At 30.2% G+C, this 56,405-nt stretch carries 55 protein-coding genes and 11 tRNA genes; 14 read left to right on the forward strand and 52 right to left on the reverse strand.

Going from position 1 to position 56,405, the window contains the following annotated elements:
* The 8 genes from DES33_RS06625 to DES33_RS06660 form a co-directional block, all read right to left on the reverse strand.
* On the reverse strand, positions 1-385 hold a 385-nt coding region (locus DES33_RS06625), incomplete at its 3' end, for a helix-turn-helix domain-containing protein (RefSeq protein WP_110058473.1).
* 82 nt (positions 386-467) lie between these two features.
* A complete protein-coding gene (locus DES33_RS06630) occupies positions 468-1,940 on the reverse strand; it encodes a hypothetical protein (protein ID WP_110058474.1) in 1,473 nt (490 codons plus the stop codon).
* Positions 1,924-3,330, reverse strand: a complete 1,407-nt coding sequence (locus tag DES33_RS06635) for a sensor histidine kinase (RefSeq protein ID WP_110058475.1) — start codon at positions 3,328-3,330, stop codon at positions 1,924-1,926. Before DES33_RS06635 ends, DES33_RS06630 begins: the two co-directional genes overlap by 17 nt.
* On the reverse strand, positions 3,330-4,019 hold the full coding sequence (locus DES33_RS06640; protein ID WP_094207016.1) for a response regulator transcription factor: 690 nt from the start codon (positions 4,017-4,019) through the stop codon (positions 3,330-3,332). The genes DES33_RS06635 and DES33_RS06640 overlap by 1 nt, the downstream gene beginning before the upstream one ends.
* A 36-nt stretch (positions 4,020-4,055) precedes the next feature.
* On the reverse strand, positions 4,056-6,959 hold the full coding sequence (locus DES33_RS06645; RefSeq protein ID WP_110058476.1) for a UvrD-helicase domain-containing protein: 2,904 nt from the start codon (positions 6,957-6,959) through the stop codon (positions 4,056-4,058).
* Positions 6,952-9,630, reverse strand: a complete 2,679-nt coding sequence (locus DES33_RS06650; protein WP_110058477.1) for a PD-(D/E)XK nuclease family protein — start codon at positions 9,628-9,630, stop codon at positions 6,952-6,954. The genes DES33_RS06645 and DES33_RS06650 overlap by 8 nt, the downstream gene beginning before the upstream one ends.
* Complete coding sequence (locus DES33_RS06655) at positions 9,623-11,242, reverse strand: nucleoside kinase (RefSeq protein WP_110058478.1); 1,620 nt, start codon at positions 11,240-11,242, stop codon at positions 9,623-9,625. The genes DES33_RS06650 and DES33_RS06655 overlap by 8 nt, the downstream gene beginning before the upstream one ends.
* Positions 11,235-12,200: an RluA family pseudouridine synthase gene (locus tag DES33_RS06660; protein ID WP_110058479.1), complete on the reverse strand. Its 966-nt coding sequence runs from the start codon at positions 12,198-12,200 to the stop codon at positions 11,235-11,237. The genes DES33_RS06655 and DES33_RS06660 overlap by 8 nt, the downstream gene beginning before the upstream one ends.
* 60 nt (positions 12,201-12,260) lie before the next feature.
* On the opposite strand from DES33_RS06660, the gene DES33_RS06665 reads away from it, so the two are divergent.
* Entirely contained in the window at positions 12,261-12,650 is a 390-nt protein-coding gene (locus tag DES33_RS06665) for an MltG/YceG/YrrL family protein (protein ID WP_094208477.1), read from the forward strand.
* Here the strand turns inward: DES33_RS06665 and DES33_RS06670 are convergent, their stop codons facing one another.
* Positions 12,651-13,181 (reverse strand): DUF6648 family protein, encoded by a 531-nt coding sequence (locus DES33_RS06670; RefSeq protein ID WP_094205529.1) that lies wholly within the window; start codon positions 13,179-13,181, stop codon positions 12,651-12,653.
* A gap of 102 nt (positions 13,182-13,283) precedes the next feature.
* On the reverse strand, positions 13,284-14,282 hold the full coding sequence (locus DES33_RS06675) for an asparaginase (RefSeq protein WP_094208475.1): 999 nt from the start codon (positions 14,280-14,282) through the stop codon (positions 13,284-13,286).
* A gap of 142 nt (positions 14,283-14,424) precedes the next feature.
* Here DES33_RS06675 and DES33_RS06680 point away from each other — a divergent pair, with 142 nt between their 5' ends.
* The 8 genes from DES33_RS06680 (at position 14,425) to DES33_RS06715 (ending at position 22,046) form a co-directional block, all read left to right on the forward strand.
* Positions 14,425-15,360, forward strand: a complete 936-nt coding sequence (locus tag DES33_RS06680; protein ID WP_110058480.1) for a substrate-binding domain-containing protein — start codon at positions 14,425-14,427, stop codon at positions 15,358-15,360.
* Positions 15,361-15,565: 205 nt separating this feature from the next.
* Entirely contained in the window at positions 15,566-16,435 is an 870-nt protein-coding gene (pstC, locus tag DES33_RS06685) for a phosphate ABC transporter permease subunit PstC (RefSeq protein WP_110058481.1), read from the forward strand.
* Positions 16,425-17,300: a phosphate ABC transporter permease PstA gene (pstA, locus tag DES33_RS06690; protein WP_094207007.1), complete on the forward strand. Its 876-nt coding sequence runs from the start codon at positions 16,425-16,427 to the stop codon at positions 17,298-17,300. The genes pstC and pstA overlap by 11 nt, the downstream gene beginning before the upstream one ends.
* A complete protein-coding gene (gene pstB, locus DES33_RS06695) occupies positions 17,300-18,052 on the forward strand; it encodes a phosphate ABC transporter ATP-binding protein PstB (RefSeq protein ID WP_094207006.1) in 753 nt (250 codons plus the stop codon). The genes pstA and pstB overlap by 1 nt, the downstream gene beginning before the upstream one ends.
* Before the next feature lie 14 nt (positions 18,053-18,066).
* Entirely contained in the window at positions 18,067-18,723 is a 657-nt protein-coding gene (gene phoU, locus DES33_RS06700) for a phosphate signaling complex protein PhoU (RefSeq protein WP_110058482.1), read from the forward strand.
* Positions 18,720-19,388, forward strand: a complete 669-nt coding sequence (locus DES33_RS06705; RefSeq protein WP_002838158.1) for a response regulator transcription factor — start codon at positions 18,720-18,722, stop codon at positions 19,386-19,388. Before phoU ends, DES33_RS06705 begins: the two co-directional genes overlap by 4 nt.
* Positions 19,388-21,091, forward strand: a complete 1,704-nt coding sequence (locus DES33_RS06710; protein ID WP_110058483.1) for a sensor histidine kinase — start codon at positions 19,388-19,390, stop codon at positions 21,089-21,091. The genes DES33_RS06705 and DES33_RS06710 overlap by 1 nt, the downstream gene beginning before the upstream one ends.
* A 100-nt stretch (positions 21,092-21,191) precedes the next feature.
* Positions 21,192-22,046, forward strand: coding sequence for a DegV family protein (locus DES33_RS06715; RefSeq protein WP_094224569.1), 855 nt, complete (start codon positions 21,192-21,194; stop codon positions 22,044-22,046).
* A gap of 33 nt (positions 22,047-22,079) precedes the next feature.
* Here DES33_RS06715 and DES33_RS06720 read toward each other — a convergent pair whose 3' ends face one another.
* Genes DES33_RS06720 through amaP form a run of 3 tightly spaced genes read right to left on the reverse strand, consistent with a single transcriptional unit; the run spans position 22,080 to position 23,415 of the window.
* Complete coding sequence (locus tag DES33_RS06720; RefSeq protein ID WP_227905412.1) at positions 22,080-22,538, reverse strand: Asp23/Gls24 family envelope stress response protein; 459 nt, start codon at positions 22,536-22,538, stop codon at positions 22,080-22,082.
* 22 nt (positions 22,539-22,560) lie between these two features.
* A complete protein-coding gene (locus DES33_RS06725; protein ID WP_094224568.1) occupies positions 22,561-22,860 on the reverse strand; it encodes a DUF2273 domain-containing protein in 300 nt (99 codons plus the stop codon).
* A gap of 9 nt (positions 22,861-22,869) precedes the next feature.
* Complete coding sequence (gene amaP / locus DES33_RS06730; protein WP_094224567.1) at positions 22,870-23,415, reverse strand: alkaline shock response membrane anchor protein AmaP; 546 nt, start codon at positions 23,413-23,415, stop codon at positions 22,870-22,872.
* A 300-nt stretch (positions 23,416-23,715) separates the two neighbouring features.
* Between amaP and DES33_RS06735 the strand changes: the two genes are divergently transcribed.
* Positions 23,716-24,672, forward strand: a complete 957-nt coding sequence (locus DES33_RS06735) for a 3-hydroxyacyl-CoA dehydrogenase (RefSeq protein ID WP_094224566.1) — start codon at positions 23,716-23,718, stop codon at positions 24,670-24,672.
* Positions 24,673-24,731: 59 nt separating this feature from the next.
* Here the strand turns inward: DES33_RS06735 and DES33_RS06740 are convergent, their stop codons facing one another.
* Genes DES33_RS06740 through DES33_RS06770 form a run of 7 tightly spaced genes read right to left on the reverse strand, consistent with a single transcriptional unit; the run spans position 24,732 to position 31,910 of the window.
* Positions 24,732-25,751 carry a Gfo/Idh/MocA family protein gene (locus tag DES33_RS06740; RefSeq protein ID WP_110058484.1) on the reverse strand — a complete coding sequence of 340 codons (1,020 nt, stop codon included), beginning with the start codon at positions 25,749-25,751 and terminating at the stop codon, positions 24,732-24,734.
* An 8-nt stretch (positions 25,752-25,759) separates the two neighbouring features.
* Positions 25,760-27,091 carry a nucleotide sugar dehydrogenase gene (locus DES33_RS06745; RefSeq protein WP_094205515.1) on the reverse strand — a complete coding sequence of 444 codons (1,332 nt, stop codon included), beginning with the start codon at positions 27,089-27,091 and terminating at the stop codon, positions 25,760-25,762.
* Complete coding sequence (locus DES33_RS06750) at positions 27,084-27,662, reverse strand: acyltransferase (RefSeq protein ID WP_094224564.1); 579 nt, start codon at positions 27,660-27,662, stop codon at positions 27,084-27,086. The genes DES33_RS06745 and DES33_RS06750 overlap by 8 nt, the downstream gene beginning before the upstream one ends.
* Positions 27,662-28,849, reverse strand: coding sequence for a DegT/DnrJ/EryC1/StrS family aminotransferase (locus tag DES33_RS06755; protein WP_110058485.1), 1,188 nt, complete (start codon positions 28,847-28,849; stop codon positions 27,662-27,664). The genes DES33_RS06750 and DES33_RS06755 overlap by 1 nt, the downstream gene beginning before the upstream one ends.
* Positions 28,849-30,075 (reverse strand): glycosyltransferase family 4 protein, encoded by a 1,227-nt coding sequence (locus tag DES33_RS06760; protein ID WP_094224562.1) that lies wholly within the window; start codon positions 30,073-30,075, stop codon positions 28,849-28,851. Before DES33_RS06760 ends, DES33_RS06755 begins: the two co-directional genes overlap by 1 nt.
* Positions 30,076-30,082: 7 nt before the next feature.
* Entirely contained in the window at positions 30,083-30,715 is a 633-nt protein-coding gene (locus tag DES33_RS06765) for a sugar transferase (RefSeq protein WP_094224561.1), read from the reverse strand.
* 1 nt (position 30,716) lies between these two features.
* Positions 30,717-31,910 carry a DegT/DnrJ/EryC1/StrS family aminotransferase gene (locus tag DES33_RS06770; RefSeq protein WP_110058486.1) on the reverse strand — a complete coding sequence of 398 codons (1,194 nt, stop codon included), beginning with the start codon at positions 31,908-31,910 and terminating at the stop codon, positions 30,717-30,719.
* A gap of 165 nt (positions 31,911-32,075) precedes the next feature.
* Between DES33_RS06770 and DES33_RS06775 the strand changes: the two genes are divergently transcribed.
* The gene (locus DES33_RS06775; protein WP_094224559.1) at positions 32,076-32,489 is read left to right on the forward strand and encodes a Fur family transcriptional regulator; all 414 of its coding nucleotides are present in this window, start codon (positions 32,076-32,078) and stop codon (positions 32,487-32,489) included.
* Positions 32,490-32,534: 45 nt separating this feature from the next.
* Here DES33_RS06775 and DES33_RS06780 read toward each other — a convergent pair whose 3' ends face one another.
* The 21 genes from DES33_RS06780 to DES33_RS06880 all read right to left on the reverse strand — a co-directional run bounded on the left by DES33_RS06780 (position 32,535) and on the right by DES33_RS06880 (position 53,040).
* A complete protein-coding gene (locus DES33_RS06780) occupies positions 32,535-33,305 on the reverse strand; it encodes an XdhC family protein (RefSeq protein WP_094224558.1) in 771 nt (256 codons plus the stop codon).
* Positions 33,295-34,107 (reverse strand): selenium-dependent molybdenum cofactor biosynthesis protein YqeB, encoded by an 813-nt coding sequence (gene yqeB / locus DES33_RS06785; RefSeq protein ID WP_094224557.1) that lies wholly within the window; start codon positions 34,105-34,107, stop codon positions 33,295-33,297. The genes DES33_RS06780 and yqeB overlap by 11 nt, the downstream gene beginning before the upstream one ends.
* Positions 34,085-34,678 carry an NTP transferase domain-containing protein gene (locus tag DES33_RS06790; protein ID WP_227930568.1) on the reverse strand — a complete coding sequence of 198 codons (594 nt, stop codon included), beginning with the start codon at positions 34,676-34,678 and terminating at the stop codon, positions 34,085-34,087. The genes yqeB and DES33_RS06790 overlap by 23 nt, the downstream gene beginning before the upstream one ends.
* A gap of 80 nt (positions 34,679-34,758) precedes the next feature.
* Positions 34,759-35,562 (reverse strand): bifunctional 5,10-methylenetetrahydrofolate dehydrogenase/5,10-methenyltetrahydrofolate cyclohydrolase, encoded by an 804-nt coding sequence (locus tag DES33_RS06795; RefSeq protein WP_094206992.1) that lies wholly within the window; start codon positions 35,560-35,562, stop codon positions 34,759-34,761.
* Positions 35,559-36,023 carry a metallophosphoesterase family protein gene (locus tag DES33_RS06800; protein ID WP_110058487.1) on the reverse strand — a complete coding sequence of 155 codons (465 nt, stop codon included), beginning with the start codon at positions 36,021-36,023 and terminating at the stop codon, positions 35,559-35,561. Before DES33_RS06800 ends, DES33_RS06795 begins: the two co-directional genes overlap by 4 nt.
* Complete coding sequence (gene rdgB / locus DES33_RS06805) at positions 36,004-36,606, reverse strand: RdgB/HAM1 family non-canonical purine NTP pyrophosphatase (RefSeq protein WP_110058488.1); 603 nt, start codon at positions 36,604-36,606, stop codon at positions 36,004-36,006. The genes DES33_RS06800 and rdgB overlap by 20 nt, the downstream gene beginning before the upstream one ends.
* A complete protein-coding gene (gene gatB / locus DES33_RS06810; protein ID WP_110058489.1) occupies positions 36,606-38,027 on the reverse strand; it encodes an Asp-tRNA(Asn)/Glu-tRNA(Gln) amidotransferase subunit GatB in 1,422 nt (473 codons plus the stop codon). Before gatB ends, rdgB begins: the two co-directional genes overlap by 1 nt.
* A gap of 1 nt (position 38,028) precedes the next feature.
* Positions 38,029-39,420, reverse strand: a complete 1,392-nt coding sequence (gene gatA, locus DES33_RS06815) for an Asp-tRNA(Asn)/Glu-tRNA(Gln) amidotransferase subunit GatA (RefSeq protein WP_110058490.1) — start codon at positions 39,418-39,420, stop codon at positions 38,029-38,031.
* Positions 39,420-39,701 carry an Asp-tRNA(Asn)/Glu-tRNA(Gln) amidotransferase subunit GatC gene (gene gatC / locus DES33_RS06820; RefSeq protein WP_094224551.1) on the reverse strand — a complete coding sequence of 94 codons (282 nt, stop codon included), beginning with the start codon at positions 39,699-39,701 and terminating at the stop codon, positions 39,420-39,422. The genes gatA and gatC overlap by 1 nt, the downstream gene beginning before the upstream one ends.
* Positions 39,702-39,751: 50 nt before the next feature.
* Entirely contained in the window at positions 39,752-41,740 is a 1,989-nt protein-coding gene (gene ligA / locus DES33_RS06825) for an NAD-dependent DNA ligase LigA (protein ID WP_110058491.1), read from the reverse strand.
* The gene (locus DES33_RS06830; protein ID WP_110058492.1) at positions 41,740-43,914 is read right to left on the reverse strand and encodes an ATP-dependent helicase; all 2,175 of its coding nucleotides are present in this window, start codon (positions 43,912-43,914) and stop codon (positions 41,740-41,742) included. Before DES33_RS06830 ends, ligA begins: the two co-directional genes overlap by 1 nt.
* Positions 43,915-44,043: 129 nt before the next feature.
* On the reverse strand, positions 44,044-44,877 hold the full coding sequence (locus tag DES33_RS06835; RefSeq protein ID WP_110058493.1) for an undecaprenyl-diphosphate phosphatase: 834 nt from the start codon (positions 44,875-44,877) through the stop codon (positions 44,044-44,046).
* A 102-nt stretch (positions 44,878-44,979) separates the two neighbouring features.
* Positions 44,980-46,005 carry an ABC transporter substrate-binding protein gene (locus tag DES33_RS06840; protein WP_110058494.1) on the reverse strand — a complete coding sequence of 342 codons (1,026 nt, stop codon included), beginning with the start codon at positions 46,003-46,005 and terminating at the stop codon, positions 44,980-44,982.
* A gap of 1 nt (position 46,006) precedes the next feature.
* Positions 46,007-46,780: an ABC transporter permease gene (locus DES33_RS06845; protein ID WP_035109446.1), complete on the reverse strand. Its 774-nt coding sequence runs from the start codon at positions 46,778-46,780 to the stop codon at positions 46,007-46,009.
* Position 46,781: 1 nt separating this feature from the next.
* Positions 46,782-47,591: an ABC transporter permease gene (locus DES33_RS06850; RefSeq protein ID WP_110058495.1), complete on the reverse strand. Its 810-nt coding sequence runs from the start codon at positions 47,589-47,591 to the stop codon at positions 46,782-46,784.
* Positions 47,581-48,627: a spermidine/putrescine ABC transporter ATP-binding protein gene (gene potA, locus DES33_RS06855; RefSeq protein ID WP_110058496.1), complete on the reverse strand. Its 1,047-nt coding sequence runs from the start codon at positions 48,625-48,627 to the stop codon at positions 47,581-47,583. The genes DES33_RS06850 and potA overlap by 11 nt, the downstream gene beginning before the upstream one ends.
* Positions 48,628-48,639: 12 nt before the next feature.
* Positions 48,640-49,179: a helix-turn-helix domain-containing protein gene (locus DES33_RS06860; RefSeq protein WP_094206981.1), complete on the reverse strand. Its 540-nt coding sequence runs from the start codon at positions 49,177-49,179 to the stop codon at positions 48,640-48,642.
* 142 nt (positions 49,180-49,321) lie between these two features.
* The gene (locus DES33_RS06865; RefSeq protein WP_110058497.1) at positions 49,322-50,161 is read right to left on the reverse strand and encodes a TPM domain-containing protein; all 840 of its coding nucleotides are present in this window, start codon (positions 50,159-50,161) and stop codon (positions 49,322-49,324) included.
* Between the two features lie 12 nt (positions 50,162-50,173).
* On the reverse strand, positions 50,174-50,728 hold the full coding sequence (locus DES33_RS06870; protein WP_094205491.1) for a LemA family protein: 555 nt from the start codon (positions 50,726-50,728) through the stop codon (positions 50,174-50,176).
* Positions 50,729-50,736: 8 nt separating this feature from the next.
* Positions 50,737-51,912 (reverse strand): tRNA uracil 4-sulfurtransferase ThiI, encoded by a 1,176-nt coding sequence (thiI, locus tag DES33_RS06875; protein ID WP_110058498.1) that lies wholly within the window; start codon positions 51,910-51,912, stop codon positions 50,737-50,739.
* The gene (locus DES33_RS06880) at positions 51,913-53,040 is read right to left on the reverse strand and encodes a cysteine desulfurase family protein (protein ID WP_110058499.1); all 1,128 of its coding nucleotides are present in this window, start codon (positions 53,038-53,040) and stop codon (positions 51,913-51,915) included.
* Between the two features lie 92 nt (positions 53,041-53,132).
* Between DES33_RS06880 and DES33_RS06885 the strand changes: the two genes are divergently transcribed.
* The 3 genes from DES33_RS06885 to DES33_RS06895 all read left to right on the forward strand — a co-directional run bounded on the left by DES33_RS06885 (position 53,133) and on the right by DES33_RS06895 (position 55,066).
* On the forward strand, positions 53,133-53,978 hold the full coding sequence (locus DES33_RS06885; RefSeq protein WP_110058500.1) for a ribonuclease H-like domain-containing protein: 846 nt from the start codon (positions 53,133-53,135) through the stop codon (positions 53,976-53,978).
* Entirely contained in the window at positions 53,971-54,582 is a 612-nt protein-coding gene (locus DES33_RS06890) for a YczE/YyaS/YitT family protein (RefSeq protein ID WP_110058501.1), read from the forward strand. Before DES33_RS06885 ends, DES33_RS06890 begins: the two co-directional genes overlap by 8 nt.
* An 82-nt stretch (positions 54,583-54,664) precedes the next feature.
* On the forward strand, positions 54,665-55,066 hold the full coding sequence (locus tag DES33_RS06895; RefSeq protein WP_110058502.1) for a prepilin-type N-terminal cleavage/methylation domain-containing protein: 402 nt from the start codon (positions 54,665-54,667) through the stop codon (positions 55,064-55,066).
* Between the two features lie 86 nt (positions 55,067-55,152).
* On the opposite strand, the gene DES33_RS06900 is transcribed toward DES33_RS06895, so the two are convergent.
* The 11 genes from DES33_RS06900 to DES33_RS06950 form a co-directional block, all read right to left on the reverse strand.
* Positions 55,153-55,228, reverse strand: a tRNA-Arg gene (locus DES33_RS06900).
* Positions 55,229-55,432: 204 nt separating this feature from the next.
* A tRNA-Trp gene (locus DES33_RS06905) sits at positions 55,433-55,507 on the reverse strand.
* Positions 55,508-55,583 (reverse strand) — tRNA-Phe (locus DES33_RS06910).
* Between the two features lie 69 nt (positions 55,584-55,652).
* Positions 55,653-55,729 (reverse strand) — tRNA-Ile (locus tag DES33_RS06915).
* Positions 55,730-55,749: 20 nt separating this feature from the next.
* A tRNA-Ser gene (locus tag DES33_RS06920) sits at positions 55,750-55,840 on the reverse strand.
* 19 nt (positions 55,841-55,859) lie between these two features.
* Positions 55,860-55,948: transfer RNA gene (locus tag DES33_RS06925), tRNA-Ser, on the reverse strand.
* 5 nt (positions 55,949-55,953) lie between these two features.
* Positions 55,954-56,029: transfer RNA gene (locus DES33_RS06930), tRNA-Lys, on the reverse strand.
* 4 nt (positions 56,030-56,033) lie between these two features.
* Positions 56,034-56,110 (reverse strand) — tRNA-Gln (locus DES33_RS06935).
* Positions 56,111-56,117: 7 nt separating this feature from the next.
* Positions 56,118-56,194 (reverse strand) — tRNA-Arg (locus DES33_RS06940).
* Positions 56,195-56,199: 5 nt separating this feature from the next.
* Positions 56,200-56,273: transfer RNA gene (locus DES33_RS06945), tRNA-Gly, on the reverse strand.
* 38 nt (positions 56,274-56,311) lie between these two features.
* Positions 56,312-56,396 (reverse strand) — tRNA-Tyr (locus DES33_RS06950).
* Positions 56,397-56,405: the final 9 nt, after the last annotated feature.

The following is a 56,405-nucleotide window of genomic DNA, read 5'->3' on the forward strand; positions in this document are numbered from 1 at the left end:
ATTTTTTATTTGATTTGGTCATTTCTTTTTTAGGCCTTCCTCTGTTATCTTCTAGCCCAGATAGACCTCGTTCTTGATAAGCTTTCTCCCATCTGTACACCATAGATCCATTTACAAGATTGAAATGATCTGCAGTCTCTCTAAGCGAAGTATTATTGATCTGCCTATATTGTATTACAGATAGCTTAAATTCACTAGTGTAATTATTGTTTTTTAACTTTTTTGATAAGTTATCAAAGCCTTTAGATTTATATTGGTTTATCCATAGCTCTAACGTGCTTTTAGGAATGCTATATATTTTAGCTATTGATTTGATTCCACCTGATTCACCTGATAAGTATTCTAGTACTAATTTTATTTTAAATTCTTTTGTATATTTTGGCATACAAAAACCCCTCCATCCGTATTCCGGATTTTGGGGTTCAGGTCAATTTATAGATTATCTACTTCTTTTTTTCTATTAATTTTTATTGTCTTAGGTTAGTAATAAATGATGATGGAATTTTATCGTTGTTTTGAAATTCTTTTTTCCACATTTCTGCATAATTTCCTATTGCCCATTCACTCATTATAATAGAATCATCTTTCGTAATTGGTATACTACCTATTAATTTATTATCGTTAGAATAATCATAAATTAATATTTCGTCTGTCGTTTGAACTATTAGTATTCTTTTATCAGGAGAAGAATAAGCATCTATCGCACTGCTTTTTAAATTTTTTATAGATTGCCAATTCATAGATAATTCATCTGGTGATAAATTCAAATGTGAAACGATGTTGAGGATTACATTTTTCAACTTAATCTCATTATTTTCTTTGAATGTATATTGTGTTTGATAATTCCATTTACCAGAATTTCTTACAATTCCAATATTTTTATAATCTTCATTTTTATCATTTGAAGAAACTTCAGAATTAGACTCTGTGTATTCTTCTGCAATAGAATTTTTCAATACATTTACAGCTTCTTTTCCTCCGATTTGATCAATATTAAGTTCATTATTATTGCTCATTTTATCGATATCATATATAGAATAATATTCAAATTGATCCTTATTTCTCATGATTGAAATATATTCTGGACCTAGATATGTTATTTCTGCAGATGTGTCAAATTCCAATTTTTTATTTTCTTTAGAATTATCTCCTGAATAAACTGGCTTGGCTAAAAATTGCTCTACATAGTTATTATCAAATTCATTCTTTTTGTATTCCATAGTCCAGAACCCATTTTTTCTAGGTAAAAACAATGCAGATGTTTGATAAATCTGTGCGCGATTTTTCTTGTCGATATCCAATAAAATAGTCCTATAAGATATATCACTTTCATCATTTCTTACAACTTTATTTTTAATTCCAATTAAAAGAGCAATATTTTCTTTGTCTTTTAAATTGTTTCCTTTATTTTCATAATATTTACTTTCATAGGTTGACTGGTAATTCTCAATAAAAGTTCTGCTGACTTGATTTTCAGTTTTTTTCATGTAATAAAGCACTCCGTTGTATGGTAAAATTATATTGTTTTTATCCATTACAACAACATCTTGATAAAACTTGCTGCCATCAGAAATTGTAATGACCATTTTCTTATCTTTAGAAAATTTCTTACTTATATTTTCATCGCTTGTTTTTTTACTTAGATAATTTTGTAAACTGACAAATTTAGACGAAAATTTAGGGTTTATAGTAAATCTTTTTCCAAAAACAACTATAGATTCATCGACGTAAAGTTTACCTATTTCATCTGAAACTTTGGATTTAGAATCAGAAAAGCTTTCTTTCTTATCAATTTGCCACACACCTGCTGCAACCAATAAATTATTTTCAGGAACTTTGATATTTTCAACTGCAGATTGTTCTTTATTTCTGAACATTATGAAAACAATCAACAAAATTAAAACTATCGTACCTACCAAAATACTAGTTGTTTTTTTCATTTTCATCATCTCCTAATGGCAATGTAAACGAAACTGTAGTTCCTTCATCTAATTTAGATTTAATCATCAATTCTCCCCTGTGAAGTTTTACTATTTCTTCACAAATAGAAAGCCCCAAACCTACATGAGAATTCGAATTAGAGCCTTTGTAAAATTTTCCAGTTACAAGTTCTATTTCTTCAAATGAAATTCCTATCCCTGTATCTATTATAGATACTTCTGCAAATTTTTCCGTTTTTTCAATATTAATAATTATCGTTCCTTTTTCTGGAGTAAATTTTATAGCATTATCTAAAATATTAATGAAAACTTGCTTAATTCTATCTTCGTCAAATGTAGCGATGAGTTCTGGACTTTCATAATTTAATATCAAATCAATTCCTTTAGAACGAACTTTAGGAAGCAATTGGTTTTTGATATGTTCTGCTAATTCAATTAAGTTTTGTTTTCTCTTAACTATTGAAATTCTTCCGGAAGTAAATCTTGAAAAATCAAGTAACTCCTCAACCATATTTGTAAGTCTGTCGCATTCGCTATCGATTATATCTATTCCCATAGTTGTTGTTTCTAAATCTGAAGGATCATATTTTAAAGTTTGTGCCCATCCTTTTATAGAAGTTAACGGTGTTCTCAATTCATGTGACACACTTGAAATAAATTCGTTTTTCAATTGTTCTTTCTTGTTAATATTGTCCGTCAATAAATTCAAAGTCATTCCAAGTCTTCCGATTTCATCTGTATCATTTTCTTTTGCTCTTACTTCCAAATCACCTTTAGCCATTCTTTCAGCAGTTTTTGCAAGACTATTTATTGGTTTGATAATGCTTTTAGTTAAAATTTTACTCAATAAAATACTGAATAATATTACCAAAAATCCGAACAAAGCGAACGATACTGACTTCACTCTTATTGCCCTGTCTACTTCTTTTAAACTTGAAATGTATCTTAAAACTCCGACTTGTTTTCCCCTGGATTCAAGTGGTACTGAAACAGAAATAATATTTGAATCAGAATAACTAACTTTTCCAGTGTATCTCCCACTTTGACCATTCATCGCGCTAACTACATCAGATGTTTCTATTTTTTCACCCAAATTAGGGCTTGCTATTGAGTCAAACACGACAACTTGATTATTATCCAAAATTTGCACTTGGCAGTCAGTTTGTCTATAAAATTGGTTTTTGTCTTCGGCAATTACTTCATCTAATTCATAGTCTGCCATATAAGAACTATATAAATTAGTAGAGTACCTTATTTCGTTATTCAAAACACCTTCCATTGTAGAATAATAATAAAACTTAGTAGCATAAATAGAAAATATAACAAGTATTATCGCAGTAATACTTGTTAAAAATACAAAGGAATACATTATTTTGTTTTTAATACTCATTATTTTTTATTTTCCCATCTGTAACCAACTCCCCAAACTGTTACGATATATTTTGGATGAGTTGAATCTTCTTCAATTTTACTTCTCAACCTTCTCATATTTACATCAACAATTTTAGCATCACCTATGAAATCTTCACCCCATGCTTTATCCATTAATTCATCTCTAGTTATTGCTTTCCCAGGATTTTGCATCAAAAGTTTTATTATGTTAAGTTCTGTTGGCGTCAATGTAATTTCTTTTCCATTCTTATAAAAAGTTCTTGAATACATATCAAGTTTGAATGTTTCATCTTCAATAATTTGACTATTGTTTTGTTTTTGCGGACTTCTTCTCAAAACAGATTTTATTCTAAGTATCAATTCACGCGGATTAAATGGTTTTGTCAAATAATCGTCTGCTCCTCTTTCAAGTCCTTCAATTTTATCGTTATCTTGAGTTTTTGCAGTCAACATTATAATAACAATATCCGGAAATTTATTTCTTAAAATTTTACAAACTTCAAATCCGTCAATTCCAGGAAGCATTATATCTAAAACAGCTACATCTGGCTTGTTTAATTCTGCTAACTCTACGCCTTTTTCTCCAGACTCAGCTTCTAATATTTCAAATCCTTCTCTTGCTAAATTTATTTTTGTAAATTGTCTTATATTATCTTCATCTTCTACTAAAAGAACTTTAATACTCATATCACACCTCATGTATTATTATAACTCATAATTTAGCTAATTCAATTGATCTACATAATTGTTAAGAAAAACCTCAACCTCTTGTTCGCAATTTTGGTAGTAATTTTTTTCAATAATGTATCCTTTTCTTAAATTTACAAGAATCATTTTAATATTTTTGTTGTATTTTTTGTTCAAAACATAAGAATAAAACTTCAATTGCATGTGGTATTTTTCGTACAAGTATTCTTGTGATTGTGAACTAATTTTATAATCATAAACTTTTATTTCTTCATCACAAAATTCCACTCTATCCATAAATCCAGATATCATTAGATTCTCGTACAATAAATTAAAATCCATTTCATTTTTATAATTTGAAAAATCTGTTATAAATTGGTTAAAGTTTTTAGTTGCGGCATTGAAAATTTTCTTCTCATCTTCATTTAAGAAATCTACTTCTTTAATACATGGAGAATTACTTCCGTCAGATAATTTCGCATACATATGAACCAAATTACCAAGTAATATATAATTTATTGAAGATTTTTGAAGATTACTATCAAAAATTTCTTCATTGGAATTTAAAATACTTGTAATACCAATTGGAATAAGTTTTTCGACTTTTACTTTCTTTGGTTCTGGTATATCAAATTTTGTTTGTATTTTTCTTAGTAAAAAAGGTTTCTCATTTAATTTTAAAAATTTAATATTTCCTCTTTCTTGCAAGTCCTCAATGTATGGACTTATTTGTTTGAAATGTCCCGATTTTTTTGAATTCGAAAAAGATAATTCTTTTTTTGCACGTGTGAATACCGTATAGTACACGTTGTCTACTTCGTAATCTTCTTCTTCTTCAATTAATTTCTTAACTTTTGTCATTCTGAATTTTGAAAAAGGAAAATCTAGCACGAATTGCATCTGAATGTTTTCGTTGTCTATAAATAATAAAAATTTGTCTTTGTTAATTGATGGCTTTGACAAATTATCCACTATAACCTTACTAAAACCTAACCCCTTTGATTTATGAATAGTCATAAGTTTTACCAAATCACTGTGTTCATCTTCAAAAGACATTTGATATAAGTTAGTATTATTTTCAAAATAATCTACAAAATCTTCTATACTATAGTTGTTTGCATCAAATTGCTTTGCAATTTCTAAAAATTTAATTATATTTGCCTTTGCTTGAAGATCATTAAATAATCCTAAGTAGTCAATCTGTTCAATATAATTAGACATTGAATCGTAAATCGTATATTTTGTAAGATTTTCCGTAAAATCTACAACTTGTTCATCAATTTTTTTCATAGTAGACTGATAGTTATCTGTTTGATTCAATATTTCATTGTAATCCACATCATATACATTAGATAATATTCCTACTTTACTTATGTCATCACCGTATCGTGCGTATTTTATGAACTGAATCAGATTTAATACTTCTCTGCATTCTTCAAGTCCTTGTTTGTCAAAAATATAATAAGGAATTTTTCTATTTGCTAAACTTTTTTCGTATTCCGAGAAATCATTCTTAGTTCTAGCTAAGATAGCAGTGTCTTTAAAATTATCTTCATTGATGTATGAAACCAAGATATCTGCGGAATCATCTTTTGTTTTTGCGTCCTTATTGTTGAGTTTAAATTCATCTCTTCCGATTACTTCTCCCACTTCATTAACTGCGACTAAGCTATCGTATCTATCCTTCATTTTATTAGAATAAATGTAATTAATAGGCTCCATTATATTTGGATGAGTTCTATGATTTTCATAAAAAGTGATGTCTTTTCCGCCACTTTTTTTTATGTCTTCTCTGGTTTTTTCAAATACTTTTATGTTCGCACCCCTAAAACTATATATGGCTTGTTTCGGATCACCAACTACGAAAAGATTATTTCTATCCAAAGCCTCATTTTCGCTGCACAGTGTATAAAAAATATCTCTTTGTAGATTTGATGTATCTTGATATTCATCTATCATAAAATATTTATACTTTTCTTTACACGATTTTAGAATATCACCATTTTCCAGAGCTTTTTTACACATTATTTCAATATCGTTAAAATCTAAGAAACTTTTTTCATTCTTTTTTATTGAATATTCTCTATTAACTTCTATCAAAATATTGAAAAAACCTTCGTACAAATCTATATAATCTTTTTCTTTATTTGAAAGTATCGCATCAATTCTTTTGTTCACTTCATCAATTAGTTCCTGAACATTTTCTTTCTTGCTCTCTCCAAGATTGTCAAAACTTTCTAACAAAAATCTAGTATATTCTGGAATTTCCAAAATTTGTTTATCATCATGCAAAAATTTATATAGCCTACTATTTTTCGTAAGTCCTTTGATATTATCTGATTCTTCTCTTAGATCAAATAGATAACTTTTTATTCCGATAATATCCTCATCGTCAACATTTCTAAGATTAGTTAGTTGAAGAATTGTTTCTCTTTTAATAACTTCAAAGTCTATGTTATTCGTCCTTAATTTATTGAAAGAATCTCTGATAATTTTAAGTGTGTCTGAATATGAAATATCTAACACATTGCCAAGCTTCTTGATAAAATCAATTCTATATTCTAATATTTCGTCAAAAATTTCATTAATCATTTTATTTGCTTGATCATCTTCAATGATTTGAAAGCTAGGATCTATGGATAAATAGTACGAATTATCTGATACAATTTTTTTACAAAAAGATGAAATGGTAGATACATTTATGTCGTCAATTAGTCTGGGATTGTTTAGCTTTTGAATAATTCTATCCTTCATTTCATCAGCAGCTTTGTTCGTAAAAGTAATGCACACGATACTTTTAATGTCGATACCTTTTTCGTACATATATCTAAATCTTTCAGAAACTACTTCTGTTTTACCAGTTCCTGCACCTGCATTTACACAAACATTTTGATTTATCGTTGAATAAGCTAATTTTTGATTGTCGCTGAATTTAATCATTGCTAGCTTTCCCTTCTGTGTTTTTTAATTTGCAAATTTTATTAAAATCACAATATTTACAAGAATTGTCATCACTTGCTTTTACAAATAAGTTCTTATTCCTAATATTTTCTCTGAATTCTTTTACTTTCTGAATCATAATTTCATCCAACTGATCCTTTGAAACATTTTGAAGATATTCATATTCTTCATTATCTCTAATGCTTTTGTATTTACAACTTACAACATCACCGTACGAAGAATATATTGCAAATTGAAATCCTTTGTTTTTGTCCAAATCTTTAGCTTTCCTGAAACTATTTTTCGATAATTTATAGTCTATTAATCTAATTTTACCTGAATCTGTTCTATCAACCCTGTCAATTCTTCCAATAAATTTGGTGTTTTCATCTAAACTAACAATAAAATCTTCTTCTAATTTATAAGGGTAAAACTTTTCAGATTCGTTTTTCATATTGTAAATATCAGTTCGAATAAAGTCTTTTAGTTTTTTCAAATACTTTTCGTAATCAAATTCATTTTCCTTAATATCAGTGTTTAATCCGAACTTTTCAAAAGAATTTCTGAGTAATTCATCCAAACTTGAAACATCTAACTCACATTTGCCATCTATAGCATCTCTTATTTGCGAAATATTTATTCCGTAAAATTCTTCCAATGTGTTGTGCAAAATAGTTCCAATATCCAATTGTCTAGACTTTATTTGCGGTTTAAGCTTCAAATAATATCTAAAATAAAACTTCATTGGACATTCAAAATATGTTTCAAGCTGAGTTGAAGATAATTCTTTCTTCAATATATATTGTGTCGTTTTGTCATCTACTTCAAAATCTGAAATATCCTTTGAGGATATTCTGTTTTCTATTCTATTTAAATGTTGTTTCAAAGAATATTTCTCATAAGCTGACACGCTGTGAAGTTTTTTTGTGTCAATTTTTTTGATATTTTTCATTTTAATTTTCTTTATCTTTTGACTTGATTTTATGTTCTTTTCCAAAATCAGCCTTGATTTTATGTTGCTCTCAGTATTATAAGACAGATAAATTTTTTTATTCGCACTATTTATAGCATCAATAAATCTGTCAATATTTCTTTTTCTATTTTCTGCGTCTGACAAAATGTCGATTCCTCTTTTTTGTAGAAATTCTATATTATCTTCATTGTTAAAGAAATCATAATTGATTTTTCCTGGAATCACATCATCATTCATATTAACTACGTATAAAACATCGTAGTTTGAAAGTCTATTATCCGTAAGAGAATATATTCTAATTCCATCTACTAAATAATCTGTAGAATCAACCTTCAAATTTTTTATCAAATCCATCAAATAAGAGTTAATATTTTTCGATTTTTTAACAAGTTCAGCATAATTTTTATACAAATCCTCAAGTATTATCAAAAGTTTTTCAGAAAATAAATTAAATCCTTTATCATAACTTTCTTTTTTTTGAATTATTGCTATAAGATTAGCTAAAACATTAATGTTTGTTTCTATAAAATATAAATAATACGATTTAATCTCTTTTAAAATTTGTAAATTAGTTTCATAATTAACATTTACTTTTAAAATTTTAACTAAATCTTCCCAATCATCAAACTCAAAATCTGACAATATACTTCTGAACGTAACTTTATCCTTCAAATCAAATTCTATAAAACAACTATCTAGTGTAGAAAGAATATATTGCTTTAAAGTTTTCGTATTATCAAGTAGATTAATTATATCTAAGAAAAATTTGTAGTCACGATATGAAATATAATCATCTCCAAATACTGGAATATTGTGTAATTTTAAGGAATTCAATATTTCCCTTTTTGAGGAATCTTTTTCTAAAAGAATTGCCATTTTATTATAATCATAAGTGTATGAATCTTTTGATATTTCATTAATTAGCCTGTCTTTTTCCAAAATTTCATTGGTTAGTTTAACTACCTTCTTTTCAATGAATTTATTTGATTTTGATTTATCCTCATTTTGAATAACATCAAATCCAATATCTTGCAATTGATTCACTAATTCACTTTTGTATTCATTATAATAATCCACGTAAATATAGACATTAACATCATAATTTTTCAACTGATTTATTACTTCCAATTCAATTGGTCGAAACTCACTGAATCCATGAATGTAAATATCCTTGTTTTTTTGAAGATTAAGATTTTTTGTGTCATAGGCATCAAATTTATCCAGAAAATTATACTGTTTCATAATGCTCTGATATTTTTCATACACTTTACTTAAAATATTTAAACTAACATTGTGACTAGAGATTTCTTCAAGTTCATCTATTTTTTTATTTGAATACTTACATGTAGATATAAATCTTTTGGATGAATTTATCATTCCATTAGAATTGAAAAATTTATTATCCTCAAACACCCCTTCATTGATAAGCTCTTTAATTGCTAGTCTCAAAATCAAATCTGTCAGATATGTTGAAATGTCTGAAGCATTTACTAGATCATCTATAGTCCAAATCTTCACGTCGCATAGCACCGATTGTTCTTTTAAAAACTTATTTCTAATATTTTTAATTAGCTTTCTATTTGGCAAAATTAAAATAAAATCAGTGTTGCCATTTCTAATTTGATTTTTTAAATAAGATATATTTTCATCAAAAAGCTTTGAAGAATTTGAATTAGTGTACACAATTCTCTTATTCATTGTAATCTCCTATGAATTCTTGTAAAATTGAGTTTTTAGGGACTATTGAATCATTCTTGATTTCTATAAAATAATTCAAAATAGATTTTAACCTTTCAATCTCTGTAAAGTTTGGACCGTTTTTATCGTAATTTTCCACTAATTTCAAGACGTATTTTTTCAAAATATTAATTTCATAAATTAATGATGAGTCTATTATACTGTCTGCTTCATTTTGATATGGAAAAACATTAATATATTCAGCAGCGTGAACTCTTGGCCACTCAGACAATGTATCATCTATGCTTTTATCTCTTTGAACAAAATCTCTTACCATTCTTCTCATAAGTCTCATATCTGTCGTTGAGATTCTGTTGTGACAATCAATGCTTAGTTGTGTCAATGCCGATACATAAATTTTATATTTGTCCTTGTCGGGAACTAGACTTGTAAGTTTTGGATTAAGTCCATGAATTCCTTCCACAATTATGATTCCATTTTTGTCCAATTTTGTGTAAGTATCACCATATTCTCTTTCGCCAGTGATAAAATTATAAATTGGCAAATTAACATAATCGCCTTCTAATAATCTCATTAAATCTCTGTTAAATGTTTTTAAATCAAGTGCATTAATCGATTCGTAATCCCTGTTGCCGTCTTCATCCAAAGGAGTGTCCACTCTATTTACAAAATAATTATCCATAGAGATAGGAATAGGATTTTTGCCTCTTACCGCTAATTGTACAGAAAGTCTTTCAGCCATTGTGGTCTTCCCTGATGAAGAAGGTCCAGATATTTGAACTAATCTTGCATTGTTGTAGATAATCTTGTCGGAAATGTATGAAATTTGATTTTCAAAATAAGCTTCATTTACGCTAACCAAAAAATCCATATTTCCGTCCTGAATTTTTTCATTCAAACTTCCCACATAACCAATATCCAACATTTCAGTCCATTTTTTTGATTTGGAAAATATTTTTGAGAGAGCTTTTTGTTCTTTAAAGTCGGTAAATTCACCAGTTCTACTGACACTTAATGCTACTCCTGGAAAATAGTTGATAAGTTTGTAGTTTTTCAAAAATCTCGTAAATGGAGCTACAAATCCTTCTATACCGAAGTAATGATTGTGACATTTGTACAAATACACTTCATCCTTGTCTAAACTTTTTAGTAGTCTTGATTTTTGAATGTATCCTTCCTTTTCAAAAATATCAAAAGCTTCTTTCCTGGAAACTTTTACTCTTTCAATTCTAAGATTTTGATTAATCAAATCATCCATCAATTCTCTAATTTCTTCCAAATCTCTAAAATGAATTTCGTTGTTATTTTCGAATTCAAGATACATATAGTTTCCAATTGTATATTCAACTACCAATTGATCTTCTGGAAATTTTATTTTAAATGCCAATAACAGCAGCAAAATTCCTGTTTTCATCAATGTGTCTTGTGAATAAACGCTGTTTTCATTTACAAACTCAATCGTATCTCCATCATCTATACTACTCATAATATCGACAAGTTTATTGTTCTTTAATGCAACAATACTATCTTCAAAACCACATTGAAGTCCATAATCATAAATCTTCTTATCTTCATAGTCGTATATTTTGTTGTTGTTAATTATCTTAATCATATTTACTCTCCAAATCGTTCAATATTTTCTCAAATAAATCATCTCTTTCGCTTTCAAAAACCATAGATTCATATTTTTGGTATTTTTCCATTTTTTCTGGAAATATTAGCTTATACGAATGTAATAATTGAAAATTTAAATCGTACTTATTTTTGAAATATTTATTAACATCTCTGTTTCCATATTTAATATCTCCAATTATAGGGTTATTAATATGTGACAAATGAGCTCTGATTTGATGTGTCCTTCCAGTCAATAAATCTACATTGACCAGTGAATATTTCCCGAAATTTTTTACATTCCATACTTTTGTCATGCTTTTCTTTCCACTAGAATTGACCACAGATTTGTTCTTATCGTTATCTTTTTCTAGCGCCAAATCAATTGTTTGGTCTTTGAGATTACCAACCACAATAGTTTCGTAAATCTTAGTAATTTCGTGTTTTTTGAATAAATCATTAAAATATTTCAAGCTATCATAAGTTTTTGCACCTACAACAATGCCAGAAGTATTTCTATCCAATCTATTTACTAAAGCTGGTGTAAATGTAGAGTTTTGTGTTGGAGTAAACTGATTTGTTTTTATCAAATAGCTTACCATCATATCCACTATATTTTTCCCATAATCTCGAGAATTAGCTGCGTGTGATAATACTCCTGTTTTTTTATTAATCAATATTAAATCATCATCTTCATAGATTATATCCAAGTTAAAATCCTCAGCGGAGTATACCTTATTATCTTGATATTTTTCAATAACTTCATCGTACAAATAAATATTTACCACATCGTCAATTTTCAGATTATAATCAGGTTCTGTCCTTTTTTTATTAACTTTTACTTTTTTAGTTCTGATAAGTTTTTGGATATGATTTTTGCTCATTTTTGGCATCAATTTCATAATAAACCTATCTACTCTTTGGTTGCTATTTGAATTATCTATATTTATATGTCTCATTATTGCTCCTATTTGAAAAATTGTTAATAAATCATTATAATTTAATAAGGAAGGTGAAAAATGAAAAATTTTATTGATACAATAGTAGACTTTATTTATAAATTTGCAAAGCTTTTATTATTATTGCTCATTCTAGTAGCTACAACATTTTATGTTTACAAAACAATTAATTCAATGTTTTCAAAAAACTATACAAGTTCTCAAACTTACTCAAAGGATTTAAAAATCCAACAAGTTACTGAAGAAGTTAAAGACATTGAAATCACAATTCCACCTGAGGCAAAAGACTTAGATGTTTCAAAGATTTTAATCAGTGGAAACATAATTACCGATGAACAAGAATTCTTAGATTACTTAAAGCAAAATAATGTTACTGCTTTTAAGGATGGCAATTACAAATTAAATAAAAATATGACTACAGAAGAAATAGTAAATCAAATAAAGAAATAATTAATATCCCTTATTGACATAAGAATCGATAAGGGATTTTTTCTTTATTGGTTCAAAAACATTATTTGATATCAAATGTTGTTTGATATTTTCATTTATTGTGTGAAAAATCATCTTTTCATAATCTTTGAGTACAATTTCAAAAAGATTATCCCTCATTCTGTAAGACAAAATGTCTATGTAATATGCTTCAACATTCTTGTATTCTATTAATTCCAAAATCTTTAAAATTGTATTATCTTTTTCTAGGTAATAGTTTCTGCATTTGTTTAAAGATGCAAGATATTTCTTAGGTTTTTTGTTTTTGTATCTGTTAGCTATTGTATTGTATTCCTTAGCCTTTAAATTATAATATTGATAGTTAAAAACTCCTTCATTTACTGTTTTAATATCAGTGAAAGGTCTTAGATTGAAACTATTAATCAATACGTTGTTTCTTGAAATAAATTCCTGTTTTGTTATTTTCTCCTCATCTAACAAATCAATCAATTCATTTCTTTTTTTTACATAAAAATCTACATTTCTTTTCATAATTTTCCTCTAACTAAATTATAATTCATATTTCATACTTTTCAAAATTTGCAAATAAAAACGGTAAAATATTTTTTTATAATTATTTTACCGCTAATATTCTTATTCTATTATTGAAATATCATGATTTATAATTGAGTAAAATTCGTCTTGTATTTTTTGAATATCTCTGTTGTATTTTCCCATTACATACATCATTTTACATACTACTGATTCTAATGTCATATCTTTTGATTCCAATACGTCTAAATTTTCTCTGATTCTCATTCCTACTTGATATACTCCAATATCTGAACCTTCTTGTGGAACTTGAGTTGTCATCACGATTATTTTATTTGTAGAGTATTGTTCCATTAATCTTAAAAACTCTTCGGATATTCCTGCAGGCATTCCACCCACTCCATAACTTTCCACGATAATACAGTCGTATTTTTCGAAAATATCTTCTAAAATATCTGCTCTCATTGATGGAATTAATTTCAACAAATACACGCTTTCATCTAATTTATCGTAAAATTCTACATTACTTTCTGACTTATCATCAATATATCTTAAAACTTTACCATCGTGAATTATAGCAATTAATGGATAATTAATTGAATCAAATGCATCAAAACTTTTTGTTCTAACTTTTCTGGCTCTATTTCCGCAAATAACTTTTCCATTGAACACTATATTAACTCCGTGTGATTTTTCTTTACTCGCAAATATCAATGCATCAATTAAATTATTCTTTGCATCTGTAATATCATTTGAAATGGATTTTTGAGCACCTGTAATTACGATTGGCTTCGGACTTTTTTGAATTAAATAACCCAACGCAGATGCAGTGTACGCCAAAGTATCCGTACCATGTGTTATTACAAACCCATCGTATTTATCATAACTCTCTTTAATTGTTTGTTTGATAAGTAGCCAATGCTCTGGTCTTATGTCTGTTGAATCAATACTGAATAAACTGATAGTATCTAATTCAAAATCAAATTTTCTAAATTTTACATATTCTAATATATCTTTTGCTTGAAGACCCGGCGCTAATCCTTTATCTGTAGCAACTGAAGCAATAGTTCCTCCAGTTGTAATTAATAGTAGTTTTTTCATACAATCCTCCTAGAAATAGTATAACACTTTATTTTTAAAAAATGTAAACAAATAACTTTACATACAATTTACAATAATATTATATGAATTTTAAACATTACATGTATTCTATTAGTGAATTAAATATGAAAGGATGATTTATTTGAAAATCAAAAAATTTATGTTAGTTGCTATGATGCTAGTATTTGGAGTATTCATGGTAGCATGTGCAAAACAAGATGATGGAAAAACATCAGACAACTCAACCAAAACAGAAACTACTTCTACAGATTCTAAATCAAACGAAAGTGCTGGAGGAGAAATCCACGTAGTATCAAGAGAAAATGGTTCAGGTACTAGAGGAGCTTTTACAGAAATCACTAAAATCTTAGAAAAAGGTGCCGATGGTAAAGAACAAGACAAAACAGTTTCTTCTGCAATTGTACAAAACAGTACTAACGCAGTTATGATGACTGTAGGTCAAGACAAAGACGCTATTGGATATATTTCATTAGGATCTTTAAATGACAAAGTTAACGCAGTAAAAATCAATGGTGTTGAAGCAACTTCTGAAAATGTTCAAAAAGGTGATTACAAAATCTCAAGACCTTTTAATATTGCTTATAAAGGAGAACTAAAACCACTTCCAAAAGATTTCTTAGATTTCATTTTATCTAAAGAAGGACAAGAAATTGTTAAAAAGGAAGGTTATGAACAACTTCCTGAAGAAGCTAAAGCTTACAACAAAAATTCTCAAAAAGGTAAAATCGTAGTTGCAGGTTCAACTTCAGTTTCTCCATTAATGGAAAAATTAGCAGAAAGCTACAAAGCAATGTATCCAGAAGTAGAAATCGAAATCCAATCAACAGGATCTTCAGCTGGTATGAACTCAGCTATTGAAGGTGTATGCGATATCGGAATGGCTTCAAGAGAATTAAAAGACAAAGAAAAAGAACAATTAAAAGCTCAACCTATCGCTATTGATGGTATAGCAGTTATAGTTAACAAAGAAAATACTAACGCAACAGATTTAACTCTAGAACAAGTAAAAGATATCTTCACAGGCAAAGTTAAATCTTGGTCTGAAATTTCTAAATAATTCCTCTCAAAAGCAGATCTCTTATGAGGTCTGTTTTTTATTTTGAAAAATTTTATTTTACATTTGTAAAATGTAATACTTCCCTATTTCTACAGATTTTTGCTTTATTCCTTAAAAAACTTTACATTTAATTAACATTGTTATCGCATTAATTTTACAAGCCCTTGATATTATTAAGGTGATAAAAATAAAGAAAGGATTTAATATGAAAAAGAAATATTTATCTGAATCAATAATGAAATACGTATTTTTAGTATCAGCATTGACTTCTATCTTTGCGATAGTTTTAATATGTTTTTTCATTTTTGGTGAATCAATGCCTTTTATAAAAAAAGTTGGATTAACTAATTTTATATTTGGTAAGGATTGGGCTCCAGTCGATGTCCCTGCTCAATTTGGTATACTTCCAATGATTATCGGTAGTATTTATGTAACTATTGGCTCCATAATTATAGGAGTACCAATTGGGATTTTTACAGCGATTTATCTTGCAAAGTTCTGCCCAAAAAAATTATATAATTTTTTGAGACCTTGTATTGATTTAATGGCTGGTATCCCATCTATCGTTTATGGTTTCTTCGCTTTGGTGGTTATAGTTCCAATGATTAGAAAAGCTTTTGGAGGAACTGGTATGAACATAGTTACAGCTTCTATTCTTCTAGGAATTATGATTTTACCGACGATAATCACTTTATCTGAAAGTGCAATAAATACTGTTGTAGATTCTTATTATGAAGGAAGTGTTGCACTTGGAGCTAGTCACGAATTAGCTGTAATGGGAGTTGTAGTTCCTGCTGCAAAGTCAGGTATATTATCATCAGTTATACTTGGAATTGGACGTGCTATCGGAGAAACAATGGCAGTATACTTAGTTGCAGGAAATCAACCTGTAATAGCAAAAAGTATTTTTTCAGGAACGCGTACTATGACAACTAACATCGTATTGGATATGGCTTATGCGTCTGGTGCCCATAGAGATGCTTTGATTGCAACCGCTATGGTATTATTCGTATTTATACTTTTAATAAATCTAATATTTAATTTGATTAAGAGAGGTGTAAATAATGGAAAATAATTCTATTGATGTATCGACAAATAGTTTGAGAAATTTAAGAAAAAATAAAACTAAAAGTAGAATCATTAAAGGTTTTATTTATTTGATGGCTTTTATTACTTTAGCGGTATTGTTTTATTTAATTATCTACATGTTAGTTAATGGTATTCCCCATTTAAAACCTAGTATGTTCTCAAACCACTATACTTCTAAGAACGTATCAATGATGCCTTCAATTAAAACTACTGTTATGTTAGTTTTGTTGACATTATTAATTGCAAGTCCTATCGGAATATTTACAGCAATTTATTTGTCTGAATACTCTAAGAAGAATTCTAAAGTAGTTACTCTTATCAGACTTGCAACAGAAACATTATCTGGTATTCCATCAATTGTTTATGGTTTATTTGGTATGTTGTTATTCGTAATGAGATTAAAGTTTAGATATTCTTTAATATCTGGAGTTCTTACAATGTTCATAATGGTGCTACCATTAATAATTAGAGCCAGTGAACAAGCATTGTTATCAATCGATGACGAATTAAGAGCTGGAAGTTATGCATTGGGAGCCGGAAAGTTGTATACTATAAGAAAGGTACTACTTCCTGTCGCAATGCCTGGAATCATGGCTGGAATTATTCTTTCAATAGGAAGAGTTGTAGGAGAAACAGCTGCATTGATGTTTACATTAGGAACAGACCCTCGTGTGCCATCAAGTTTGATGCAATCTGGAAGAAGTTTAGCATTACACATGTATGTATTATCTTCTGAAGGATTCCATGTAGAAGAATCTTATGCAACTGGCGTTGTATTAGTAATTTTAGTTTTAATAATAAATATAGTTTCCAATTTAATAGGAAAAAAATTGACGAAAGGAAGTAAATAATGTCTAAGATAAGTATAAAAGATGTTGATTTATATTATGATGATTTTCAAGCTCTAAAGAAAATCAATATGGAAATGAAATCTAATGAGATCACCGCTTTTATTGGACCTTCTGGCTGTGGTAAATCTACAATGCTTAAGTGTCTAAATAGAATGAACGATCTTATTGATGGCTGTCGAATCGAAGGCTTAATAACTTTAGATGGCAAAGACATATACGATAAAAATTACGATGTAAACTTGTTGAGAAAAAGAGTCGGTATGGTTTTTCAAAAACCTAATCCATTTCCAATGTCAATCTACGATAATATAGCTTATGGTCCAAGATTACATGGAGAAAAAAATAAATCTAAGTTAGATGAAATTGTTGAAAAATCTTTAAAAGGTGCGGCTATTTGGGATGAAGTAAAAGATAACTTGAAAAAGAACGCACTTTCTATTTCAGGTGGACAACAACAAAGAATTTGTATCGCAAGAGCCTTGGCTGTTGAACCTGAAGTATTATTAATGGATGAACCTACATCAGCTCTTGACCCTATCTCAACTAATAAAATCGAAGATTTGTGTCAAGATTTGAAATCAAAATATACTATTATAATGGTAACACACAATATGCAACAAGCTGCTCGTATTTCTGATAAGACAGCATTTTTCTTGACAGGTGAAGTTATAGAATTTAATAATACTGATATACTGTTCTCAAAACCTGAGGATAAAAGAACAGAAGATTATATTACTGGTAGATTCGGTTAAAAAGAGGTGGTATTATGAGAAAATATTTTACACATCAATTAGAAGAATTAAAACATAATTTAATTTTTCTCGGAGCAAATGTCGAAAGACAAATTGAACAAAGCACTTACGCATTGGAAACTCAAGACTTGGAAATAGCACAAAAAGTTTATGATTCTCAAGAAACTATTTATGAAATGTCAAAAGAAGTAGAAGACACTTGTTTGAGACTTCTTACTACACAATCTCCTGTCGCAAAAGACTTGAGATTTATTTCATCAGCACTTAGAATCCTTTCTTGTATGAGTAAAATCGGAAACCATGCACAAGAAATTTCAGAACTTGTTATGTTGATTGGTAAATCAAAACTTCCAAAAGATTTGACTATGATAAGATCCATGGGTAAATGTGCACAAAAAATGCTTGTAGAAAGTATCAACGCTTTTACTGATGATGATGTCGAATTGGCAAATTCTGTAATCAAAAAAGACGATGAGGTTGATGATCTTTTTGCACACTTCATGGAAGAATCAATAGAATTGATTAAATCTGGTTGTGAAAATCCTGAACAAATTATAGATTTAATTCAAGTCGCAAAATACATTGAAAGAATTGGCGATAATGCAGAAAGAATCGCAACTTGGGTAATATTCTCAGTTACTGGCGAAAGATACGAGGAAAATGCACAATGATTTGCTGTGTAGAAGATGACAAAAGCATAAGAGAATTAATTATCTATGCACTTAATAATGAAGGCTACGATGCAATGGGATTTGGAGACTATGGAGAATTCAAATCCACATTGTATTCTTCTAGCATTGATTTAATTATTCTAGATATTATGCTTCCGGGAAAAAGCGGGCTTGAAATTTTAAAAGAAATAAGAAATAACGAAAAAACAAAAAACATCCCAGTAATGATGCTTACTGCTAAGACTACAGAATACGATAAAATAGTAGGTCTTGACAGTGGCGCTGATGATTATATGATCAAACCTTTTAGTATTATGGAACTACTAGCAAGAGTCAGAGCACTACTAAGAAGATCCTCACTAAGTAAAACAAAATCTAAAATTATCTATAAGAACATTGAATTAGATTATGATAAGAGAACAGTTAGTGTTGATGGAGAAAATGTAGAATTAACTTACAAGGAATTTGAATTACTGTACTATCTCCTATCAAATGTCGGCAAAGTTTTGACTAGAGAAAATATCATGACAAAAATTTGGGGATTCGATTTTGAAGGAGAATCACGTACAGTTGATGTTCATATAGCCACTTTAAGACAAAAACTTAAAAACGCTTCCAGCATAATCAAAACGATAAGAAATCTGGGATACAAAGCTGGTGAATGATGAAAAGAAAAATATACACTAGAATTTCTCTTGTCATTATAATAGCTTTAGCAATTGGACTAGGCTTACAAACATTTATATTTTATAATTATAACAAATCCAAAGAAGAAACTTCTCTCCTACGTCAAATACAATACGTGGATTCTATCAGCGATAATAGTCGTGATAAGACTATTACAAATATAAAAAAGTTTAAAAGGATTAATCCTTCAAATCGATTTACAATTATTGATGAAAATGGAAGTGTAGTATATGATACTGATACAAATGTAGACTCTTTGGATAATCACTCAAACAGAGAAGAAATACAAGATGCAATAGAATCCAAAATCGGCTCAATAACACGTAAGTCTGATAGTTTTGATAAAAGTATGTATTATGTTGCTATACTTCAACAAAATTCTGATGTTCTTAGAGTTAGCTGCGAATCTTCTAGTTTTTTGAAAACTATTTTGGATTTATTGCCTTATACCCTATTGATATTAGCATTATCATTAATATTATTAATCGATATTAATAGAAGACAAATAAGACAAATCTTAGATCCTATAGAAACTATTGCCAATGAATTAGATGATAACATCGTTAATGACAAAGAATCAAAATTATTAGAACAACCAGTTTACGATGAGCTTATACCTTTTATCAATATTATTAGACGCAAGAATGATACAATAAAAAAATATGTAGATGAATTAGAAGAAAGGTCAACTACAATTAAAACTATTACAGACAATATGAGAGAAGGTCTTATCCTACTTGATAAGAATATGAATGTTTTGTCAGTTAATAAGTCTGCTGAGTTTTTATTTGGAGCAAATGATTCAAAGTATGAAGGAAGACCCTTTATTTCATTAAACAGAGATTTAAAAATCCATTCTGCAATAAAAAATGTAATATCAACCAAAACAGCGCATCATATAAATATTGAAATGCAAGGAATTCTATTATCAATGTATATTGCACCAGTATTAGATGAAGATTCTATCAATGGAGTTTTATTATTCTTAGTAGATGAGAGTGACAAGATTAAGGCTGAAAAAAGAAGAAGAGAATTTTCAGCGAATGTTAGTCACGAATTAAAATCTCCTCTTACTTCAATTAATGGTTATGCAGAAATGATAGAAAACAACATGGTTAGTCCAGAAAATGTAAGTAAGTTTGCTACAATAATACACCAAGAAGGATTGAGATTATTAGAATTAATCGATAATATTATTAAACTTTCCAAATTAGATGAATCAGAAGATAACATTGAAAAAAGTTTATTTAATCCTGAAAAAATAATAGATGAAATAGTCACTTCGAACCAAAACAAATTGGATAATAAAAAAATTGAACTTGTTACGGATTTACAGGAAAATTGCATGATATACGGTAACGAAAATTTAATTAAAGAAATGATTGAAAACTTAGTTACAAATGCAATTAAATACAACAAGATTTCAGGTAAAATTAAGATTTCAATATTCAAAGAAAATGATAAAACTAAAATAATTTGCGAGGATACTGGAATTGGTATAGCTGAAAAATACCAAACTAGAGTATTTGAGAGATTCTTTGTTGTTGATAAATCACGTTCTTCACAAGAATCTACAGGTCTTGGATTATCAATCATCAAACACATAGTTGATATCCACAATGGATCAATTACTCTTGAATCTAAATTAGATGTTGGAACAAAAATCACGATAACGATTTAAATACGGCAACTGCTTGTCGTATTTTTTTCGTTAAAATGATATAATAGTTATGTTAACTTGTATATACAAAATTATTAAACGATTTAGAAAGGAATAAAAAATGCAAAAAATTGCTATTCTAACTGATACTACATCTGATGTAGATCCATCAATTATTAAAGAATACAATATTGTAGAAGTCCCTCTTCAAATCATTTACAATTCGGAAGTTACGTATAAAGATAAATATGAAAAAAATATTGACGACGTTATAAACGACATTAATAGTAACACTATTAGTAGTTCGCTTCCCTTAACAAGTGATTTGATTGACAAAATAGAATACATCATATCAGAAGGATACACACATATAATAGCTACATGCATGAGCTGCGGAATTAGCGGGACTTATAATCTATTTCAACAAATATTAAACTTATACTCTGATAAAATTACATATCATTTGATAGACTGCAGATCATGTTCAATGGGAATGGGTTTTCTAATTGAAAAAGCTGTAAAAATGAAGGAAAATGGCATAAGTTTCGAAGAAATAGTAAAAGAATTAGAAAAACTAAAAACAAAAGAAGATTTCTTTTTTACTGTAGACAAATTGGATTATCTTTACACAAGTGGTCGTATTAAACGCTCAAGTAAAGTCGTTGGAAATCTATTAAACATAAAACCCATTATAACTTGCATCAAAAAAACTGGAAATTTGGAAGTTATAGATGCAGTAAGAGGCAGAAAAAAAGTCAATCAACAAATCCTTAATTATATAATTGACTTCGCAGCCAACGATCAAATAGACAATATCTATATAATGCATTCAAACCTACAAGAAAATGCAGATGAATTAGAAAAAGTAATACAAGATTATTATCCTAATGTTAAAATTTATAAGAGACCTATTTCTAGTCTTTTTGTTATACATACAGGTCCCCATATCTACGGAGCTGTCGTAACATTAAAATAAGGAAGGCATGATGCCTTCCCTTTTTAATTTAGTTTATTTTAATCCACTTTTATTTTCTTCTTCTTTTTTGTTTTTCAAGTTGAATTCTTTTCTTGTCATAACATCAACTACTTTGCAGTTAACTTCTACAACATCTAATCCAGTCATCTTCTTTACACTTTGTTTTACAACTTCTTGTAGTTGTTGGAATACTTTTACAGCTGATACTCCATATTCTAATATTACTGATACATCAATTGCAGCTTCTTTTTCGCCAACTTCAGCATCAATACCTTTAGTTGCATTATATCCACCGAAAGTTTCTTGAATTCCTGAGAAGAATCCACCTTCCATATCTAAAACACCAGGAATTTCTCTAACTGCTATTGCAGCGATCTTTTGAACTACAGAGTTATCAAAAGTTAATTTTGATTCGTGTTTTTGTTCCTTTTCTTTTTCAGCTTTTTCTTCATTTACTTTGTTTACTTCATTGTATTTTTTTTCTTCCATCATTCTAATCTCCTTTTATACTATATTATTTCCTAAATAAATTCATCAAGAATCTGATAAATTTAGGATTACCTTCTTTATACAATCCATAACCATAACCTATACCAAAAAGCAATAGTATTAAGATTGTTGACCAAAAACCAAGCTTCAAAAATGAAAGTGCAATTATTACACCTAAAATTCCATACTTAGTTGGTTTCCTTAACCCGGATAAATTTTTTATTAACCTTTCGTCAAATTTATCTTTTGAATCTTCTTTTACAAAAATTATTTTTCTTTGTTCATCTGGGGATTGAAAATTGTCTAACATTTTGTTATTATTCATTCTTACCCCCTATACTACCCTTTTATTTGTAGATTTTGCCAAATCCAAGAATTTTACAGTAATATCTTTAACTTTGTAACCAGTTAAAGTTTCCAAATTAGTCTTGATATCATTTTTGATGTTTTCACCAAGACCTCCTACATTTGACATATCCCTTACTCCAACCTCTACATCACAATTCATATATGGTTCATTTGAATTGTTGACTCTTACATTAACATTAGAAGTTCTGACATCATTAAATCTATTTACTGTACTTTTTACAGTATTTTCAAGTGCATCTGTAGATATCATAACTTCTCCATCCTTGTCTTTTGAGATCAAGAAATCACTTAAACTATCAGAGAGTATTGCTTTAAACATTATTATAAGTGCCCCTAGTAAAATTAAGGCTCCTATAACTGCTAATATATAAAAGCATACCTCATTCATCATGAGCTCTCTGAGATTATAACTAACTTGTCCAAAATTGAATACTGTGAAAAACATTACTAAAGAAAACAAAATTAGTAATATTGAAAACAATATATGAACAAATTTTTTAAATCCACTCATAAAACCTCCTTGTAAATTATTGATATATTTGTTACCTAATATATATACCACTTTTGAATAAATCCTAAACAGCAATTTGTTAAATTATAAAAATTTACTCTTTATTAATTGTTTTAAAAATGGTTTTAACCTCTAGCGCCTTAATTTAATTATACCCTTCTTATAAATTTCTAAACATTTTAAAAATTAAAAACGCGAAAAATTACACAATTTGTTCAATTACGATTTGTAAAATTACTTAAGGGGTATATAAATATTGAATAAACTTACAATATAGGTTAATTTAAAGGAGGCAAATTTATGAAAATTAAAAATGTAACAGTGGCTGGTGGAGGAGTTTTAGGATCTCAAATAGCATTTCAAACTGCATTTAAAGGCTTTGAGGTCAACGTATGGTTAAGAAGTGAAGGTTCTGTAGATAGAGCTAAGCCACGTTTTGATGCATTAAAAGAAACATATCTAAGTATACTAGATAGAATTAAGGTTGGATTATCTGATGATAACACTGTTAACTCAGTCATTATACCTAGAGGTATTTCTTCAAATAAATTGATACTTGATGATATTGAAAATTTAAAAAAAGATGTAGAAGAAGGGTTTAATAGGATTCATCTTTTAACAGACTTAGAAAAATCAGTTGAAAATTGTGATTTATTGATTGAAGCTGTTTCTGAAAACCCAGAACAAAAATCAGATTTTTATACGAATTTGGCCAAAGTATTAAATGATAATACTATAGTTGCAACAAATTCATCAACATTATTACCAAGTTCGTTTAAGGATTTACTTCCTCATCCAGAAAAATATCTTGCTCTTCACTTTGCAAATGAAATTTGGAACAATAATACAGCAGAAATTATGGGACACAGCGAAACTTCCCATGAAGTATACGATGAAGTAGTTAACTTCGCAAAAGATATAGGAATGATTCCATTAAAATTAAAGAAAGAACAACCAGGATATCTACTAAATTCATTATTAGTTCCATTACTAGATGCAGCAATGACTCTAAAGGCTTTAGACATAGCTGACATCGAAGATATCGACAACGCTTGGAGATACGGAACAGGTGCTCCATTTGGACCTTTCCAAATACTAGATGTAGTCGGTCTTAAAACTGCTTATAATATCACTTTAAATAAACCAGATGTAAATGATGAAAATTCTGTAACATATCAGATTGCACAAATGTTAAAGAAATATATAGATGAAAACAAATTAGGTAGAGGAACAAAAGAAGGTTTCTATAAATACTAATTAAATTGAAACAAGCTCTTGATAAAAATCAAGAGCTTGTTTGTTTTCAAAATATTATATTAGTCAATCCAACCGTAAGCTTTCATTAATACTTCAACTGGCTTTCTTCCTTCGTGACCATTGATTAGCGGCTGAGTATTTGTATTTATTGCGTGAATAAAATCTTTATATAATGGAGTGTGTCCGTTTCCGTACACATTATCGATAGATTTATCATCTTCCAATTCTCCGGTTTCAGATTCATCTTCAAATACCCAAGTTTTTATTTCGTTAACAGCTAACCCACCGATAACGGCAGTTCCTGTTGACCCAAATACAGAAATAGTTTCTTCAAGATTTTTAGGATAAACATCGGCACTACCTTCCAATAGTCCAATTCTACCGCTCTTAAATCTCATCAAAATTACGCCGTAATCTTCCATTTCTATGTCTCTTAGGAAAGTTTCTGTTTCAGCCTTTACGCTTACTAATTCATCGTTCATCATCCATAACAGCAAGTCTAGTGCATGTATACATTGGTTCATCAATGTACCACCATCTAATGCCTTTGTTCCTCTCCATGGGGCTAAGTTATAGTAGTTTTGATTTCTGTTCCATAAAACCCTTGCTGTGATGTTTGTCAATTTTCCAAATTTATTAGCATCAATTGTCTTTTTCAATTTTTGAATTGGAGGATTAAATCTATTTTGGTGACACACTCCAACTTTTAATCCTTTTTCATCAGCTAACTTATTAATTTTATCTATTTCTTCCAAACTCATAGCCATTGGTTTTTCAATCAATACATGTTTTGATTGTTCTAAACAGTAAAGAGCTATCTCACCATGATAACCACTTTCTGTTGAAATAGAGCACATATCTATGTCGACCTCTTCTAACATTTTTTTGTAATCAGTGTATACTTTTACATCTCTGTCAGAAAATCTTTCCAAATATTCATCTCTTTTTTCGATGGCTCTTTCTTCAATAATATCGCATACTGCAATTAATTCCATTTCTGAATCATTGTTTGCAATTCCTTCTACGTGTTTATAAGAAATTCTACCACAGCCAATCATTGCGCATTTAATTTTTTGCATATTACCTCTTATAATAATTCTATTTTATCTTTATTGTTTTCTACGTTTCTTGTAGCATATTTTGTATCAAATACAAATGGTGCATTGTCTACAACCATTTGATAATCAACATTTGTGTGATCTGCAGTTATTACAACTAAATCGTAGCCTTTAACTACTTCTGGATTAATTTCTTTTAATGAGTATGTCTTAGATCCATCTGGGTTGAAATAAGAAGGATTGAATCCATCATAATAATCTACGATTGCTCCTTCTTCTCTGAATTTATCCATTACAACAAATGCTGGAGAATCTCTTAAATCGTCGATGTCTTTTTTGTAAGCAATACCTAGAATTAAAACTTTTGAACCATTTAAAGGTTTTTTAAATTTTCTAGATAAAATCTTCATAGATCTATCTACAACCCATTCAGGCATACTATCATTTACAGTACCACTTGCTTCTATGATTGGCATGTGTACATCGTATTCTCTAGCTTTCCAAGTCAAATAGAATGGATCCAATGGTATACAGTGTCCACCTACACCAGGACCTGGATAGAATGCTTGATATCCGTATGGTTTTGTCTTAGCAGCGTCTACTACTTCCCACATATTGATATCCATTTTATTAGCTAATTTGGCAAATTCATTTACCAATCCGATATTTACATTTCTATATGTGTTTTCAAGAATTTTTTCCATTTCAGCAACTCTTGGTGAAGATACAGTCATAACTTCTCCTTCAAGTACATTTCTGTACAATGCTGCTGCAACTTCTGTAGATTCTGAACCAATTCCTCCAACAACTTTTGGAGTGTTCTTAGTTTTGTATTGTTTGTTACCCGGATCTACTCTTTCAGGAGAGAATGCTAAGTAAAAATCTTCTTCACATTTCAAGCCTGAACCATTTTCCAATATAGGCCTCATTAATTCTTCAGTAGTTCCTGGATAAGTAGTGGATTCTAAGACAACTATAGATCCTTTTTTCAAATGTTTAGAAACATCTGTAGTTGATTTTTCAACGTAAGAAATGTCTGGTTGTTGGTAAATATCCAATGGTGTTGGAACAGCAATAGCTATGAAATCACAACTTGCAACTGATTCAAAATCACTTGTAGCTCTTAATTTTCCAGATTCAACAATAGCTTTTAATTCTGAATCAACAACATCACCAATATAATTAACTCCATCGTTAACCATTTGAACTTTTTCAGGTTGTACATCAAATCCAATAACAGTATAACCGGCTTTTGCCTTTTCAACTGCTAATGGCAATCCTACATAACCTAATCCCACAACCCCTACTACTAGAGATTTATCTTCGATTTTTCCCAATAATTCTTCTTTTAAATTATTCATTTGATACCTCACTCAATTTATAATCATTTAATAAATATTTCTTGTCACATTTTTCACATATATAATCTGTGAGGGAAACTCTTTTTAGGTTTTCTCCACATGAACATGCATATCCATGATGTCTAGCTGGATTTCCTACTACAATTTCGTAATCCCCGACATCTTTTGTAACAACTGCTCCTGCTCCAATTATAGCATATTTGCCAATTGTGTTTCCACAAACAATAGTCGCATTGGCGCCAATAGACGCGCCTTCTTTAATAGTTGTTTTTCGATATTCATCTTTTTTCTCAATAAAAGCCCTTGGATTAATAACATTTGTAAATACACAAGAAGGTCCTAGGAACACACCATCTTCACAAACAACACCAGTATACACACTAACATTATTTTGAACTTTACAATTATTACCAAGCGTAACATCTGGAGAAATAACAACATTTTGACCAATATTACATTTTTCTCCAATAGTGCTACCTGACATCACATGACTAAAATGCCAAATTTTAGTACCTTTACCAATCTTTGTCTCTTCATCTATATAGCAAGACTCATGAGCAAAAAAGTCCATTATACTATCTCCTTTATAGAATTAATAATATATTCTCTTTCCTCATCGTTCATTTCTGGGAACAATGGAATAGCAAAAGTTCTTTCTGAAAGATATTCCGCATTAGGGAAATCTCCCTTCTTATATCCTAAATCATTAAAAGCTTTTTGTAAATGCATAGGAACCTTGTAATAAGTTCCAGTAGCGATGCCTTTTTCTTTTAATTTTGATTCTATTTCTTCTCTGTTTTCAGATTGTAAAATAAATAAATGGAAAACGTGCTTTCCGCCTTCAGTTTCTGTTGGCATTACCAATGAAGTATCCTTTAAAGCTTCGATGTATCCGTGTGAAATACTTCCTCTGTTTTCTGTATATTCGTCTAAATGCTTTAATTTAATTCTCAAAATAGCAGCCTGGATTTCGTCTAATCTTGAATTGTGACCGATTAAATAGTTATAGTATTTCAATGGATTGTAAACAGTATTATCTCCTGAATTTTGTTCCACAACCTCAACTTCTTCATCATTTAATATAGCATAAGCTTTCATCCCATTTTCGCCACTACCGTGAACCTTCAATGCTCTTATAATAGTTGCCAAATCATCATCATTAGTTGTGATCATTCCACCATCACCAAAACATCCTAAGTTTTTTGTAGGGAAAAATGAGAAACAAGCTACATCTCCTAAATTACCTACATTTTTGCCATTATATTGTGAATTAATTGCTTGTGCTGCATCTTCAACAACATACAAATTATGTCTTTTTGCAATATCATTTATTTCATCCATTTTACATGCATTTCCAAATAAATGAACACAAATAATTGCCTTTGTTTTGTCTGTAATCTTTTCTTCTATTTGAGAAGGATCGATATTATAAGTATCCAATTCAACATCACAAAATACAGGTGTAGCTCCAACAAATCTTATAGCTTCAGCAGTTGCAAAGAAAGTGTAATCAGTAGTTATAACTTCATCTCCTTCTTTGATTCCCAAAGACTTCAACGCTATAATCAAAGCGTCAGTTCCATTTCCAACTGTAATTGCATGTTTTACACCAATTTTTTCAGATATTTCTTTTTCAAATTGTTTAACATTTTCACCCATTATATATTGTGCATTTTTGAAACACTCTAATACACTTGTATTTACTTCTTCTTCAATGTTCTTATATTGTCTTTTCAAATTCAACAATGGTATATTCATTAAAATCCCCCATTTAAAGTTTTAAATATATCTTCCAATTTATCAGTTAAAATTTTGTAATCATAATTTGCTGCTGCTTCTTTAGAATTTTCACAAAATTGTTTATAATCAATATCTTTTAAATTATAAAAGTACAATATTCCGTCCCTTAAAGCATCTGCAGAACCACTTTTTACTGTCTTACCACAGTTAAATTTTTCAATAATATCATAATTACATTTTAAATTAGATAATATAGGTTTGTTTGCAGCTAAATACTCAAATAGTTTATTAAAACTCATTCCATATTTATATAAATTAATATCTTGTCCAGTAATTACATTCAAATCTGATCTTGTAACTATAGAAGGTACATATCTTTTGTCAACAGAACCTTTAAAAACAACATTTTTTTGTGAATTTTCTCTAACTTTTTTTATAAGGCTTGCTTCAAATTCACCTTTCCCATAAACAATAAGTTTTATATTTTCATAATCAGAAAGTTTATTCATTGCATCAATCAAAGTATCAACTTGATTTGCTCGTCCTAAAGCGCCTGTATAAACAATTTTAAAGATATTTTTATCATCTAAATCTACATCTTCCAAATGATATTTTTTTATTGATTCATTGAAATCTTCTAGTACAACTCCATTATTTATGTGAAATACATTATCTCTATTAATTCCTCTTGATTTCAGATAGTCTTTTCCGCCCTCCATTGTGAATATTAAAGCATCTGAAGACTTATACACAGATTTCTCAATAGCATATAGAATTTTTGCCACAGGATGATTTTTACTGAATTTACCCATTTCTATAAAAGTTTCTGGCCATAAATCTCTTGTTTCACAAATTAATTTAGCGTGATTGTTTTTGGCTATTTTCCTTGAAGCTAACCAAGTTAAACTATGAGGTGCAGAACAATAAACAACATCAACCCCAGAGTACCTTTTAGATACTGATAATAGGTTTTTATAGAATTGTATCATATTAATTACACGGTCTTTACCATTCCCAGTGTAATTTTTTGCCTTAATATATACAAATTTCAAGGAATCAATTATTTCTTCTTTATATTTTTTTTCATCATTAATCACATTTAAATCTGTTCCATGTGTAGTAGATGCTGTAAATAAAGTAACATTATGTCCTCTTTTTTGTAATTCTTTTGCAAAATTATAATGTCTTAAATATCTACCCTTCCCTGGAACATCAATATAATGATTTATAATCCAAATATTCATAAAACTCCTATAAAATCTTCAATGTTTGAAGAATTATTTTAATATCATTTAATAAATTAATATTTTCAATGTATTGTTTGTTTAGTTCGATTTTATTAGGCATAATTTCTTCAACATATGTCTTTTCAGGATTGTCAGATTTGTCCAAAATTTCTGATTCATCTCTGTATTTTATACTCGCCAAATCCGTAATTCCTGGTCTAATTTTCAAAATATCTTTGTCCGAATCAGAATACATATCGACGTACTTTCTAACTTCAGGTCTCGGACCAACAAAACTCATATCTCCGACCAATACATTGAACAATTGTGGAAACTCATCTAATTTAGTTTTTCTCAAAAACTTTCCTACTTTCGTTATTCTAGGATCGTTTCCAACTGTTATTGCCATTCCCAATTTTGGAGCATCCACAACCATCGTTCTAAATTTCAAAATTGTAAAGTCCTTATTATTTTTCTTAACTCTTTTTTGCTTGAAAAACACAGGACCTTTTGAATCTAATTTTATAGCAATGGAAATTATAATCATTGGGATTGCCATAACCAAAATTCCAAATAAAGATGCTAAAATATCAAATAATCTTTTGATGAAAAGATTAAATTTGCTATTTTTAAGGATTTCATCTACTCGATTGTCCATATTATTTACCACTAACTATATCCTTGTAAGTTTCGATTACATATGCTACTTCATCATCTGACAATAATGTATGAAGCGGCAATGTTATTTCGTTTTTGTATTGTTCAAAAGTATTAGGATAATCTTTGATATCAAATCCTAGATTTTTGTATCCTGTCATCATTGCAATTGGTTTGTAGTGAACATTAGTAGCAATGCCTTTTTCTGCCATCTTGACGATTATATCGTTGCGAGTTTGTTCATCTATACCTTCAACTCTTGTTAAATACAAATGACCGTTACTTGTATAATCTTTTCCAAAATGATTTAAATAACTTATTGAGGTATTATCTAAACCATCGTTATACATTTTTATTATTTCTTTTCTTCTAGCCAATAAATCGTCATATCTTTCTAATTGTGCAAGACCAATTGCCGCTAATATATCAGGCATATTGTATTTGTAATAAAGGCCTTTAATGTCGTATTCCCATGCACCTAATTTTGTTTTGGCTAATGCATCTTTGTTTTGTCCATGTAAGGAATATAATTGTAAATCATTGTAAATCTTATCTACATCACCAATATTTATAGCAAGCATTCCACCTTCAGCTGTAGTAAAGTTTTTAACAGCATGGAATGAAAAAGATGCAATATCTTGGAATGATCCAATTTTTTTACCCTTATATGTTGAACCTAAAGCATGTGCACTATCAGAAATCAAAGCAACTCTTCCCAAAGATTCTTGTATCTCATTTGAAGGTCTGAATATTGATTTCTTAGCTTCAATTATTTCGTAAATTTTATCGTAATCAACAGGAACTCCTGCGATATCAACTGGAATAATAGCCTTAGTATTTTCATTTATGGAATCATATAATTTATCATAATCCATAAAGTAGGAATCCTTTTGAACGTCTACCAATTTAATCGTAGCATTCAAATGATCTATAACTGAACAGCTTGCAGTATAAGTGTAAGCCGAAGTAATACATTCATCCTTCTTTCCATTTACGCCCAAAATTCTAAGCGCACATTCCAATGCAGCAGTTGCTGAATTAAAGCAACAAGTCTTTTTTGATTGTGTATATTCTTGTAAGTTTTTTTCTAATTGTTTGGTTTTCGGTCCAGTTGTAATCCAACCGGATTTTAATGCGTCTACCACTTCTTCAATTTCTTTATCAGAAATATCAGGTGGTGAAAATAAAATGTTCATAAACAACTCTCCTTATTTCACTAACTATATATTATACCACTAATCTGTGAAATTTTAGATATTAATAACGAAAAAGTTGACAAATTGTAGCATTTTTCCAAATTTAAAATTTAAATATTCATAAACATTTCATAATAAAATGATATAATAATGATAGGTGATAATATGAAAAACGAAATCTTGTTGAACAATGGTTTAAGAATCACAAAAGCAAGGAAACTTATAATATCGATTTTAGACAAAACAGAACAACCTATATCTGCAGAAGATTTGTATGAGATTTTTAAGGAGAAAGAAGAATCCAATTTGTCTACAATTTACAGAAATTTAAAAATATTAAAAAATAAAGGAATAGTTGAAATTGTATGTGAAATTGATGGTATTTCATACTACAGATTAAAAGGCAAAAAACATAAACACAGCATAATTTGTGAATCTTGCGGCAAAATCATTCCTATCGATCATTGTCCTGTCGAAAAAATAGAGACGGATTTGGAAAACAAAACCGGTTTCAAAATTGACTCACATACTCTTGAATTTAGAGGTGTCTGTCCGGATTGCCAAAATAAAAATAAATAAATTAAACAAAAGCATGACTTTGATGTAAGTCATGCTTTGTTTAAATTATTTTCCGTTTTTAACTTTTAAAATTTGAGACATTATCGAAATAGCTATTTCTTCTACAGATCCATCATCAATATCAAGCCCTACTGGAACATTAATACTATCGACTAAGCTCTTGTCCACATTTTTTTCTATCAAATTTCGTTTTAACGTGTCTGCTTTTTTCCTTGAGCCTAACATTCCGAAGTATTTATGGGGTTTGTTCAAAATATTAAAGGCAACTTCTTCGTCGTGCTTATGGTCTCTAGTTGCAGATATAATAAAAGTATCTGGTGTAAATCTCAAATCATCTATCGAATCTTCGATTTCTTTATTGATATATTTTTTTATATTAGAAAAATCTTCGTTGTAAATAAACTCATCTCTATCATCAACAACTATGACTTCAAAATTTGTTAAAGTTGCAATTCTGGCTAGTTTTTGAGAACAGTGACCAGCTCCAAAAATAATCAAAGTTGGTTTAGGAAAAAACACTTTACCAAATCCACTAGCCCTACCTCCACAACTCATACTAACTTTTTCTCCCTCATTAAGAACATAATCAAATTCGAAGTCACTATCTTTTTTTAAGTTTTCAATAGAATCTTTGATTACTTGGTGTTCGATAGCACCACCTCCTACAGTTCCAAAAGTTTTTCCGTCTTCACGAACAGCCATAATGTTTCCTTGTTTACCAGGAACTGATCCTCTATTTTTAAACAATGTCACCATCATACATTTATATCCATCTTCCAAAGACTTATACATTTCTAACAAAACATCATTTTGCATACTTTTCTCTCCTGTTTTCTAACATCATAATCGCTTCCAAAACTGCCCCACCAATTGCTCTAGCTTTATCGCTAATTGTAAAACAATTTTCTACTTCTTCATATCTCGGATCAATATCAATTATTTTAAGTCCTTTTTTGACCTCAAAATTATCTCTAATCATTCCACGTATAACGCCATCTAAAGTCGCTCTTATATAATTATCTCCGACTTTTGCTATAATCTCTTCCTTATTAACAATATCTGAAATACTTTTAATATGTGTAAATTGACCATCAAAATCAGAGTATATAACTCTTTCATTGGAAAATCCATCAATAATTCCTGGAATACTTGTGTTTTTCTTTGCGAATCCTTGTTCGATAATTCTTGCTAAATCATGACCACGCATAGTTTCAATCACAATATCGCAATCAACACCTGCTTCAAAACCAGGGCCTAATCCTATCGTAATCTCAGCCATTTCTTTTTTTAATCCAGAGTTTTTCTTAGCTAATATAGCATCCACCACTACATCAAATTTCATCTTATTTAATATTGTAAGTTTTGGATCTACTATTATCACGGGATTGTATCGTTCTAAGTATTGCCCAATTTCATCTAAATTTTCGCACAAAACAGCTTCTATATCTTCTACAACTGTTTTTTTCTCGTAAATCGCCTCAGAAAGTGACACTTTTCTTCTTATACTACTTGGATTTGAAACTTCAGTAACAACACATTTGAACCCAGCGCGAACAAGTTTTTGAATTGTACCTGTGGCTATATCACCTGCGCCTCTAACTAAACAAATTTTCTGCATTTAAAATCCTTTCATAATCTTCACTCGTGTCTATGTCCATTAGTTCTCTTTCATAATTTACATCTACATATTTTACATCATTCAAATTCTTGTTCTTAACTATTGAACCTTTTTCATCGTTTTTCAGTGACAATAATTGATTGAAAAATTTATTGGAGAAAATTACAGGATTTCCAACTTTATCATTAAACTTCAATTGACAAATCTTGTTTTTTTCAAATGAATTAATTAATTTTTCTATTGAAATTTCTGTTAATAATGGCTGGTCAGAAACTAGAAAACAAATCCCATCCATCTCTTTGAAATATTTGACTCCTAATTTGATTGATTCGCTTTGTCCAATTTCATTGTTCGGATTATTAATAGTTTTGATTCCGATTTTTTTGCAATATTTTATTATCGTAGAATTATTCGTAATGACAACTCTATCACAAAAGTTTGATTTTGCTACCAAATCAATAATATATTCAAAAATAAATCTATTATTATATTTCAGCATTAATTTGTCAGATTTCATTCTCTTGGACAAACCACTTGCCATTATTACTGCGCCTATTTTCAAAATTATCACCTAATCTATTATACACTTTTAGTTTATTGCAATCAAAAACCTCTTTATCTTAATTGATAAAGAGGTTTTTGGGATAAAAATTATTGTCTATTCAAAGCGCCTTCAACCATTTGCAACAATAATACTCTTGTTGTGATTTTTCCAACGCTATTTGCCAATACTTTTACGTTAACTTCTGGATTAACATCGCCTGATAATTTTCCGTTTTCATCCAAGCTAACTCCAACATCTACTACATAAGAATCTTCGGTAAAGTAAGAATCATCAAACATTTTAGCTTTTCCAACTGCAGTTACAACCAAATCAGCGTTTTTAGTAAATGATTTTATGTCTTCTGTTCTAGAGTGACACATTGTAACAGTCTTATTTTCTTTTATAAGCATATTGAAAAGTGGTTTACCTAAAACTAATGATCTGTTTACGATTACTACGTTTTTAACGTCAAAGTTGTAGTATTTAACTATTTCAACAACAGCTCTAGCTGTAGCTGGATAATATGCATCTTCTTCTGCTGCCAAAACTTTTCCTAAGTTAACCATTCCCATCGCATCGATATCTTTTTCTGGAGCGATTATATATTGAATTTCTTTTTCCAATTTTTTATCTTTTAATGGTCTAAACATCAATATACCGTCGTGTGTTTCATTTAGTTCTTTGATAGTTTGGATTAATTTTTCATTTTCTCCTTCTTCTAAAACTATTTGATCACAAGTTATGTTCAACTTAGCGCAGTTGTTTTTTACAGCTTTTTCGTAAGAAATATCTCCTGCATTTTCACCAACTCTTACAGTTGCAACTTTAACTTCTCTGCCTAATTTTTCTACACCATCGATAATTCTTTTACCTAAATCTTCTCTAAGTTCTTTAATGTCTAAAACGTTCATAAAAGTATCCTTTCTATTTGTTCTTTTTTTGTATCGTATATTAAAAATCCAGCTTGACCATCTCTTGGATAAGTTACAGATCCTGGATTGATAACCCAAACGCCATCAATTGTTTCATTAAAATACCTATGCGTATGTCCATACAAACACATTTTGCAATTTAAAGATTTGCTCTTTTCGACTAATCTTGTCACTCCTGAAGATACATTGTACTTATGCCCATGTGTTATGAAAATATTTTTATCAGAAATTCTAATAACCTTGTCATATTCACCACCAGCAACATAAAAATCGTTATTTCCTTTTACATAAATGACTTCTACTTTTAATAAATCTTCAAGTAAAATTGCATCATCGCACACATCTCCTAAGTGAACGATGATGTCAATTTCTTTATCAAATAAATAGTCATAAACCTTTGTGATTTTGTTATGTGTACCACTAATTATTGCTACTTTCATTTAAACCTTTCAAGATGATTTTGGCGTTTTCGAGAGCTCTCTTCCTGTGACTAATCTTGTTTTTCTCAAAATCTTCCATTTGTGCAAAACTTATATCGTAACCATCTGGCATAAATATACTATCGTAACCAAAACCATGTTCTCCACATTCTTCAAGTAAAATCTTGCCCTCTACTCTACCTTTAGCTTGATGAATTTCATTATTTGAATCTATGATTGTAATCACAGTTTCAAAATAAGCACTTCTATCTTCTTTGTCTTTCAATTCAGATAAAAGTTTTTGACGATTTTTACTATCGTCGCACTCATCGCCTGCAAATCTCGCAGAGTATACTCCAGGTCTTCCATCCAAAGAATTTACGAAAAGCCCAGTGTCATCACTCATTACAATATCATCTGTATATTTTTTTAGAAATTTAGCTTTGATAAGTGAATTGCCTTCCAAAGTTTCTGCATCTTCTACTGCATCTTCATTTATACCCAATTCGGATTTGGAATACACATCATAGTTTAAATCAGAAAGTATTTCTTTTATTTCAGAAACTTTTCCTTTATTTCCTGTAGATAAATATATTTTCTTCATTAGATTTTCTCTTTGATTAATTCATTGAACTTTTGAGGATTTCCTTTACCTTTTGATTTTTTCATACATTGACCAACCAAGAAACCTATAGCACGATCTTTTCCATTTCTAATACTTTCGATTGATTCTGGATTTTCTGCTACGACTTCATCCACTATTTGTTGTAGTAAATTATCGTCATCAACTTGTAATAATCCTTTTTCTTTGACATAAACTTCTGGGTCAAAGTTTTCATTGAACATTTCTCTCAAAACTTTTTTTGCAGTTTGATTATTTATTTTCTTAGCTGAAGAAAGTTTAATCAATTTTGCCAAATTTTCAGCAGACATATTCATTTCTTCTACTTCAATTTCATTTTCATTTACTTGACGAAGTACATCTCCCAATAACCAATTCGAAGATTGAACAGGATCATTAGAAATTTTTACAACTTCTTCGTAGTAGTCAGCCAAGTATCCATTTCTTGTAAGAATATCAGCGTCGTATTCATCAATCTTGTATTCGTTCATGAATCTTTCTTTACGCATTTGTGGAAGTTCAGGCAAATTATTTTTGATTTCCTCGATATATGATTGTTCCACATAAGTTTTAGGAATATCTCCTTCAACTGAGAATCTGTAATCATTTCCTTCTTCTTTGTGTCTCATAACTATTGTAGTTTGAGTGTCCTCATCCCATCTTCTGGTTTCTTTTTCGCCGATTTTATTTTCTTTTGCCAATTGGATGTGTCTTTCTTGTTCATAAACCAAAGCTTTTGATACTGATTTGAATGAGTTCAAGTTTTTGATTTCAGAAATTTTAGTTTTAAAATCAGAATCTTCATCGTAAACATTGATGTTAACATCGCATCTCAATGATCCTTCACTCATCTTAACATCTGATATTTTCAAATATTTAATTCTTTCTCTTAAAGTTTCTAAAAATTCTCTGGCTTCATCAGGAGTGCTCATATCTGGCTCACTAACTATTTCAATTAGTGGAACTCCCGCTCTGTTATAATCCATTAAAGTGTTTCCACTTTCGTTGTGGATTGATTTACCTGTATCTTCTTCTATGTGAATTCTTCTAATTCTAACTTTTTTACCTTTAGTAGATGATTTTAATTCAATATATCCATTTGTGCAAAGTGGTTGGTCCTCTTGCGTGATTTGATATCCTTTAACTAAATCAGGGTAGAAGTATTTTTTTCTGTCCATCTTAAATTCATTAGCAATGTCACAATCAAAAGCTAGTCCTGCCATGATAGCGTATCTTAAAGCTTCTTTGTTCATGTGAGGAAGTGCTCCAGGATGACCTAAACAAATCGGACATACATTTGTGTTTGGAACTTGTCCGAATTCATTCTTACAACCACAAAACATTTTAGTTTTAGTTGATAATTCAACGTGAATTTCCAATCCTATAAGTGTTTTTAAGTTCATGCTATCTCCTTTCAAACGCTAAAGCTGCATTCAATAAATTTTCTTCGTCGTGACTATTTGCAATTAGTTGCAAACTAGTTGATATTCCTGATTTGTAAGGAATTGAAATAGCACACAATCCACTCAAGTTTACAATTACATTGAAAATACCTGAATCGTATACAGCCAATGGATCGTCTTTTCTACTGTCTAATTCGTAAGGTAAGCTTGTCATTGTAGGTGTAGCAATGAAATCAAAATCTTTGAAAATATTTTTAAATTCTTGTGAAAGTAGATTTCTAACTTTTAAACCTTGTTTGTAAATTTTTTGGTCATTGGAACTTGCTAGATAAAAAGTTCCCATAGCAATTCTTCTCTTAACTTCTTCGCCAAATCCTTCGCTTCTTACCTTAACGAATAAATCTCTTGTATTTTCATAATCATCTGTCAAATATCCATATCTAATTCCATCAAATCTTGACATATTAGATGACACTTCACTAGTAACTATTACGTTGTATAGCGCATTTGCGTATTTTAAATATTCAAAGTCGATTTCTACTAAATCGGCACCTAATTTTTTTAGAATCTCCAATATTTCTTGGTATTCTTTGATAACTGTTTTATCTTTGCTATATTTTTTCAAATCAACAACTGCAATGTTTTTGCCCTTAAAATCATAATTTTTCTTTTGAACATTTACTTCAGATTGAATTGTAGTCATATCATTGTCATCGTGACCTGCAATTACATTGTAAGTATCCATTATATCTTCAACAGAATTTGATAATATACCAACTTCATCCAAAGTATTTGCCATTGATTGAACTCCAAATCTAGAAATAGAACCATAAGTTGGCATAAATCCAACGACATTACAACAAGAGGCTGGTTGTCTGCTAGATCCGCCTGTGTCAGTTCCCAAACTTACAACAGCCATTTCAGCTTTGATACTGGCAGCTGATCCTGATGAAGAACCTCCTGGGATTAATTTTGTGTCTACAGGATTTTTTGTAGGTCCAAAATAACTTGTTTCAGAAGAAGATCCCATGGCAAATTCATCCATATTAACTTTTCCAACTATAACGCAATCTTCTTCTTTTAATTTTTTGATTACAGTGGCATCATAAATTGAAACATAATCCTCTAACATCTTTGATCCACAAGTCATCTTCAAATCTTTTACATTGATATTGTCCTTGACGCTTACTGCAACACCGAACATTTTTCCCAGCTTTTCGTTGTTTTTTGCTTTTTCAATTAGCTTTTCAACTTGTTGGTCAACGAATGATTTGTCGTAAGTTATGAACACATTCAAATCTTTTTTTGATTCTATTAATTTGTCCAAATCATTGTAGAAGTCCTTTAAACTCTCAGGATTTTCTACAAATTTGTTTCTAAGATTTTCTATCATTATTCCACCACTTTCTTCAATTTAAAATAACCATACTCACGAGATTTTGCATTTTTTAACGCAACTTCTCTTGGAATTGATTCTTTTGGTGTATCTTCTCTAAGTATGCTGTGATATTGTGGCAAAAATTCTAAGTATTCCACACCTTCAGTATCACATTCCATAATCATACTTGCAAAATCCAATACAGTATTGTATTTTTCATATAAATCATCCACGTTTTCAGTTAACTCTAGGTTAGCCAAATCATAGATTTTTACTACTTCATCTCGATTAATCATACTAACTCCTTTTTAATTCATGATTAAATTTTATCATAAATAAATTAAATTTATAAGTTGTCTAAGAATGAATTCAATTCATCTTCTGTCATTAATTTTACACCCAAATCCTTCGCTTTTGTAAGTTTGGATCCAGCTTTTTCTCCATACACCACATAATCAGTATTTTTGGATACAGAAGATGAAACTTTTGCCCCCAAATTTGATAACTTATCTGTAAGTTCTTTTCTAGAATAATTCACCAAACTTCCCGTCAACACAAAAGTTAAATTATCCAATTTCTTTTCAATATTTTCAGGGTTTTTAATTTTAATTCCTTTTGATATAAGTGAATCAATAGAATGAGAAATAGTTTCGTCATGGAAAAATTCTACGATTTCTTCTGCAATTACATTTCCAATATCTTCGATTTGAATTAATTCTTCAAACTTCGCTTCTCTCAAATTATCAAAGCTTTTATATTTTTGTGCCAATTCAAAGCTCGTCTTCTCACCAATTTCAGGAATTCCCAATGCAAAGATGAAATTAGCCAAATCAACATTTTTGCTTTTTTCAATTGCATTGATAAGATTTTGGCTCTTCTTTTCTTTAAATCCTTCTAATTGCAACAACTGCTCTTTTTTTACATCGTAAATTTCTTCAATTGATGTGATGTTTAATTTTTCAAGAAGAACTTCCAAAGTTTTTTCGCTTAATCCGTCGATATTCATTGCATTTCTACTTGCAAAATGAACCATTCTCTTAACTAATTGTGGAGTACAACTCATTGAATTTGGACAGAAAATATGGACTCCATCTCTAAATAATTCACTATGACAATATGGACAGTAATGCGGGATTTCAATTTCTTTGGTATCTTCTTGCTCAGGATTTACGACTCCCATTATTTCTGGAATTACATCGTTTGATCTTCTAATGAAAACTTCTGAATTCAATCTTACTTGTTTTCTTTCAATATCGTCAATATTATTAAGTGTAGCTCTTTTTACAGTTACATTCCCAATTTCTACAGGTTCCAACAAAGCCGTCGGAGTTACTTTTCCAGTTCTTCCAACATTCCATTCCACTTCTTTGACAATTGTTGTAAATCTTTCAGGTTCAAATTTGTAAGCTATTGCCCATCTTGGAAATTTATTAGTGTAGCCTAATTTTTCTCTAGTTTTAAAATCATTTACTTTAATTACCACACCGTCAGTCAACACGTCAATTTCATTTCTTAATTCAAAAATCTCATCAATAAATCCTGAAATTTCTTCGAATGACGTAGCGTGTTTTTCGTATGGATACAATTTGAAATAATTATCTTTCAAAAATTTCATCATTTGTTCTTGAGTTTCAAGCCCGTTTTCTTCCAAATAATTTACATTGTAGAAATAAGCATCCAAGTTTCTTTCTCTTGTTACCGCTGGATCTAAGTTTCTAAGAGCTCCTGCTACTGCATTTCTAGCATTTTTTAGTTTTGGTTCATGAGTTTTATTGTATTTTTCTAATGAAGAAAGTGGCATGACTCCTTCGCCTTGGATTTCCATCAATCGTGTGTCTTTTATTTTCAATGGAATTGAATTGATAGTTCTCACTTGGCTTGTAATAACTTCTCCGATAGTGCCGTTACCTCTTGTAGTAGCCATTACCAAATATCCACCGTCATAAGTCAAATTTACTGTCAAACCGTCAAACTTAAATTCTACATAAAATTCAACAGTTGGCAATTTATTTACATGATTTTTATTGTAATTTTCTACAAACTCAATGGTTTTATTGACCCAATTTCTAACTTCTTCTTTGCTTTGCGCTTTTCCTAAACTGTACAAAGTATTCAAGTGCACATGCTTTTCAAATCCCGATAAAACTTCTCCACCAATTCTATTTGTAGGAGAATTTGGTAGAATAATTCCCGTCTCTTTTTCAAGATTTACAAGCTCATCATACAAAACATCGTACTCTGAGTCCTCAATCAAAGGATCGTCCAAAGTATAATAATGAAAAGCGTATTTATTTAGTATGTCTACTAAATATTTTATTCTGTCTTCCTTTTCCATTATTCAACCCTTGTTAGTGGTGCTAGTGATGAATTTAGCTTCTTCAATCCTTTTTTGTCGAAATTAATCGTCAACTCATCTCCATTGTCTTTTTCTACAATTCCAACGATTACACCAGTTCCGAACTTTTTGTGTGAAACCTTATCTCCAGCTCTGTACTTTTCATTGTTTTTAGTAACAGTATTTTGTTTTTTAGTGATTGAAGCTGATGCTTCTGTCCTGTAATCGTCAACTACTTTTGTGTTGAACGATTCTCTAAAACTAACCTCTTTATTAGGAGATTCGTCTTTATATTTATTTTCCATTTCCTCTATAAACCTCGATTCAGCTTTTGTTTGAAATTCATTAAATCTTCTTCTCGATTGTACACTTGTAATGTACAATTTTTTCCTTGCCCTTGTGATTGCCACGTAGCACAATCTTCTCTCTTCTTCTACATCTTCATCTACTCTTGATGGAATAGTACCTTCTTCTAGCCCAGTGAAAAATACAACATCAAACTCCAATCCTTTTGCCGCGTGGATTGTCATCATTGATACACCTTTAGTATTGTCATCTGTTTTATCCAAATCAGTCATCAAAGAAGATGTTTCCAAATATTCTCTCAAGTTTTTATCAGGATTATCTTGAACAAATTGATATAAAGACGAAATGTATTCGTCAATATTTTCCAACCTTGTCTTATCATCTCTATTAGTTGATTTTTCTAGATTCTCTCTGTATCCTGTTTTATCCAAAATATATTCCATAAGTTCTGCAACATTCAAATCGTCTTTTGGAAAGCTTTTGATTAAATAATAAAACTCTTGAAGTTTTTTTGCTGTAACATTTGAAAAATCAGGAAGATCTGTGTTTTTGATGTATTCCATCATGCTAATTCCTCTTGCTTGAGAATATTGCAACAACTTATCCATAGTTGTTTTGCCAATTCCTCTTTTCGGCTCATTGATAATTCTATTTAATGCCATATTATCATTCAAATTTTCAACAATTCTAAGATAACTAACACAATCTTTGATTTCTTTTCTATCGTAGAATTTCAATCCACCTACAACTCTATTAGGAATTCCTAGTCTATTCAATTTTTCTTCGAAGAGTCTTGATTGTGCATTAGTTCTGTACAAAATCGCCATTTCTTCGTATGGATTTTGTCGATATCTTTCTTGCTCAATCCATTGAACCACTTGGTCTGCCTCATCTAAATCAGAATACATTCTCCTATATATAGGCATATCCCCTTCATTTTTTGCAGTCCACAAATTTTTATCTTTTCTAAGTGAATTGTTTTTAATCACAGTGTTTGCCAAATCCAAGATAGGTTGTGTTGAACGATAATTTTGTTCTAATAAAATAACTTTTGCATTCTTAAAATCTTTTTCAAAGTTTTGAATGTTTTGTATGTTTGCTCCTCTCCAACCGTAAATTGATTGGTCAGAATCTCCTACACAGCAAATATTATCGTTTTTAGAAACCAAATTTTTGATAAGCTTGTACTGAGTATCGTTTGTATCTTGGTATTCATCGACAAACACGTACTTAAATCTTTCAGAATATTTTTCTCTCAAGTCGGTATTTTCTTCGAACAACAAATTAGTCTTCACAATCAAATCATCAAAGTCTAACGAATTGTATCTTTTTAATTTGTGTTCGTATTTTTGGAATAATTCCATAGTAAAAGTGCTTAAACTTATATCAAAATCTTCTTTGTCGATATTTTTTTCTGTAGCACCTGCGTTTTTTAATCTAGAAATTGTATTGATTTCGTTTTTGATTTCGATATTTTTAGGATCTACTCCCATATCCTTTAAACATTCTTTTACAAGAGATATTTGATCTGCTCTGTCATAAACTGTAAAGTTTCTTTCGAAACCAATTCTTTCTATTTCTACTCTCAATATTCTAGAACAAATGGCATGAAAAGTTCCTATCCACATGCTGTCTACGTCTTCTTGTAAGATGTTTTCAACTCTTTCTTTCATTTCTTTGGCAGCTTTGTTTGTGAAGGTAATTGCCAAAATTTCGTATTTTGAACACAATCCTTTCTCCAAACAATATGCAATTTTCGTAGTCAAAACTTTTGTTTTACCACTTCCTGCTCCTGCCAATATCAACATAGGACCATCTGTATTTTCGACTGCTTCTCTTTGTCTGTCATTTAAATTATCTAAATTCATCATAACTCCTTATGTATCAATAAAAAAATAAGTCGCTACAACTTATTTTTTCAAATATATATTCGTCTATGTTTTCTAATGTTCATTTAGGAATAATTGCAACTATTCCTCCACATTATTATATCACAACTATCTGATTAGTCCGAAATAAATTAGAACCAATACACCAAGAGCAATTCTGTAATAACCAAACACTTTGAAATCATTGTTTTTGATGTAATTCATTAAGAATTTAATTGTGATTACAGATACAATAAAACTTACTGCAGTTCCCAATAATAACACGAATGCTTCCATTGCTGTAAAACTAAATCCAAATTTCACAAGTTTTAGTAAACTTGCTCCAAACATTGTTGGAATTGCCAAGAAAAATGTAAATTCAGCTGCAATTGTTCTGGATAATCCTATAGCAATACCACCTAGAATTGTAGCTCCAGAACGTGAAGTTCCTGGGAACACCGCTGCAATTACTTGAAATAATCCTACAATAAAAGCTTGTTTGTAAGTAATTTTATCAATACTATCGACTAATTTTTTGTGTGATTCTTTGTTTTTGTTTTCAATTATAATAAAAAGAATACCGAAAATTATTAGTGCTAATGAAATCACAAAATAATTATAAAAGTGTTCTTCGATAAAATCATCAAATTTTATACCAATAATAGCCGCTGGAATACACGCAACAATTATTTTTGCCCACATTATCATTTTGCTTTTACTAATTGATATCAAATGAGTTTGACCTTTCTTAAATGGCCACACTTTGTTCCAATAAATTACTACAACTGCCAAGATTGCTCCCAATTGAATTACAACGGTAAACATTGATTTGAAAGCATCTGACATGTTCAATTTGATAAATTCGTCCAATAATAAAATATGACCAGTTGAACTAACTGGCAACCATTCTGTTATTCCTTCAATAATTCCTAAAAGAATAACTTTTAATATTTCTATAAACATATTTCCTCCAATTTCTTAACTACTCATATTATATGAAAAATCCGTTTATTATTCAATCTCAAATGGAAAAAGTGCAAAAGTAAATCTCTTGCACTTTCTAGGTTAATTTGCTTTTATATCAGCCCATATATCATCGTATTTTTCTACAAAATCTGATGGATCTTTAAATATTTCCATATTCTTATGCTTTGATAAATCTGGGTAGGCTGTAGCATCTTCTTGAACTTCCTTATCCAAAAGTTTTTTGGCTTCTGTAGATGGAAGAGAATAACCAATGTATTCTGCATTAACTTTTGCATTCTCAGGATCTGTCAAAAAATTTATAAATTTTTCGGCATTTTCTTTGTGTTTTGCATTTTTCAAAATAGCTAATGTATCAAACCATAAATTTGAGCCTTCCTTTGGAATTACATATTCCAAGTTTTCATTCTCACCTTTAGCGACGATTGCATCACCAGAATACATTACTGCAATATCCGCTTCTTCATTCACCATTTGATTTTTCGTTTCATCTACAAGATAAGCAAGTACAATATCTTTTTGTTTTATCAATGATTCTTTTGCCTTCTCTAACTCAACTTCATTTCTAGAATTCATTGAATACCCTAACCTTTTTAAAGCTACTCCCAAGGTATCTCTAGTGGAGTTCATCATTATGATATTATCTTTGTATTTTTCATCCCACAAAATATTCCAGCTATCCACTTTTTCTTTTACTTTATTTTTATTGTAAAGAATTCCCACAGTTCCCCACATATATGGAACTGTATATTCGTTTTTTGGATCATAATCCAAATTTCTAAATTTCTCATCGATGTATCTGAAGTTTGAAATTTTGCTGTAATCAATTTTTTCAAGCATTCCTTGTTTTATCATTTTTTCAGCCATATAATCTGAAGGAACTACAACGTCGTAATTATTCCCTCCCTCTTTTACTTTCATGTACATATCTTCATTTTGCTCAAAAGTATCATATATTACTTTAATTCCGGTTTCTTTTTCAAACTTTTCTATCAAAGCTGGCTCGATGTATTCTCCCCAATTGTATACATACAAAACATTTGAATCATCTTTAGAGCAAGAAGTTAAAACCAATATAGTTAATAAGAATAATAAAATTTTTTTCATCTTACAATTCCTCCAATAGATTTGTTCTCTTGTGAAGAATCAATAATAGAATAACCATTACTAAAAACATGATGGTACTCAACGCATTAATTGCTGGATTTACCCCTTTCTTTGCCATAGAGTACACAGTAACGGATAAGTTTGACACGCCATGACCTGTAGTAAAAAAACTTATTACAAAATCATCAATACTAAGTGTAAATGCCAACAAGCTTCCTGAAAATACTCCTGTTTTTATTTCTGGCAGCACAACTTTTCTCAAAGTGTAAAAAGGAGTTGCTCCCATATCCATTGCGGCCTCTGGCAAGAATTTATTCATTTGCGATAATTTTGGCAACACAGCAAGTATTACATAAGGAGTTGTAAATGTGATGTGTGACAATAACATCGTGAAAAATCCGAATGGAAAATTCATCAAGTTAAATATTACCATCAAACTTACTGCTGTCACTATATCTGGATTTAAAACAGGAAGATAATTCATATTTAAAAGCAAAGTTTTCTTGTAACCTCTCAAATAATAAATTCCTATCGCTGCTATTGTCCCTAAAATTGTTGCAATTATTGTGGCTAATATCGCAATTAATATTGTGGTTTTAAATGAAGACAAGATTTCTTCATTATGCAATAATTCCTTGTACCATTTGAATGTAAATCCTACCCAGCTTCCTTTCAAACGAGAATCATTAAATGAAAATACCATTAATACAGCAATTGGTCCGTAAAGAAATAGAAATACCAATGCCAAATAAAATTTCTTAAAAAATTCCTTCATTTTATTCTCCTTTCTCATTTGTAAAAGCTAATGAAATTAAAATCATAACTATCAAAACAACAGAAATCGCACTACCATAATGCCAGTTTCCTGCTATTCTAAATTGATGCTCAATTATATTACCAATCAAATTGTATTTGTTACCACCAAGCAATGCAGATATTTCGAATGTAGATATCGCAGGAATAAACACCATAGTAATTCCCGTAATAACTCCAGGCAAACTCATCGGAAACACTACTCTCAAAAAAGTTTGCAACTTAGATGCTCCCAAATCGTAACTTGCTTCTACTAGTGAATAATCTGATTTGTCTAGTATTGAGAAAATAGGAAGTATCATAAAAGGTAAGAAATTGTAAACCATCCCCATTAAAATAGCTCCTTCAGTGTAAAGCATTTTTATTGGAAAAAAACCAAAATGTATCAACACACTGTTGATTATCCCGTTTTTACCAGTTAAAATAATCCACGCATAAGTTCTCAACAAAAAATTCATCCACATTGGAATAACTATCATAAGCATCAACACAGCCTTGTACTTTTTGTCTACTTTACTGATAAAATAAGCTGTTGGATATCCTATCAACAAACAAATCACTGTACTAATAAAAGCCAACCTTATTGAATTCAAAAGCACTTTTACATATTTTGATGTAAAAAATCTATGAAAGTATTCCAGCGAAAATTGTGGATTGGAAAAATCTCTCAATGATCCAGTTGTAACTGAATAATAAACTATAAGAAACAAGGGAAATACAATGAAAAATAATATCCAAATAGCATAAGGAATGGATAATTTCTTAAGCTTCATTGTCGCACCTCTTCATAATATGAATATTATCAGGATCAATGTTAATGCCTACAATACTTCCTTGAGGTTTGTTGATAGTTGATTGTGCCTTGTATTTGAAATCTCCAGTATCCACAAACATTTCGTAGTGAATTCCTTTGAACCTGTCGCTAATAACTGTCCCTTTAATTTGTCCTTTATCTGGAGCAACTATCTCCACATCTTCAGGTCTAATAACTACTTGTACATTTTCGTTTTTCTTAAATCCTTTATCCACACGCTTCCATTTATGATTGGAGAATTCTACCATGCAATCTTCTAAAAATACCCCGTCAATTATGTTACTTTCGCCAATAAATTTAGCTACAAACTCATTCTTAGGTTCATTGTAGATATCTTCTGGTGTTCCTATTTGTTGAATTACACCATTATCCATAACAACAATAGTATCGCTCATAGTTAAAGCTTCTTCTTGATCGTGTGTTACATAAACAAATGTAATTCCTATTCTCTCTTGAATATTTTTGAGTTCGTTTTGCATTCCTTTTCTCAACTTCAAATCCAATGCACCCAAAGGTTCATCTAACAACAAAACACTTGGCTCATTAACCAATGCTCTAGCTATAGCAATTCTTTGTTGTTGACCACCACTCAAATTATTTATCTTTCTTTTTTCAAAACCAGACAAATTTACAAGTTTCAAAACTTCTGTTACTTTTTCTCTGATTAATTTTTCGTTCATTTTTTTGATTCGCAAACCAAAAGCGATGTTTTCGAAAACATTCATATTAGGAAATAGAGCGTATTTTTGAAAAACCGTGTTCACATTTCTCTTATAAGGTGCAATATGACTGATGTCTTTTCCTTCAAAAATAATCTTTCCAGTATCTGGAGTTTCAAATCCAGCAATTAATCGCAAAGTCGTAGTTTTACCACAACCTGACGGTCCCAATAATGTCAAAAATTCTTTATTTCTAATGTAAAGATTCAAATCTTTTAAAATATGTTCATCTTCAAAAGATTTATTAATACCGATTAATTCAATGATATTATCCATTAAACATTCCCCCTAAAAATTTGGTGGTGACATAATCCATATCACCTTGCAGATTTTTGTGCCATTATTTTCTAACATTCTAGTTTTATTGCACTTAGTATAAAAACAATCACCCTTATTTAGCTTAAATTTTTCGTTGTCTAGATAAATGTTACAGCTACCTTCAATCACATATCCAAACTCTTCGCCCTCAAATGGAGTATATTCTTTTGTTTCTCCATTATGATCAAGTGTAATTATCACAGGCTCCATAGTGTTGACTTGAGATTTTGGAACCAGCCATGTAATAGTAGAATTCATGCTCAAATCTTCACTTGACTGATAATCGTCTTTCGTGAAAATCTCTTTTACCGTAGGCTTATCCATAAAAAAAGTTGCCATATCAGTTCCCAATGCATTTAATAAGTCATTAAGTGAATCTACAGAAGGACTTGTCAAATCTCTCTCTAATTGTGATATGAAACCTTTTGTCAAATCAGACCTTTCTGCCAATTCTTCTTGGGTCAATCCAAGTTTTAACCTCAATGATCTTATTTTTTCTCCTATTTCCATTACTATCTCCTTACTTAAAATATTAAACCAAAAGTATTATAACATAAAAGCATATAAAACTAAACAAAAAGTTAAAAATATTTTACTAAGTTTTCGCAAAAAAATACTCTCAAAATTAATTGAGAGTATTTGATAAATTTAATTAAAAGCTTCTTCCAGCTCCTCCGCCTCCGGATGAGCCTCCTCCTCCAGAGAATCCACCGAATCCTCCAGAAGATCCGCCGCCAAAACCTCCGCCGAATCCGCCGAAGTCATCGTCATCGAATCCTCCTCCAAATCCAGGGAAGAATATTGTACCACCACGTCTTCTGCCTCTGTATCTATTATTTCTACGATTACTTCTTGATATAATGTACAGAATAATCAGAAATATTATAATTCTAGCAATAGTGTTTGTAAGTTGCTGGTCTGAACTTCTGTTTAAATTTTCTTGATATTTATCAAAATCTCCAGTTAATTCAACATCATACTCAGCAGCAACTTCACTGACAACTGCATTGAATCCTTCTTGTAAAGCGTTAGAATAATTTCCGTCTTTTAAATCATCTAGCATATATTCATCAATTATTCTTCCGACTTTACCATCGTTAAGTCTTCCTTCTATTCCATAACCTGTAATGATATTGATATGACGATTACGACCCTTAGGTTCATTTAAATCTTGTGACAATAAAATCAGAACCCCGTTTTTCTTAGTGGCATCTCCGATTTTCCATTTGTTAAACAAATCAACGCCATAATCAAACGGATCTCTTCCTTTTAAATCTTTTAAGGTTACAACAAGTACTTGTGAACCTGTTTTTTGCTCAAGTTCTACATTCGTCTTAACTATTTTATCTTTAACTTCCTGGCTAATCACACCCATCTCATCAAGATAAAAAGTATCCGGTGATTTCGGCAAATCTTGGACAAAAGCATTTACATTAAAAATTAATAAAAAAGCTAAAACAAATGAGAATATCAATCTATATTGCTTTCTCATTATTTATTTGTCCTATTCAAAGTTAACTTGTGGTGCTTTTTGTGCTGAAGCATCTGCTTCAAAGTATTTTTCAGAGCTGAATCCCATTAATCTAGCAAATATTACTGTTGGGAATCTCTTAACTTTTTGATTATATGATTTTACAACTGTGTTGTAATTCTTTCTTTCTGTAGCGATTCTGTTTTCTGAACCTGCTAATTCATCCATAAGTTGTGTAAAGTGGGTATCTGATTTTAGTTCAGGATATCTTTCTACAACAACATTCATACCGTTTAATGCACTTGTCAATTCATCATTTGCTTTTGCTAATTCTTCTGGATCTTTGGCATTTTTTACACCAGCTCTAGCTTCAGATACTTTGATGAATACATCTTCTTCGTGCTTTGCAAATCCTTTTGCTGTGTTAACCAAGTTTGGAATCAAATCCGCCCTTCTTTGAACAACGTTTTGAACTTGTGCATATGCTTCGTTCACATCTTCCTTTGATTGAACCAAACCGTTGTATTGTGGCACTAATAATAATGCTAACACAACAATAATACCTATAATAACTCCTGCTTTTTTCATAGTTCCTCCTATTGTCTAATCTTAATTAATTCCATATTATCTATACATTCTTGAACCAAGCCTTCAATATCTAAGTTTTCTTCTTCTCTTTTGACATCGTAAATTCTTGGTTTTGTGACTGGTCTTTTTGGTGTAAACACCGTGCAACAATCTTCAAAAGGTAAAATCGATGTTTCATACGTTCCAATTTCCCTTGCAATTTCTATGATTTCTGTTTTATCACTTGCTATTAAAGGTCTTAAAATAGGTAGACTTGTAACTTCATTGATTACTGAGACTCCTTGAATAGTTTGACTTGCAACTTGACCTAAGCTTTCTCCTGTAATCAAAGCGTCAATTTTGTTTTCATTTGCTATTCTTTCTGCAATCCTCATCATAAATCTTCTAGAAATGATAGTCATCATTCTTTCCTTGCAGTTTTTAGTGATAGCTTTGTACACTGGAAGCAAGTTCACAGAATAAAAGTTAATATTACCAGTATAATACGAAACTTCTTCTGCTAATTGCTTAACCTTTTCAAAACCTCTTTGACTTGTGAATGGGTAGCTGTGGAAGTGCAAACAATCCACACGAACACCTCTTTTCGCCATAAGAAAAGCAGCCACAGGACTATCTATACCACCAGATAATAGCAACAAACCTCTTCCAGAACTACCAATTGGAAGACCACCCCAACCTTTTATTCTATCCGTGTAAACATAACAATTATCCTTAATATCTACATAAACAAAAAAGTCAGGATTTTTGATGTCAACCTTAACATAATTTCCGTATTTTTTTAATATAGTACCACCTAAAAGTGGATTTAATTCTGGAGATTTTGGTTCAAAATTTTTATCAACCCTGTGAACATCAACTTTGAAAGTTTGGAGTTTATCTTCGATAATTTTACCTTCTAATATCTTTAATACCCCGTCTTGCATACTTTCAACCGTTTTTTCACATTTTATGCAAGGACTAATGTACACAATCCCGAAAACTTTTTTAATTCTAACTATAATTTCATCAAAATCATTGACATCAGCCTTGATGTACAACTTACCTTGTTCTTGATAGTATTCTTCAATTTTATAATCAGAAATCGCATCTAGAATCTTACTTATTGCACGCTTCTCAAAAGTGTGTCTGTTTTTTCCTTTTAATGTTAGTTCTCCAAAACTAACCGAAATATACCAATCTAACATTTATCTCCTCATAATATCTCTAATATCTTCTAATCTAAGCTTTAATTTCTCTACAAACACATCCAAAACATTCTCAGGCGTATTATCTGTAAATGAAATTCTTATACATCCATCTGAAAACTCATCAGGAGTGTTAATGCTTTGTATAATTCTCGATTTTTTGGAACCATTGCATGCACTTCCAGTAGAAATGTATATTTCATCTTGTTCCAAATAGTGTAGCAATACTTCACTCTTAATGTAATTAAAGCACACATTCGTAATGTATGGACTATATCCTTCTAGCTTAGAATTAAAATACACACCGTCAATTTTTGATAATTCATTCATCAAATATGACTTCATCTTGTATAATCTGTCGTAAGTTTCATCAATTTTAGAAAAAACTTCTTCACTAGCGCATTTTAAAGCCACAATCCCCGCTACATTTTCGGTTCCAGGTGAAATTCCCGATTCTTGTGAACCTCCTATTATAAGAGGCTTCACTCTTTCAGGATTTCTTATGAAAATCGCACCAATCCCTTTTGGAGCGTGAATCTTATGACCACTAATTGTGTAGAAATCAATCTTCGCTTCATTAATATCCAATTTAATCTTGCCAAAACCTTGAATCCCATCTACATGAAACAAAGTATTCGGATTTTTTTCTTTAATTTTTTTGCCCAATTCTGTAATTGGAAGAATTTTTCCAGTTTCATTATTAACATGCATAACTGAAACTAAACGTGTTTTTTCATTTATTAAATCAATGATATCATCAGCTTTAAAATCATCACTTACATTTACAAAATGAACTGTCCTATTTTCCTTCAACTTATTATAAGTTTTAAACACAGAAGAATGTTCTATATTTGTAGTTATAAATTCTTCTTTTTTATCATTAGTAACACTTCCATTAATAGAAATATTATTACCTTCAGTTCCGCAAGATGTAAAGAACACATTCTCTGGTCTAACATTTAATAAGTTTGCAATTGAATTTCTGGAATCAGTAACAAGCTTTTCCGCTCTCATTCCAAAATCGTATAAACTTGAAGGATTCCCAAAATCAACAGTCATTGCATTAACCATTTCTTTTACCGCATTTTCTGACACTTTCGTAGTAGCAGCATTGTCTAAATATATCATTATATCCCTTCATTTCTATTTAAAATCATACTAATATTATAACATGTAGAGAAAATTTACCAAAATAATAGTATAATGGAAATGGTGATAAAATGAATGAAAATCAGGCTATTATAAATATAGAAACAACAGGAATTGATCCTCACAAAAACCATATTTATCTTATAAATATCTTTACAAATGATAGATATTATAATTTCTACTCAAAAAATAATGAATCTGAAGAAAAAATCATAAAATCAGTCTATAAAATCATTCAGGATAAACAAATTATCTGTTTTAGTGATTTTGATATCAAATTTATTAATAGTAAAATAATCAAATATACAGATTGGGATGTAATTAATAATTACACTTCTTTGCAAAAATTAATTGGAAATTACTACAAAAACTTGTTCACATCACTAAAAACAAAAGACTTAGCAGCAAAATTATTCGATATCAACATAGATGATAAATCAAAATCAGTGAAACTATACAAAAAGATTTCAAAATCAAATCGTATTTCAGATGAATTAATAGAATTTGCTAAAACATCCATGAATTTTAAGATAAAATTGTACAATTATATGATAAAGTTTTTTGAGGAAAAATGTGATACTTTTGATATGTACTCAAAAACCGTTAGATATTTGTTGTATGATGTTAAAAAATTAAAAAATAACTTAGAAATTAGTTTGATTACTAATAATAAAATGGAAATTGATGCCATGTATGAATCAACTCAAATCAAATCACAAGGAATGTTTATAACTTTATGTTTGAGTTTGCATGAAGGATACATTGATGATGATTTTGTAGAATGCACAATGACAAGTATGGACAACAATTATAATTTAATAAACAATTACTACCCTTTAGTCGTAAATGAAGAGTTTATTTATGATAATATTAAAAAATTAATAAAATACACACTTACGGAGATTTTTAATGAATAAAAAGACAAAACAAATATTGTTTGCAATATTAGGAAACTTAATAATTGGATTTAGTATCGGAATACTCAGACTATCAAAATTAGGTGTAGATCCTCTTAGCTTTATGAATAGTGGATTTTCAGACTTTTTGAATAAAGATTTTGGAACTGTAATTACTGTGACCAATTTCATATTAATCGTTATAGTTTTTATTGGCCACAGAAGATCTATCGGACTTGGAACAGTTATAAATATGGCGACTGTAGGATACAGTGCTGATTTTTCGTACATGCTACTAAAGTTTATGGATACGGACAAATTTTGGGTGAACTTTATTCTGTTGATAATTGGAATAAATATTATGAGTATAGGAGTTGGAATTTATTTGGAAGCTGACCTGGGTGCCAGTGCTTATGACGCTATGCCCTATGTTGTGAACAATATAGTTAAAAGAGATTTATCATATAAGTATACAAGGATCGTATTAGACATAATATGCATTGTAGTTGGCCTATTATTTGGAGAACAAATAGGAATAGGAACTATATTTTTAGGATTTTTATCAGGCCCACTAATTGTATTTTATAGGAATTTGGCTAATAATTTAATTTTTGAAGAGATTTAAAATATTTAATTATTTGTATTGAATAATCCTTAATTTTGATTATAATAAAAGTAAGCAGAATAATAAATAACTGGAGGAAATTATGAAACTACAAACGTTAAAAAATAAGAAAAAAGGGTTTACATTACTTGAATTATTGGTTGTATTAGCTATCCTTGCAATACTTATAGCAATAGCCATCCCTGTCTACAAAAACCAAAAAGAAAAAGCAGCTATAACTGCCCACAATGCAAATGTAAGAGTCTTGGAAACAGCTCTGGAAAGTTATAAACAAGATAATAATGGTAACTTACCTGGAAATTTGGATGACCTTGTTAAAGGAGAATATATCAAAAGTGTACCGAAAGTTCCAGCAAGCGAAAACGTAAAGTTAAAAGGTAAATCTTATGAAATTGATAAGAAAAATGGCAATATTATCCCTGGAGAAATAGATCCTAGTGAAAAAAAATCTGATGGTGGTCAGTCAAACCCAAAACAAAATTAATAAGAACACAAATGAAAACTCAAACCTGCTTAATTAAGCAGGTTTTTTAATGCAAAAAAGATAGCACTAAGCTACCTTTTTCTATATGGCAGAGATTGAAGGAATCGAACCTTCATCCTTCAGATTCGGAGTCTGAGATTTTACCAATTAAACTAAACCTCTATACCCTATCATTTATGACTATAATTTACATTATAGTTTTTTATAAAACAATACATAATTTATGTATTATAAATTTTACTTACACTGAAAATATATAATCTCACAAAAAATTGTTACATTTTATAATCGTACATTAAATATATAAAACATAAAAACGGCTTGATTCAATGTCTAATAACAACATAGAAACAAGCCGTATAGTTGTGGCAGGGGATAGAGGACTTGAACCCCTGACATCCGGTTTTGGAGACCGACGTTCTACCACTGAACTAATCCCCTTGGTGCCCAGAGCCGGAATCGAACCAGCGACACAAGGATTTTCAGTCCTTTGCTCTACCGACTGAGCTATCTGGGCACGTACTTTATTTAGGAAATGATTTCAACATTATAAAAAAATATTTCTTGAATAAATCAAGAAATAAATTGGTGGGCCTTCAGGGACTCGAACCCGGGACCTACCGGTTATGAGCCGGGCGCTCTAACCAACTGAGCTAAAGGCCCAAGAATAAATCATATATTCTTGGCGGAGAAAGAGGGATTTGAACCCTCGCATCCCGTTAAGGATCTACTCCCTTAGCAGGGGAGCCTCTTCAGCCACTTGAGTATTTCTCCTAAATAAAGTAATTTAAAATGGCGGAGAGGGTGGGATTCGAACCCACGCGGGGTTGCCCCCAAACGGTTTTCAAGACCGCCTCGTTATGACCACTTCGATACCTCTCCACATTTGGTGGCTCATCCGGGACTCGAACCCGGGACACCCTGATTAAAAGTCAGGTGCTCTACCATCTGAGCTAATGAACCATATTGGCTGGGGTGACAGGACTCGAACCTGTGGAATGCAAGAGTCAAAGTCTTGTGCCTTACCAACTTGGCGACACCCCACTATTATTGGCGCACCTAGGGGGATTCGAACCTCCGGCACACGGATTAGAAGTCCGTTGCTCTATCCAGCTGAGCTATAGGTGCTTAATTGGAGCGGGTGAAGGGAATCGAACCCTCGCAACCAGCTTGGAAGGCTGGGGCTCTACCACTGAGCTACACCCGCATATAGGTAATTAATCTTATTATTTTGTAAAATTTAATTGGTGGAGGAGGGTGGATTTGAACCACCGAAACATAAAGTAACGGATTTACAGTCCGTCCCCTTTGGCCACTCGGGAACTCCTCCATAATCCTT

The organism is Finegoldia magna (genome assembly GCF_003182075.1).
In the GTDB taxonomy this organism is placed as follows: Bacteria; Bacillota; Clostridia; order Tissierellales; family Peptoniphilaceae; genus Finegoldia; species Finegoldia magna.

What these genes read in the sequence shown, in the direction of transcription:
- DES33_RS06630 (WP_110058474.1), bottom strand. Translation starts at nt 1,940, where the DNA reads ATGAAAAAAACAACTAGTATTTTGGTAGGTACGATAGTTTTAATTTTG.
- DES33_RS06635 (WP_110058475.1), bottom strand. Translation starts at nt 3,330, where the DNA reads ATGAGTATTAAAAACAAAATAATGTATTCCTTTGTATTTTTAACAAGT.
- DES33_RS06640 (WP_094207016.1), bottom strand. Translation starts at nt 4,019, where the DNA reads ATGAGTATTAAAGTTCTTTTAGTAGAAGATGAAGATAATATAAGACAA.
- DES33_RS06645 (WP_110058476.1), bottom strand. Translation starts at nt 6,959, where the DNA reads ATGATTAAATTCAGCGACAATCAAAAATTAGCTTATTCAACGATAAAT.
- DES33_RS06650 (WP_110058477.1), bottom strand. Translation starts at nt 9,630, where the DNA reads ATGAATAAGAGAATTGTGTACACTAATTCAAATTCTTCAAAGCTTTTT.
- DES33_RS06655 (WP_110058478.1), bottom strand. Translation starts at nt 11,242, where the DNA reads ATGATTAAGATAATTAACAACAACAAAATATACGACTATGAAGATAAG.
- DES33_RS06660 (WP_110058479.1), bottom strand. Translation starts at nt 12,200, where the DNA reads ATGAGACATATAAATATAGATAATTCAAATAGCAACCAAAGAGTAGAT.
- DES33_RS06665 (WP_094208477.1), top strand. Translation starts at nt 12,261, where the DNA reads ATGAAAAATTTTATTGATACAATAGTAGACTTTATTTATAAATTTGCA.
- DES33_RS06670 (WP_094205529.1), bottom strand. Translation starts at nt 13,181, where the DNA reads ATGAAAAGAAATGTAGATTTTTATGTAAAAAAAAGAAATGAATTGATT.
- DES33_RS06675 (WP_094208475.1), bottom strand. Translation starts at nt 14,282, where the DNA reads ATGAAAAAACTACTATTAATTACAACTGGAGGAACTATTGCTTCAGTT.
- pstC (WP_110058481.1), top strand. Translation starts at nt 15,566, where the DNA reads ATGAAAAAGAAATATTTATCTGAATCAATAATGAAATACGTATTTTTA.
- pstA (WP_094207007.1), top strand. Translation starts at nt 16,425, where the DNA reads ATGGAAAATAATTCTATTGATGTATCGACAAATAGTTTGAGAAATTTA.
- pstB (WP_094207006.1), top strand. Translation starts at nt 17,300, where the DNA reads ATGTCTAAGATAAGTATAAAAGATGTTGATTTATATTATGATGATTTT.
- phoU (WP_110058482.1), top strand. Translation starts at nt 18,067, where the DNA reads ATGAGAAAATATTTTACACATCAATTAGAAGAATTAAAACATAATTTA.
- DES33_RS06705 (WP_002838158.1), top strand. Translation starts at nt 18,720, where the DNA reads ATGATTTGCTGTGTAGAAGATGACAAAAGCATAAGAGAATTAATTATC.
- DES33_RS06710 (WP_110058483.1), top strand. Translation starts at nt 19,388, where the DNA reads ATGAAAAGAAAAATATACACTAGAATTTCTCTTGTCATTATAATAGCT.
- DES33_RS06715 (WP_094224569.1), top strand. Translation starts at nt 21,192, where the DNA reads ATGCAAAAAATTGCTATTCTAACTGATACTACATCTGATGTAGATCCA.
- DES33_RS06720 (WP_227905412.1), bottom strand. Translation starts at nt 22,538, where the DNA reads ATGATGGAAGAAAAAAAATACAATGAAGTAAACAAAGTAAATGAAGAA.
- DES33_RS06725 (WP_094224568.1), bottom strand. Translation starts at nt 22,860, where the DNA reads ATGAATAATAACAAAATGTTAGACAATTTTCAATCCCCAGATGAACAA.
- amaP (WP_094224567.1), bottom strand. Translation starts at nt 23,415, where the DNA reads ATGAGTGGATTTAAAAAATTTGTTCATATATTGTTTTCAATATTACTA.
- DES33_RS06735 (WP_094224566.1), top strand. Translation starts at nt 23,716, where the DNA reads ATGAAAATTAAAAATGTAACAGTGGCTGGTGGAGGAGTTTTAGGATCT.
- DES33_RS06740 (WP_110058484.1), bottom strand. Translation starts at nt 25,751, where the DNA reads ATGCAAAAAATTAAATGCGCAATGATTGGCTGTGGTAGAATTTCTTAT.
- DES33_RS06745 (WP_094205515.1), bottom strand. Translation starts at nt 27,091, where the DNA reads ATGAATAATTTAAAAGAAGAATTATTGGGAAAAATCGAAGATAAATCT.
- DES33_RS06750 (WP_094224564.1), bottom strand. Translation starts at nt 27,662, where the DNA reads ATGGACTTTTTTGCTCATGAGTCTTGCTATATAGATGAAGAGACAAAG.
- DES33_RS06755 (WP_110058485.1), bottom strand. Translation starts at nt 28,849, where the DNA reads ATGAATATACCATTGTTGAATTTGAAAAGACAATATAAGAACATTGAA.
- DES33_RS06760 (WP_094224562.1), bottom strand. Translation starts at nt 30,075, where the DNA reads ATGAATATTTGGATTATAAATCATTATATTGATGTTCCAGGGAAGGGT.
- DES33_RS06765 (WP_094224561.1), bottom strand. Translation starts at nt 30,715, where the DNA reads ATGGACAATCGAGTAGATGAAATCCTTAAAAATAGCAAATTTAATCTT.
- DES33_RS06770 (WP_110058486.1), bottom strand. Translation starts at nt 31,910, where the DNA reads ATGAACATTTTATTTTCACCACCTGATATTTCTGATAAAGAAATTGAA.
- DES33_RS06775 (WP_094224559.1), top strand. Translation starts at nt 32,076, where the DNA reads ATGAAAAACGAAATCTTGTTGAACAATGGTTTAAGAATCACAAAAGCA.
- DES33_RS06780 (WP_094224558.1), bottom strand. Translation starts at nt 33,305, where the DNA reads ATGCAAAATGATGTTTTGTTAGAAATGTATAAGTCTTTGGAAGATGGA.
- yqeB (WP_094224557.1), bottom strand. Translation starts at nt 34,107, where the DNA reads ATGCAGAAAATTTGTTTAGTTAGAGGCGCAGGTGATATAGCCACAGGT.
- DES33_RS06795 (WP_094206992.1), bottom strand. Translation starts at nt 35,562, where the DNA reads ATGAACGTTTTAGACATTAAAGAACTTAGAGAAGATTTAGGTAAAAGA.
- DES33_RS06800 (WP_110058487.1), bottom strand. Translation starts at nt 36,023, where the DNA reads ATGAAAGTAGCAATAATTAGTGGTACACATAACAAAATCACAAAGGTT.
- rdgB (WP_110058488.1), bottom strand. Translation starts at nt 36,606, where the DNA reads ATGAAGAAAATATATTTATCTACAGGAAATAAAGGAAAAGTTTCTGAA.
- gatB (WP_110058489.1), bottom strand. Translation starts at nt 38,027, where the DNA reads ATGAACTTAAAAACACTTATAGGATTGGAAATTCACGTTGAATTATCA.
- gatA (WP_110058490.1), bottom strand. Translation starts at nt 39,420, where the DNA reads ATGATAGAAAATCTTAGAAACAAATTTGTAGAAAATCCTGAGAGTTTA.
- gatC (WP_094224551.1), bottom strand. Translation starts at nt 39,701, where the DNA reads ATGATTAATCGAGATGAAGTAGTAAAAATCTATGATTTGGCTAACCTA.
- ligA (WP_110058491.1), bottom strand. Translation starts at nt 41,740, where the DNA reads ATGGAAAAGGAAGACAGAATAAAATATTTAGTAGACATACTAAATAAA.
- DES33_RS06830 (WP_110058492.1), bottom strand. Translation starts at nt 43,914, where the DNA reads ATGAATTTAGATAATTTAAATGACAGACAAAGAGAAGCAGTCGAAAAT.
- DES33_RS06835 (WP_110058493.1), bottom strand. Translation starts at nt 44,877, where the DNA reads ATGTTTATAGAAATATTAAAAGTTATTCTTTTAGGAATTATTGAAGGA.
- DES33_RS06840 (WP_110058494.1), bottom strand. Translation starts at nt 46,005, where the DNA reads ATGAAAAAAATTTTATTATTCTTATTAACTATATTGGTTTTAACTTCT.
- DES33_RS06845 (WP_035109446.1), bottom strand. Translation starts at nt 46,780, where the DNA reads ATGAAGGAATTTTTTAAGAAATTTTATTTGGCATTGGTATTTCTATTT.
- DES33_RS06850 (WP_110058495.1), bottom strand. Translation starts at nt 47,591, where the DNA reads ATGAAGCTTAAGAAATTATCCATTCCTTATGCTATTTGGATATTATTT.
- potA (WP_110058496.1), bottom strand. Translation starts at nt 48,627, where the DNA reads ATGGATAATATCATTGAATTAATCGGTATTAATAAATCTTTTGAAGAT.
- DES33_RS06860 (WP_094206981.1), bottom strand. Translation starts at nt 49,179, where the DNA reads ATGGAAATAGGAGAAAAAATAAGATCATTGAGGTTAAAACTTGGATTG.
- DES33_RS06865 (WP_110058497.1), bottom strand. Translation starts at nt 50,161, where the DNA reads ATGAGAAAGCAATATAGATTGATATTCTCATTTGTTTTAGCTTTTTTA.
- DES33_RS06870 (WP_094205491.1), bottom strand. Translation starts at nt 50,728, where the DNA reads ATGAAAAAAGCAGGAGTTATTATAGGTATTATTGTTGTGTTAGCATTA.
- thiI (WP_110058498.1), bottom strand. Translation starts at nt 51,912, where the DNA reads ATGTTAGATTGGTATATTTCGGTTAGTTTTGGAGAACTAACATTAAAA.
- DES33_RS06880 (WP_110058499.1), bottom strand. Translation starts at nt 53,040, where the DNA reads ATGATATATTTAGACAATGCTGCTACTACGAAAGTGTCAGAAAATGCG.
- DES33_RS06885 (WP_110058500.1), top strand. Translation starts at nt 53,133, where the DNA reads ATGAATGAAAATCAGGCTATTATAAATATAGAAACAACAGGAATTGAT.
- DES33_RS06890 (WP_110058501.1), top strand. Translation starts at nt 53,971, where the DNA reads ATGAATAAAAAGACAAAACAAATATTGTTTGCAATATTAGGAAACTTA.
- DES33_RS06895 (WP_110058502.1), top strand. Translation starts at nt 54,665, where the DNA reads ATGAAACTACAAACGTTAAAAAATAAGAAAAAAGGGTTTACATTACTT.